Annotated in this window: 42 protein-coding genes, 5 tRNA genes and 2 rRNA genes (1 of these 49 cut by a window edge); 26 read left to right on the top strand and 23 right to left on the bottom strand. The window is 42.9% G+C overall.

Annotated features, from left to right (window positions below; translation table 11 throughout):
* The 7 genes from MP3633_RS14790 to MP3633_RS14760 form a co-directional block, all read left to right on the top strand.
* A 23S ribosomal RNA gene (locus MP3633_RS14790) occupies window positions 1-1,965 on the top strand (it extends 931 nt beyond the left edge of the window).
* Window positions 1,966-2,195: 230 nt separating this feature from the next.
* Window positions 2,196-2,310: ribosomal RNA gene (rrf, locus tag MP3633_RS14785) — 5S ribosomal RNA — on the top strand.
* A 773-nt stretch (window positions 2,311-3,083) separates the two neighbouring features.
* Window positions 3,084-3,293 (top strand): cold-shock protein, encoded by a 210-nt coding sequence (locus MP3633_RS14780; RefSeq protein WP_024024079.1) that lies wholly within the window; start codon window positions 3,084-3,086, stop codon window positions 3,291-3,293.
* A gap of 170 nt (window positions 3,294-3,463) precedes the next feature.
* Window positions 3,464-4,009, top strand: coding sequence for a DUF2058 domain-containing protein (locus tag MP3633_RS14775; RefSeq protein ID WP_176336102.1), 546 nt, complete (start codon window positions 3,464-3,466; stop codon window positions 4,007-4,009).
* Window positions 4,010-4,457: 448 nt separating this feature from the next.
* On the top strand, window positions 4,458-5,396 hold the full coding sequence (locus MP3633_RS14770; RefSeq protein ID WP_176336101.1) for a porin: 939 nt from the start codon (window positions 4,458-4,460) through the stop codon (window positions 5,394-5,396).
* Between the two features lie 257 nt (window positions 5,397-5,653).
* The gene (locus MP3633_RS14765; protein ID WP_176336100.1) at window positions 5,654-6,292 is read left to right on the top strand and encodes a cupin domain-containing protein; all 639 of its coding nucleotides are present in this window, start codon (window positions 5,654-5,656) and stop codon (window positions 6,290-6,292) included.
* 30 nt (window positions 6,293-6,322) lie between these two features.
* On the top strand, window positions 6,323-7,030 hold the full coding sequence (locus MP3633_RS14760; protein ID WP_176336099.1) for a fumarylacetoacetate hydrolase family protein: 708 nt from the start codon (window positions 6,323-6,325) through the stop codon (window positions 7,028-7,030).
* On the opposite strand, the gene MP3633_RS14755 is transcribed toward MP3633_RS14760, so the two are convergent.
* Window positions 7,020-7,478 (bottom strand): tRNA-uridine aminocarboxypropyltransferase, encoded by a 459-nt coding sequence (locus MP3633_RS14755; protein WP_176336098.1) that lies wholly within the window; start codon window positions 7,476-7,478, stop codon window positions 7,020-7,022. The two genes, MP3633_RS14760 and MP3633_RS14755, sit on opposite strands and share 11 nt — an antisense overlap.
* Window positions 7,479-7,611: 133 nt before the next feature.
* Window positions 7,612-8,823, bottom strand: coding sequence for an ammonium transporter (locus MP3633_RS14750; protein ID WP_176336097.1), 1,212 nt, complete (start codon window positions 8,821-8,823; stop codon window positions 7,612-7,614).
* A 455-nt stretch (window positions 8,824-9,278) separates the two neighbouring features.
* Between MP3633_RS14750 and MP3633_RS14745 the strand changes: the two genes are divergently transcribed.
* Entirely contained in the window at window positions 9,279-9,491 is a 213-nt protein-coding gene (locus MP3633_RS14745; RefSeq protein WP_112140838.1) for a cold-shock protein, read from the top strand.
* 90 nt (window positions 9,492-9,581) lie between these two features.
* Window positions 9,582-10,244 carry a glutathione S-transferase gene (locus MP3633_RS14740; protein ID WP_176336096.1) on the top strand — a complete coding sequence of 221 codons (663 nt, stop codon included), beginning with the start codon at window positions 9,582-9,584 and terminating at the stop codon, window positions 10,242-10,244.
* A 21-nt stretch (window positions 10,245-10,265) separates the two neighbouring features.
* Here the strand turns inward: MP3633_RS14740 and MP3633_RS14735 are convergent, their stop codons facing one another.
* Window positions 10,266-11,108: an outer membrane protein assembly factor BamD gene (locus MP3633_RS14735; protein WP_176336095.1), complete on the bottom strand. Its 843-nt coding sequence runs from the start codon at window positions 11,106-11,108 to the stop codon at window positions 10,266-10,268.
* A gap of 160 nt (window positions 11,109-11,268) precedes the next feature.
* Here MP3633_RS14735 and rluD point away from each other — a divergent pair, with 160 nt between their 5' ends.
* The 3 genes from rluD (at window position 11,269) to clpB (ending at window position 15,763) form a co-directional block, all read left to right on the top strand.
* Window positions 11,269-12,252, top strand: a complete 984-nt coding sequence (rluD, locus tag MP3633_RS14730; protein WP_112140833.1) for a 23S rRNA pseudouridine(1911/1915/1917) synthase RluD — start codon at window positions 11,269-11,271, stop codon at window positions 12,250-12,252.
* A gap of 57 nt (window positions 12,253-12,309) precedes the next feature.
* On the top strand, window positions 12,310-13,056 hold the full coding sequence (pgeF, locus tag MP3633_RS14725) for a peptidoglycan editing factor PgeF (protein WP_176336094.1): 747 nt from the start codon (window positions 12,310-12,312) through the stop codon (window positions 13,054-13,056).
* 124 nt (window positions 13,057-13,180) lie between these two features.
* The gene (gene clpB, locus MP3633_RS14720) at window positions 13,181-15,763 is read left to right on the top strand and encodes an ATP-dependent chaperone ClpB (protein ID WP_176336093.1); all 2,583 of its coding nucleotides are present in this window, start codon (window positions 13,181-13,183) and stop codon (window positions 15,761-15,763) included.
* Window positions 15,764-15,835: 72 nt separating this feature from the next.
* On the opposite strand, the gene MP3633_RS14715 is transcribed toward clpB, so the two are convergent.
* From MP3633_RS14715 to MP3633_RS14655, 13 genes are all read right to left on the bottom strand, one after another.
* Window positions 15,836-16,414: a porin family protein gene (locus tag MP3633_RS14715; RefSeq protein WP_176336092.1), complete on the bottom strand. Its 579-nt coding sequence runs from the start codon at window positions 16,412-16,414 to the stop codon at window positions 15,836-15,838.
* Window positions 16,415-16,529: 115 nt separating this feature from the next.
* Window positions 16,530-16,604: transfer RNA gene (locus MP3633_RS14710), tRNA-Gln, on the bottom strand.
* 20 nt (window positions 16,605-16,624) lie between these two features.
* A tRNA-Met gene (locus tag MP3633_RS14705) sits at window positions 16,625-16,701 on the bottom strand.
* 35 nt (window positions 16,702-16,736) lie between these two features.
* A tRNA-Gln gene (locus MP3633_RS14700) sits at window positions 16,737-16,811 on the bottom strand.
* Window positions 16,812-16,822: 11 nt separating this feature from the next.
* A tRNA-Met gene (locus tag MP3633_RS14695) sits at window positions 16,823-16,899 on the bottom strand.
* 8 nt (window positions 16,900-16,907) lie between these two features.
* Window positions 16,908-16,982: transfer RNA gene (locus tag MP3633_RS14690), tRNA-Gln, on the bottom strand.
* Window positions 16,983-17,096: 114 nt separating this feature from the next.
* A complete protein-coding gene (gene ychF, locus MP3633_RS14685; RefSeq protein WP_112140826.1) occupies window positions 17,097-18,188 on the bottom strand; it encodes a redox-regulated ATPase YchF in 1,092 nt (363 codons plus the stop codon).
* Window positions 18,189-18,214: 26 nt separating this feature from the next.
* The gene (gene pth / locus MP3633_RS14680) at window positions 18,215-18,799 is read right to left on the bottom strand and encodes an aminoacyl-tRNA hydrolase (protein WP_176336091.1); all 585 of its coding nucleotides are present in this window, start codon (window positions 18,797-18,799) and stop codon (window positions 18,215-18,217) included.
* Window positions 18,800-18,818: 19 nt separating this feature from the next.
* On the bottom strand, window positions 18,819-19,397 hold the full coding sequence (locus MP3633_RS14675) for a 50S ribosomal protein L25/general stress protein Ctc (RefSeq protein ID WP_176336090.1): 579 nt from the start codon (window positions 19,395-19,397) through the stop codon (window positions 18,819-18,821).
* Window positions 19,398-19,467: 70 nt separating this feature from the next.
* Window positions 19,468-20,415: a ribose-phosphate diphosphokinase gene (locus MP3633_RS14670; protein ID WP_176336089.1), complete on the bottom strand. Its 948-nt coding sequence runs from the start codon at window positions 20,413-20,415 to the stop codon at window positions 19,468-19,470.
* Between the two features lie 58 nt (window positions 20,416-20,473).
* Window positions 20,474-21,361, bottom strand: coding sequence for a 4-(cytidine 5'-diphospho)-2-C-methyl-D-erythritol kinase (gene ispE / locus MP3633_RS14665; RefSeq protein ID WP_176336088.1), 888 nt, complete (start codon window positions 21,359-21,361; stop codon window positions 20,474-20,476).
* Window positions 21,346-21,924, bottom strand: coding sequence for a lipoprotein insertase outer membrane protein LolB (gene lolB, locus MP3633_RS14660; protein WP_176336087.1), 579 nt, complete (start codon window positions 21,922-21,924; stop codon window positions 21,346-21,348). The genes ispE and lolB overlap by 16 nt, the downstream gene beginning before the upstream one ends.
* Complete coding sequence (locus tag MP3633_RS14655; protein ID WP_244959668.1) at window positions 21,924-23,642, bottom strand: tetratricopeptide repeat protein; 1,719 nt, start codon at window positions 23,640-23,642, stop codon at window positions 21,924-21,926. The genes lolB and MP3633_RS14655 overlap by 1 nt, the downstream gene beginning before the upstream one ends.
* Before the next feature lie 287 nt (window positions 23,643-23,929).
* On the opposite strand from MP3633_RS14655, the gene hemA reads away from it, so the two are divergent.
* The 3 genes from hemA to prmC are packed head-to-tail and all read left to right on the top strand — an operon-like array spanning window position 23,930 to window position 27,170.
* Window positions 23,930-25,198, top strand: a complete 1,269-nt coding sequence (hemA, locus tag MP3633_RS14650) for a glutamyl-tRNA reductase (protein ID WP_176336085.1) — start codon at window positions 23,930-23,932, stop codon at window positions 25,196-25,198.
* 3 nt (window positions 25,199-25,201) lie between these two features.
* Complete coding sequence (gene prfA / locus MP3633_RS14645; protein WP_112140815.1) at window positions 25,202-26,290, top strand: peptide chain release factor 1; 1,089 nt, start codon at window positions 25,202-25,204, stop codon at window positions 26,288-26,290.
* Between the two features lie 37 nt (window positions 26,291-26,327).
* On the top strand, window positions 26,328-27,170 hold the full coding sequence (gene prmC / locus MP3633_RS14640) for a peptide chain release factor N(5)-glutamine methyltransferase (protein WP_176336084.1): 843 nt from the start codon (window positions 26,328-26,330) through the stop codon (window positions 27,168-27,170).
* A 73-nt stretch (window positions 27,171-27,243) separates the two neighbouring features.
* On the opposite strand, the gene yaaA is transcribed toward prmC, so the two are convergent.
* Window positions 27,244-28,026, bottom strand: coding sequence for a peroxide stress protein YaaA (gene yaaA / locus MP3633_RS14635; protein ID WP_176336083.1), 783 nt, complete (start codon window positions 28,024-28,026; stop codon window positions 27,244-27,246).
* A 91-nt stretch (window positions 28,027-28,117) separates the two neighbouring features.
* Here yaaA and MP3633_RS14630 point away from each other — a divergent pair, with 91 nt between their 5' ends.
* From MP3633_RS14630 to MP3633_RS14620, 3 genes are all read left to right on the top strand, one after another.
* Entirely contained in the window at window positions 28,118-28,303 is a 186-nt protein-coding gene (locus MP3633_RS14630; RefSeq protein ID WP_176336082.1) for a hypothetical protein, read from the top strand.
* A gap of 53 nt (window positions 28,304-28,356) precedes the next feature.
* Window positions 28,357-29,268, top strand: a complete 912-nt coding sequence (locus tag MP3633_RS14625) for a hypothetical protein (RefSeq protein WP_176336081.1) — start codon at window positions 28,357-28,359, stop codon at window positions 29,266-29,268.
* A gap of 102 nt (window positions 29,269-29,370) precedes the next feature.
* Window positions 29,371-30,918 (top strand): methyl-accepting chemotaxis protein, encoded by a 1,548-nt coding sequence (locus MP3633_RS14620; protein ID WP_176336080.1) that lies wholly within the window; start codon window positions 29,371-29,373, stop codon window positions 30,916-30,918.
* Between the two features lie 78 nt (window positions 30,919-30,996).
* Here the strand turns inward: MP3633_RS14620 and MP3633_RS14615 are convergent, their stop codons facing one another.
* The 4 genes from MP3633_RS14615 to hemC are packed head-to-tail and all read right to left on the bottom strand — an operon-like array spanning window position 30,997 to window position 35,161.
* Window positions 30,997-32,226, bottom strand: coding sequence for a heme biosynthesis HemY N-terminal domain-containing protein (locus tag MP3633_RS14615; protein ID WP_176336079.1), 1,230 nt, complete (start codon window positions 32,224-32,226; stop codon window positions 30,997-30,999).
* Window positions 32,223-33,467, bottom strand: a complete 1,245-nt coding sequence (locus tag MP3633_RS14610) for a uroporphyrinogen-III C-methyltransferase (protein ID WP_176336078.1) — start codon at window positions 33,465-33,467, stop codon at window positions 32,223-32,225. Before MP3633_RS14610 ends, MP3633_RS14615 begins: the two co-directional genes overlap by 4 nt.
* A 1-nt stretch (window position 33,468) precedes the next feature.
* Window positions 33,469-34,257, bottom strand: a complete 789-nt coding sequence (locus MP3633_RS14605) for a uroporphyrinogen-III synthase (protein WP_239495596.1) — start codon at window positions 34,255-34,257, stop codon at window positions 33,469-33,471.
* Window positions 34,238-35,161, bottom strand: a complete 924-nt coding sequence (gene hemC / locus MP3633_RS14600) for a hydroxymethylbilane synthase (protein ID WP_112140803.1) — start codon at window positions 35,159-35,161, stop codon at window positions 34,238-34,240. The genes MP3633_RS14605 and hemC overlap by 20 nt, the downstream gene beginning before the upstream one ends.
* Window positions 35,162-35,317: 156 nt before the next feature.
* Here hemC and argH point away from each other — a divergent pair, with 156 nt between their 5' ends.
* A complete protein-coding gene (gene argH, locus MP3633_RS14595) occupies window positions 35,318-36,724 on the top strand; it encodes an argininosuccinate lyase (RefSeq protein ID WP_176336077.1) in 1,407 nt (468 codons plus the stop codon).
* Window positions 36,725-36,835: 111 nt separating this feature from the next.
* Here argH and MP3633_RS14590 read toward each other — a convergent pair whose 3' ends face one another.
* Window positions 36,836-37,687 carry a hypothetical protein gene (locus MP3633_RS14590; RefSeq protein WP_176336076.1) on the bottom strand — a complete coding sequence of 284 codons (852 nt, stop codon included), beginning with the start codon at window positions 37,685-37,687 and terminating at the stop codon, window positions 36,836-36,838.
* A gap of 227 nt (window positions 37,688-37,914) precedes the next feature.
* Between MP3633_RS14590 and lptM the strand changes: the two genes are divergently transcribed.
* The 6 genes from lptM to trxA all read left to right on the top strand — a co-directional run bounded on the left by lptM (window position 37,915) and on the right by trxA (window position 41,960).
* The gene (lptM, locus tag MP3633_RS19145; RefSeq protein ID WP_425324748.1) at window positions 37,915-38,034 is read left to right on the top strand and encodes an LPS translocon maturation chaperone LptM; all 120 of its coding nucleotides are present in this window, start codon (window positions 37,915-37,917) and stop codon (window positions 38,032-38,034) included.
* Between the two features lie 14 nt (window positions 38,035-38,048).
* A complete protein-coding gene (gene lysA / locus MP3633_RS14585; RefSeq protein WP_176336075.1) occupies window positions 38,049-39,302 on the top strand; it encodes a diaminopimelate decarboxylase in 1,254 nt (417 codons plus the stop codon).
* Between the two features lie 10 nt (window positions 39,303-39,312).
* Complete coding sequence (gene dapF / locus MP3633_RS14580; RefSeq protein ID WP_176336074.1) at window positions 39,313-40,143, top strand: diaminopimelate epimerase; 831 nt, start codon at window positions 39,313-39,315, stop codon at window positions 40,141-40,143.
* A gap of 8 nt (window positions 40,144-40,151) precedes the next feature.
* Window positions 40,152-40,817, top strand: coding sequence for a DUF484 family protein (locus tag MP3633_RS14575; protein ID WP_176336073.1), 666 nt, complete (start codon window positions 40,152-40,154; stop codon window positions 40,815-40,817).
* Window positions 40,814-41,527, top strand: coding sequence for an HAD family hydrolase (locus MP3633_RS14570; RefSeq protein ID WP_112140793.1), 714 nt, complete (start codon window positions 40,814-40,816; stop codon window positions 41,525-41,527). The genes MP3633_RS14575 and MP3633_RS14570 overlap by 4 nt, the downstream gene beginning before the upstream one ends.
* A gap of 106 nt (window positions 41,528-41,633) precedes the next feature.
* On the top strand, window positions 41,634-41,960 hold the full coding sequence (gene trxA / locus MP3633_RS14565) for a thioredoxin TrxA (protein WP_112140792.1): 327 nt from the start codon (window positions 41,634-41,636) through the stop codon (window positions 41,958-41,960).
* Between the two features lie 66 nt (window positions 41,961-42,026).
* Here the strand turns inward: trxA and MP3633_RS14560 are convergent, their stop codons facing one another.
* Entirely contained in the window at window positions 42,027-43,433 is a 1,407-nt protein-coding gene (locus tag MP3633_RS14560; RefSeq protein ID WP_176336072.1) for a peptidoglycan DD-metalloendopeptidase family protein, read from the bottom strand.
* A gap of 105 nt (window positions 43,434-43,538) precedes the next feature.
* Here MP3633_RS14560 and tyrS point away from each other — a divergent pair, with 105 nt between their 5' ends.
* Complete coding sequence (gene tyrS, locus MP3633_RS14555) at window positions 43,539-44,843, top strand: tyrosine--tRNA ligase (protein WP_176336071.1); 1,305 nt, start codon at window positions 43,539-43,541, stop codon at window positions 44,841-44,843.
* Window positions 44,844-45,000: the final 157 nt, after the last annotated feature.

Genomic DNA, 45,000 nt, shown 5'->3' with positions numbered 1-45,000 from the left:
ACGGCGGGTGCTAACGTCCGTCGTGGAAAGGGAAACAACCCAGACCGTCAGCTAAGGTCCCAAAGTTACAGTTAAGTGGGAAACGATGTGGGAAGGCTTAGACAGCTAGGAGGTTGGCTTAGAAGCAGCCATCCTTTAAAGAAAGCGTAATAGCTCACTAGTCGAGTCGGCCTGCGCGGAAGATATAACGGGGCTCAAACTGTACACCGAAGCTACGGATGCTTAATTTATTAGGCATGGTAGAGGAGCGTTCTGTAAGCCGTTGAAGGTCAAGCTGTAAGGCAGGCTGGAGGTATCAGAAGTGCGAATGTTGACATGAGTAACGATAAGGGGAGTGAAAAACTCCCCCGCCGGAAGACCAAGGTTTCCTGTCCCATGTTAATCAGGGCAGGGTGAGTCGGCCCCTAAGGCGAGGCAGAAATGCGTAGTCGATGGAAAACAGGTTAATATTCCTGTACCGATGTATATTGCGATGGAGAGACGGAGAAGGCTAGGCCAGCACAGCGATGGTTGTCTGTGTTTAAGGCGGTAGGCAAGTGACTTAGGCAAATCCGGGTCACTCTTTTAGAGAGAATGCCGAGAACTGATGACGAGCCCTCTTTTGGGCGAAGTGGTTGATGCCATGCTTCCAGGAAAAACTTCTAAGCTTCAGATATACATTGACCGTACCCCAAACCGACACAGGTGGTCAGGTAGAGAATACCAAGGCGCTTGAGAGAACTCGGGTGAAGGAACTAGGCAAAATGGTACCGTAACTTCGGGAGAAGGTACGCCGGCCGGTGTGAAGGACTTGCTCCGTAAGCACTAGTCGGTCGAAGATACCAGGTGGCTGCGACTGTTTATTAAAAACACAGCACTCTGCAAACACGAAAGTGGACGTATAGGGTGTGACGCCTGCCCGGTGCTTGAAGGTTAATTGATGGGGTTAGCGTAAGCGAAGCTCTTGATCGAAGCCCAAGTAAACGGCGGCCGTAACTATAACGGTCCTAAGGTAGCGAAATTCCTTGTCGGGTAAGTTCCGACCTGCACGAATGGCGTAACGATGGCCACACTGTCTCCACCCGAGACTCAGTGAAATTGAAATCGCAGTGAAGATGCTGTGTATCCGCGGCTAGACGGAAAGACCCCGTGAACCTTTACTATAGCTTCACAGTGAACTTTGAACCTATTTGTGTAGGATAGGTGGGAGGCTTTGAAGATAGGACGCTAGTTCTATTGGAGCCAATCTTGAAATACCACCCTGGTATGTTTGAGGTTCTAACTCAGGTCCATTATCTGGATCGAGGACACTGTGTGGTGGGTAGTTTGACTGGGGCGGTCTCCTCCCAAAGAGTAACGGAGGAGCACGAAGGTGTGCTCAGCATGGTCGGAAATCATGCGTAGAGTGTAAAGGCAAAAGCACGCTTAACTGCGAGACAGACACGTCGAGCAGGTACGAAAGTAGGTCTTAGTGATCCGGTGGTTCTGTATGGAAGGGCCATCGCTCAACGGATAAAAGGTACTCCGGGGATAACAGGCTGATACCGCCCAAGAGTTCACATCGACGGCGGTGTTTGGCACCTCGATGTCGGCTCATCACATCCTGGGGCTGAAGCCGGTCCCAAGGGTATGGCTGTTCGCCATTTAAAGTGGTACGCGAGCTGGGTTTAGAACGTCGTGAGACAGTTCGGTCCCTATCTGCCGTGGACGTTTGAGATTTGAGAGGAGCTGCTCCTAGTACGAGAGGACCGGAGTGGACGAACCTCTGGTGTTCCGGTTGTCACGCCAGTGGCATTGCCGGGTAGCTACGTTCGGACGGGATAACCGCTGAAAGCATCTAAGCGGGAAGCCTCCCTCAAGATAAGATCTCACTGGGACATAAGTCCCCTAAAGAGCCGTTCGAGACTAGGACGTTGATAGGTTGGGTGTGTAAGTGCTGTGAGGCATTGAGCTAACCAATACTAATTGCTCGTGAGGCTTGACCATATAACACCAAAGTGGTTTTAGATGATAAGTGAAGAGAGAATGAAAAAGACTCTAAGCAAATGCATCAAAGATTACAGAGACACATAATACGACCGGTTTAACCTTGATTACCGTTATTTCAAAAAAGAATTGTTAAAGATCCAAGCATGTCTACGCGTGTTTTGGTTGGAAGAAAGAGATGATAGAGATTATGATCTTAAGAAACCGCCAGAACGAACGCAGCAGAATTGCTTGACGATCATAGAGGCGTTGAACCACCTGATCCCATCCCGAACTCAGAAGTGAAAAGCGCAATCGCCGATGGTAGTGTGGGAGATCCCATGTGAGAGTAGGTCGTCGTCAAGCTTAAATTAAGAGAGCCCTGATAGCTAACGCTGTCAGGGCTTTTTTTTGGCTCAAGGAAAGGGAAGCCGGTGGGAAATCTACCTTGATGCTGGAATATAGGGAAGCCTTATTTTGGTCAGTGGTGTTTGATCTTGAGATGGTTTAATAGAGGCCACTTATGTATTCTTGAGTAAATAAGTGTGATGGTTTAATAGCATCATGTATTCTTGCTAATCTGGGGATAAGCCTTGTTTTTATGCACAAAAAAGCCCACTTCATTTTGAAGTGGGCTTTTGTATAGGCGTGATAAAGATTAACGAGTGTTGTCTGCTAACCCACAGAGTAGGATTCGTTGAGCGTTAAAAGAGTCACTGGATATATTACTAATAAAGCCGTAATGTCATTAGACAAAGCAATTTAAGATACCGTCAGGGTATCTTGTTTACTCTTAGTGTTCTGCTCTTGATCAAATGAAATAGATGAGGAGGGAGGTGTTAGGTTTCATATCTTAAAAATAAATCTATCTAATTCATACAGATAGATTTATTTTTAATTCGTATCTGATTACAGCAATATTTATTGATTTTTTTACATAACTTAGTTGACCTCATGATTCAAAGCGGGCTAGAATAAGCTTCGTTTAAAAGAGTTGGCAATATTTATGTCCAGAGTTGCGAATAATACGTCAGTATGTTCGTCCTGTTAAATCATAAGTAATACCGAGTTTTTTTAGCACTATAACGTAGGTGATAGCACCTACGTATAAATTAACTTAACCTACAGGATAAACAGACATGTCTGACGTAGTAACTGGTACAGTAAAATTTTTCAACGAAACTAAAGGTTTCGGTTTCATTACTCAGGATTCAGGTCCTGATGTTTTTGTTCACTTCTCTGCAATCAACACTTCTGGTTTCAAAACTTTGGCTGAAGGCCAAAAAGTTGAATTCCAAGTAGCTCAAGGCAAAAAAGGCCCAGAAGCTCAAAACGTTACACCTTTATAAGGTAACGTTGCTGAGGATTCTCTCAGCAGTGCGAATGCTAAAAAGCGACTTTTAAGTCGCTTTTTTTGTTTTTATAGGTCGAGATAAAGTCCTTCAATGCTAAGGCTTTTCTATATCCAGTTTGATGTTGTTAATTATATTCTGGTTAGGTATTACGGAGGTTAATTATTATGGCTGCTAAGTCATTACAAGAGCAGTTGTTGGGTGTGGGTCTCGTTGATAAGAAGAAGGTTAAAAAACTCAAAGCAGAGACCTTACAGCATAAGCAGAAAGTTAAAAAAGGTAAAATAGTTACCACAGATCATGATGAGCGTTTGGAAGCGCTGAAACGCCAGAGAGACGATAAAGTGGAGAAAGATCGGGGGCTGAATCTAGAGCGTCAAAAACTTGCTGAGCATAAAGCGGTGCAAGGACAAATTCGCCAGATGATAGATCAAAATCGCGTCCGAAAAGAAAATGGCGATATTGCTTATCACTTTACGGATAATAAAAAAGTAAAAAAATTGTATATTAGTCAGTCAATGCATGATGATTTGAGTCGCGGACGCTTGGCTATCATTAAGCTTGATCAGCAATATGAACTCATTCCTGAACCGGTTGCAGTAAAGATTAATGAGCGAGATTCATCTTATGTGCTTGTTTGTAATAACCGTGTTGATAGTGTTGATGATGATCCCTATGCAGGTTTTGAAATCCCTGATGATCTAATGTGGTAAAGCCCTTTTTGATGCCTAAGAGGGTTTTTTCTGACCCTCTAGTTCACTTCTATGTCTCTTGTTTTGGTTTCTTTCTTATTTTTCCTCCTGAAATTTACTCCTTTCATTAGTGTTTTTGTGCGTCATTGACGCAATATTTTCAAAAAAATCGTATTTTAGTGTCAAAAAATAGAAAATAGATGCACATTCCAAATTTTGTATTTTTCAAATATTTGCACATAAGTGACTGATAAATATCGGCTTTAATCTTATTTCTAGGATATTTAATGCGCATTGAAAATCCTTTTTAAATGATACATTTCATGAAAATAGCACCTATGGTGGATACTTGATGCAAGTAGCTTGCATCTACTTGTCTATTTCTGTGAAATGTTTAGATTGTTTGACTGTTGCTTGCACATATCAAGCGCCTACAAGAAAAAGCTAAATATTTTAAAGGGAAACGAGAATGAAAAAATCGATTATTGCTATTGCTGTGTCCAGTGCTGCACTTGCTTCTGTATCAGTTCAAGCTGCTGAAGGTTCTACAGTAGATGTTTACGGTAACATCCAATATGCATACACAGACACTGATAAAGGGACTGACTTTGTAGACAATGGTTCGACCATTGGCTTAAAGGGTGAAACAAAAATCAATGATGATCTAACTGCTTTCTTCAAATATGAACTTGAATTTAACGCAGACCAAAAAGAAGATCATGATAGCAAAGCTGATTTAGACCAGGCTTTTGTTGGCTTGAAGGGGAACTTTGGTAAAGTTCAAGTTGGTTCGTTTGACACTATCTATAACAATGCTATTCAAGACTCTGTTGATCAGTTTGAAAATCTAGGTATGACAAACGCAGAAGACACGACTGAAGGCGACACTATTGCTTACTTTTCACCATCTATGAATGGTTTTGAAGTACAAGTTGCGGCTCAATTCAAAGGGGATACTACATCTTCTAAAAACGTAGATACTGATAATGACGGCACTTCAGTTATGGGTGTTGTTAAATACTCTACTGATCTAGTGTCTGTTGCATTGGGTTATGATTCTCGTGAAAATACTTCAGCGACTGATCCTAAAGCAACTACTGGTTTAGCAGTTACTGTTATGCCGATGGCTAACTTGTCCGTTACGGGTAAGTATGAAACGACTGACGATACCCAAGACGTACTTGGTCTAGCTGCTCGTTATGGTTACGGTGTTGGTGATGTTTACGTTTCTTACCAGAATGTTGATGAAGATGGCGCTGGTAAAGATAAATTTAATGAATATGCTGCTGGTGTAACTTATAGCCTAGCATCGAATATTTATGTGTACGGTGAAGTTGGTAAATATGAAAATGCCACTAACAACGATACAGATACTCAAACAGCTGTTGGTGTTTACTACGGTTTCTAAGATCCTCTTATAGATGATTTTATTTACTCTAAGGCTCCTACCAGTCTAGTAAGGTAGGAGCCTTATGTTAAGCAAGATCATTCAAGGTTCCATATTTCTTCTCTTGTAGGCGGATTTGTTGGAACATTTTGGCGCCAGATGGCAACATCTGGTGCCTTTTTTTATTGTGCCGTTCTATTTCAAAAAATAAGGAATAACTTGATTGTTATTTAATCAAACCGTTAAACTTATTTTTTAAAGATAGCTGGCCGTTAATTATGCTCAACATGAACTTTTCTCAAACGGTATTCATGGATACAGACAAAATTGATTGGATTGCCAGTCCAATGTCTGGAGTTTATAGAAAACCTTTGGCAAGAGAAGAGGCTGAGCGAGGTCATGCGACGAGTTTGGTATCCTACGAAGCTGGTTCTGTTTTTCGTCCTCATCCGCATCCGTTGGGTGAAGAAATACTTGTATTAAATGGTATTTTCTCCGATGAAAAAGGTGATTTTAAGGCTGGTAGTTATTTCAGGAACCCTCCCGGTACTAGTCATGCCCCCCATAGCCTTGATGGCTGTTGTTTATTAGTAAAACTGCATCAATTTCAAGTGACAGACTTGAATCAGGTCTATGTTGAAACACCTAGTATTTGGTCATCTAGACAGTCAGAAATTGTGCCACTTTATCAATTTGGTACAGAGAGAGTTTGGCTTATTCGTATTCAAAATGGTGAAAATTTATTAAGTCAATTGGACTTAAGTGCTTCCGTCGAGTTATTCATTATATCTGGGCAGGCACAATACGGTGGTAATCTAATGACTACTGGCGGTTGGCTACGAGATCCTGAGTTTTCATTAGACCGTTGGAATGTTGCGTCAGATTGTTTTATTTGGTTAAAAGCAGGGCATTTTTAAATTTAGTCTGCCTATTATATTGAGGTTTATGTGACACATATTATACCGGAACAAAAGCGTGTATTTTTGCCCGTTGTGGAAAGTGATCAGCTCTTCCCAGTTGGACGAGTATATTGCGTTGGTCGAAATTACGCTGAGCACTCAAAAGAAATGGGAGATGATCCTGAAAGAGACCCTCCATTCTTCTTTGCGAAAGATGCGTCATGTGTTGTTCCTGCTAGTTTTTCTGATGTGACCGGTATTTCCTATCCTATGGCTTCGTCACAGTTCGAATATGAGGTTGAGCTTGTTATTGCTATAGGTAAAGGGGGTCGTAATTTAACGCCGGAACAAGCAGTTGATGCAATTCTTGGTTACGCTGTCGGTTTGGATATGACACGACGTGATCTTCAGGCGCAAGCTAAAAAGAAGGGTCGCCCTTGGGAGGTAGGGAAATCATTTGATGAGTCTGCCCCAATAAGTCCAATACTTTTAAAAAATGATCGTCTTAGTGTTGATGTTGCAAAAGCCGAAATTGGTTTAAAGGTTAATGGTGATGTTAAGCAGGTTAGTCGCGTTTCTAATTTAACATGGTCTATTGAAGAGGTTATTTGTAAATTATCAGAGGTTTTTGAATTAAGGCCGGGTGATTTGATCATGACAGGCACGCCTGAAAATGTAGGTGCTGTTGTTGTTGGTGATGAAATGGTGGCATGGGTTGAGCATTTGGGTGAAATTAGAGTGAACGTTACCGATTAAACTCAGTAAACCTATCGAGTAAAGTTGACATTGCCGGGTGCTGATATTTTGCTAATAAGTGAATTGCGACTTCTGCCGTGCATAACCCCGTAATTTTTTGGTTGCGGCGTTTGCTGTAAACGGACTTTATGTCTGCTATCTCATAATGTTTGAATCGTTCCAGGTAGGGGGACTGGTTGTAAATTTTTCGAGCTTGTTGCCATGTACCATCAATGATTATGATGTTTTTTACCGTTATTCCGCTGTCGTGATGGTATTTGAGTTCTTCATTTTCACACAGATAGATAAGTATTGTATTTTCTGGTGATAAATCCAAAATAGTTTTGCTCGGCATGACTCTAGACCATTCAATGATGTCACATTCATTGTTCAGTACTTCTTTGATTAGCTTTCCGGTTCCAGTTTTTTTTTTCAATTCTTCACTGTGTGTTAGCAGCCAAATTTGCATTTAATAAATTCTCTTTGAAAAGTGCATTTTATTTAATTGTAACAGATGGTGAAAATAGAAAAGCCAAAGTTTGATCTAATGAAAAAAAGTCAGATCAAACTTTGGCTTTGAGTTCGTAGTGAACTAGAGCGTTTTACTCTTTGCCAATAGAGCCAATTTTATGAATGGACAAGTCTGCACCATTGAATTCATCTTCTTCGCTTAGGCGTAATCCGCTGACGGCTTTAACCATACCGTAAACAATAAATCCAGATAATGTGGCAACTATAATGCCACCTAGGCTCCCTACAAGCTGAGACATAAAGCTAACGCCGCCTAATCCTCCAAGTGCCTCTGTTCCGAAAATTCCTGCTGCAATGCCTCCCCATGCACCACAAACGCCATGTAGTGGCCATACACCAAGAACATCGTCGGTGTGTTTGAATTTTTGCTGAATATGGGTGAATAAGAATGTGAAAATTGCGCCAGCAAATGCGCCAGTTGCTAATGCGCCAATGGGGTGCATGATGTCTGATCCCGCGCATATTGCAACGAGCCCAGCCAATGGGCCGTTGTGAATAAATCCCGGATCATTTTTACCAAATATCATGGCAGCAATAATACCTCCAACCATGGCCATTAGAGAGTTTACGGCGACCAAGCCGCTAATACCGTCTAGCGTTTGTGCAGACATGACGTTAAAGCCAAACCAACCTATACAAAGGATCCAAGCCCCTAAAGCAAGAAAAGGAATGTTCGATGGCGCAAAGGCGACTAATTTACCATGCCTAAAACGGCCATTACGAGTGCCAAGCAAAATGATAGCAGCAAGAGCAACCCAGCCTCCAAAAGCGTGAACGACAACGGACCCTGCAAAGTCATGGAAAGGAGCGCCATATTGTTCTTCTAGCCAGCCTTGAACTCCATAATTACCATTCCATACGATGCCTTCAAAAAATGGATAAGCGACGCCAACGATAACGGCGGCGGATATTAACATAGGATAAAACTTTGCTCGTTCAGCAACACCGCCTGAAATAATCGCTGGTATCGCGGCAGCAAACGTCATCAAAAAGAAGAATTTCACTAGTGCGTAGCCATTTTCCTGAGATAAGGTGGCTGCACTTTCGAAGAAGTTGACACCATAGGCAATTTGATAGCCTACAAAGAAATAGACAAGTGCCGATACTGCAAAATCTGTCATGATTTTGACGAGCGCATTGACCTGGTTTTTATGACGTACTGTACCGACTTCTAAAAAAGCAAAGCCAGCATGCATGGCAAATACCATAATTGCGCCAAGTAGTATGAAAAGAGTGTTTGAACTGGAAACGAGCATTTCTACTGCACTGTTTGTGGGGGTCACGGATGGCTCCTAATGTTTTTATTGCACCGTAATGGATTTTCTTACTTTCCGGTGCTCTTTTATGGGGCTTTATGGGCTTTTTATTCTGTTAATCTAAATTTGTTCTGAAGTTAAGCAATAATTATTCCAGTTATGCATTTTATTGGTGCTTTTTTTTTATCTTTTAGGAAATGCACTGTTTTGGGTTTTTAGTGGTTTGATTGCTGCAGGTGCGCTTTGAATTTTGATTTTGCACTATGGTCATTACGTATTTACTATTACTTTTTTTAACAATACTTGGTTTCTATTCGCTTTCTATTTTATTTTGTACGACATATTATCGAAGTGTTAGCGTATTTATTAAGTTCGAATTTTTTATAATATGTTTAACGGTTAGATCGTTGCTGAAAGTCTGATTATTTTTAGCGTAGTTAAAAGATTGCTTATTTAAGGGCAACATAAAAAATGAGGTTGTTATGTCAGGTCAGTTAGTATCAGGTATTGTTAAGTGGTTTAATGATGAAAAAGGGTTTGGATTTATTGAGCGTGAAGGTGGAGCTGATGTTTTTGTTCATTTCCGTTCTATAAACGGTGATGGTCGTCGTACTCTTCAAGAAGGTCAAAAAGTGACTTTTGAAGTTACTGATGGGCAAAAAGGCCCTCAGGCTGAGAATGTAACGATTGTATAGTTGAACCTTTACTTATTTTTAAAAAGCCATGCTTTATACAGCATGGCTTTTTTATGCTTATAATTTGTACGCTAAATATCGGAGGTTATTGTGTTACCAGTACTGTATTCGTTTAGGCGTTGCCCTTATGCCATAAGGGCTAGATACGTTATCGATCTTTTAGGCGTGCCTGTGTATTTAAGGGAGGTTGTCTTAAAGTCAAAGCCTGCCGCCTTATTGTCCTTGGGTGGTCGGTCAAGTGTACCTCAGCTTATAGATGTAGATGGCGCTAGATACCCAGAAAGTTTGGATATTATTTTTTGGGCGCTTTCAAAGGCTGATGGTTGCATTTCTTTGGATGCTCTATGGCCCTTTCAAATTATTAAAAAAAATAAAGTGAAAGCATGGATAAAATATAATGATCGCTTCTTTAAGTATTGGTTGGATCGTTATAAATACGCAGATCGACACCCAGAATTTAGTGGCGTTTATTACCGTCGTAGAGGTGAGGCTTTTTTACAGCGTTTAGATAAGCGTTTAAAGAAAAGTGCATTTATATTCGGTGAGAGTGTTAGTGTGGCAGATATTGCGGTGTTCCCATTTGTTCGCCAATTTGCTGCTGTTGACCAAGCGTGGTTTGAATTATCTGAATATCACAACGTAAAAGTGTGGTTGGCTAATTTTTTGAATTCTGAAAGGTTTAAATCTGTTGTGATGGTTAAAAATACAGCTTGGGAAGCAGGTCAAGAGGAAATCCTCTTCCCTGCTTGCTAAGCGGTTCGTGGTTACTTGATATTAATCGATTAGCCCAAAGGTAACCCAATATAAAAAGCTTGGGTCAGCGTCGCTTGGAAGTTCAAGGGCAATGAAGTTACCTTCAGTGTCAATATGCGAAGAATTGGGGAAGCTTTGTTTCAACACGGCAAGATTTATTTGCGCTAAATCTGTCTGTTCTAGATCGTTATAAGATTGGACTGAAATCGCCAGTGCTTCTTCGACAGACCGAGTGCTTGGGTAATGCTGAATGACTTCTTGGCTGCGACGCAAAGCAGAAAGAGGTGCTTTTCTTTTTAAATAATAGTGAGCCACTTGCAATTCATGGCGTGACACCATTTCACGTAAATAATACATCCGTGCTTTTGCATCAGGAGCAAAGGAGCTGTTCGGGTAGCGAGAGGTAAAGTCTGCAAGTTCATTAAATGCCTTTGCCAGTTCTTTTGAGTCCCTTTCGCTTGGGTCTAAGTTTAAGTAGCGAGACATCAGGCTCTCGGCGCCTTTGTAAGTCGAAAGTGCGCGCATGTAATAGGCGTAATCGACTGAATCATGTTCCGGGTGATTTTTGATAAATCTATCGGCGGTTGCGTGGGCGGCGATGAAGTCACTGGCTTCAATTTGGGCATAAATTAAATCCAGTTCCGCGCGAGCACTGAACTCACCAAATGGGTAACGAGAGTCTAAATCTTTTAGATGTTTTATGGCGGTGGAAGGAAGGTTTTCGTCCAGTGCTTGCTGAGCTTTATCGTAATAAGTACGTTCAGGCAGGTCTGGTTCTTGTACTTGTTTGCTTGAGCAAGCAACAATGAATAAAGAAAAACTAACTATTCCAGAGAATCGGAGCAACGAGTGATGAAATCCCATGTATAATCAAAACCTTGATATGGTAGTAGATTAGCCTAAATCGGCATTTTGTAGCGTTATATTGCGAAAGATGATGAAGTGCAAGGCGCTACACGTTTTTTCACTTTCAGACTCAATGATAAAATCAATGAACTGAAAACAACAGACTTAAGTACATTGTATGGCAGAGCGCATAGTAAAAGAAGCCCAAGTTCCTTTCGATTTGGGTGGTAATCGGTTTGATCAGATCGCGACAGAATTGTTTAATGACTATTCACGTTCACGTATTCAAAGCTGGATTAAAGAAGGTGCCTTGAAAGTAGATGGCCAAATCATTAAACCAAAAGAAAAGTTGTTTGGTGGTGAAGTGGTTACACTTGATATTGTTATCGAGGCTCAAGAGGACCATGAAGCGCAGGAAATGGCGCTTGATATCGTTTACGAAGACAGCTCAATTATGATTGTAAACAAGCCTGCGGGTTTGGTTGTGCATCCGGCTGTTGGTAATCGTGACGGTACTTTAATGAACGCGATTCTTCACCATGCTCCTGAAACTGCGCATATACCGCGTGCAGGCATCGTACATCGACTTGATAAAGAGACGACTGGCTTAATGGTTGTTGCTAAAACGTTAATAGCGCAGACAGATTTAGTTTCCCAGCTACAAGAGCGCAGCATGGGGCGTGAATATGAGGCTATTTCCATTGGCGTAATGACGGGTGGAGGTGTGGTGAATGAGCCAATTGGCCGCCATCCTCACAATCGTCAGAAACAAGCGGTGGAGCCTTTACATGGTAAAGATGCTGTCACGCATTATCGATTAGTTGAGCGTTTTAAAAATCATACGCATATTCGTTTGAAGCTCGAGACAGGACGTACCCATCAGATTCGTGTTCATATGGCGTTTATTCAGTATCCATTGATTGGGGACCCTCAGTATGGTGGTCGTCTGAAAATGCCAAAAGCTTGTACGCCGGAATTGCAGGGACAATTGCGTAATTTTCGTCGACAGGCATTGCATGCTAAAAGGTTGGAGCTCTCTCATCCCGTTACTGGTGAATGGATGGAGTGGGAGGTCGATTTGCCTGATGATATGAAGCGATTACTGGAGGCGCTTAAAGCCGATACACTAGAATCTGATAGTAGCGACTCAGAATACTTCTAAAAATAAGGCAGCTTCGGCTGCCTTTTTACTTTCTACTGGTTTTGTTTGGAGAGATTGATGTCTTCTCATAAATCTTCTTTTATTAGGCCTAATTGGCCCGCTCCCTCTTCTGTTTGTGCTTATGTTTCTACTCGTATTGGCGGGGTCAGCTGTACACCGTTTGATGAACTAAACCTAGGTGTTCACGTGCAGGACAATTCTGAAGCAGTAATTCAAAATCGTCATTTGTTTGCGTCTTTTATCGATATGCCTGATTCGGTTGTTTGGCTAAATCAAGTGCATGGCACAGACGTTGTGAAATTGCCTTGCGACTCCTTACCTAAAAGTGCCGACGCGGCTTTTTCTGATGCTTTAAATCAAGTTTGTGCAGTATTAACAGCGGATTGCCTCCCCGTGTTTTTTTGTAATCAATCGGGCACACAAGTAGCAGTTGCTCATGCTGGTTGGCGTGGCCTATGCGCTGGTGTTTTAGAGTCGACACTGGCGCAATTTGATAATAAAAGTAGTGTCATGGCGTGGTTGGGGCCTGCGATTGGAGCGGCAGCCTTTGAGGTTGGTTGCGAAGTGAGGCAGGCGTTTATGACATTGTATCCTGAGGCGGAAGAGGCTTTTAAAGCGACGCAAGCGTCGGATAAGTGGTTGGGCGATCTTTATTTGTTAGCGAGACAGCGCTTGCATGCCGCTGGCGTTACCCAAGTTTATGGTGGTGATCATTGTACTTTTTCAGACGAGGCGAATTTTTATTCATACAGACGTGATGGTAAAACGGGGCGAATGGCCTCTGTTATTTGGATAGATAGCTAAATAATCCTCTGTTTTATTGATGGGTGTCAAAAAAATGACACTGAAGATCTTGAAAAGTCATTTTTGAGAACTATTAAGTTCTTAATCGAAATATTTCATCTTATTTTTCAAAGGATGTCAGATCATGCGTATAGATCGTTTAACCAGTAAATTGCAGTTGGCGCTTTCCGATGCTCAGTCCGTTGCCTTGGGGCAGGATCATTCTTATATCGAGTCGCTTCATTTAATGATTGCCTTGCTGGATCAGCAAGGGGGAAGTACTCGCCCCATTTTACAGCAAGCGGGCATTCCCGTTGCTAAATTTCGTGAAAGTCTAAATGAGTTGCTGTCTCGTCTTCCTAAGGTTCAGAATCATGATGGGAATGTTCAGATGTCACCTGAGCTAGGTCGGCTAATGAATTTAGCGGACAAAGAAGCACAAAAGAGAAAAGATCAGTTTATCTCTTCTGAATTGGTTTTGATGGCGATGTTCGATGGCAAAGACGATCTTGCCAAAAGCCTAAAAGCAAGTGGTGTCACGAAGGCGGATATTGCTGCTGTCATTGACAACATTCGCGGTGGCGATTCTATTAATGATCCTGATGCAGAAGAAAACCGCCAAGCTTTAGATAAGTATACGGTAGATCTTACCGCAAGAGCAGCAGAGGGTAAGCTTGACCCAGTGATCGGGCGAGATGATGAAATTCGCCGTACGATACAAGTTTTGCAGCGCCGTCGTAAAAATAACCCAGTGTTAATTGGCGAGCCTGGTGTGGGTAAGACTGCGATCGTTGAGGGTTTAGCTCAACGGATTATTAACGGAGAAGTACCGGAAGGTTTGAAAAATAAGCGTGTTCTATCGCTTGATATGGCGGCTTTGATTGCAGGAGCAAAATATCGCGGAGAATTTGAGGAGCGATTGAAGGCCTTGTTGAATGAGCTTTCTAAGCAAGAAGGCCAGATCATTTTATTTATAGATGAAATTCATACCATGGTAGGAGCTGGTAAGTCAGAAGGCTCGATGGACGCCGGCAATATGCTCAAACCTGCTTTGGCACGGGGAGAACTTCATTGTGTCGGTGCAACGACGTTGAATGAATATCGTCAATATATTGAGAAAGACGCCGCGTTGGAGCGACGTTTCCAAAAAGTGCTAGTGGAAGAGCCGAGTGTATTGGATACCATCGCTATTTTGCGAGGCTTGAAGGAGCGTTACGAAGTACACCACGGCGTTGATATTACAGACTCTGCCATCATTGCGGCGGCGAAGCTTTCCCAGCGCTACATTACCGATCGTCAATTACCAGATAAAGCCATCGATTTGATTGATGAGGCTGGTAGTCGCATCCGCATGGAGATGGACTCTAAGCCCGAGGATATGGATCGTTTGGAGCGCCGCTTAATCCAGTTGAAGATTGAAAGAGAGGCGCTTAAGAAGGAAAAAGACAAAGCTTCTAAGCTGAGACTGGCAGAATTGGATAGTGAAATTGAGGATTTGCAGAAACAGTTTTCTGATTTGGAAGAAATCTGGAACGCTGAGAAAGCCGCGGTTCAGGGGGCGCAAAAGCTGAAAGAAGAATTAGAAGCGGTTCGTCATGAGATGGAAGAGGCTCGCCGTAGTGGTAATTTAGCGAAAATGTCCGAGCTTCAGTATGGTGTGATTCCAATGCTTGAGACTGAAATCGAAAAGGCCAGTCAAGTAGAGGAGAATACGGAGACGCGGTTACTGAAAAGACGCGTGACGGAAGAAGAGATTGCGACCGTTGTTTCTCGATGGACAGGCATTCCGGTCGATAAAATGCTGGAGGGGGAGCGAGATAAGTTGCTTCGTATGGAAGATGCATTGCATGAATCTGTGATGGGGCAAAATGAAGCGGTCTCAGCGGTGTCTAATGCGGTTAGACGTTCTCGATCAGGTTTGGCAGATCCTAACCGTCCTAACGGATCTTTCCTCTTCTTAGGGCCGACAGGGGTGGGTAAAACGGAGCTGTGTAAGTCTTTAGCGAAATTCTTGTTTGATACTGAGCAGGCAATGGTTCGAGTTGATATGTCTGAGTTTATGGAGAAACACTCGGTGGCTCGCTTGATTGGTGCGCCTCCAGGTTACGTTGGTTACGAAGAAGGAGGTTATTTGACTGAAGCTGTCAGACGCCGACCTTACTCTGTGTTATTGCTTGATGAGGTTGAAAAAGCACACCCAGATGTTTTTAACATTCTTTTGCAGGTTTTGGACGATGGTCGATTGACGGATGGTCAAGGCCGTACTGTGGATTTTAGAAACACGGTTATTGTTATGACATCGAATTTAGGTTCTGATTTGATTCAAGAGTATAAATCTGCTGACCAGTATGAAGAAATCAAATCCAAAGTGATGGAAGTGGTAGGAATGCATTTTCGTCCAGAGTTTATTAATCGGATTGATGAAACCGTTGTGTTTCATCCTTTGATGAAATCGCAGATCAAGGGGATAGCAACGGTGCAGCTGGCTCATTTGAACGAACGATTGGCGGAGATGGGTATGTCGTTAGTGTTAACCGATGCGGCCTCTGATCAGCTGGTTGAAGTTGGGTATGATCCGGTTTATGGGGCTCGACCGTTGAAGCGAGCGATACAGAAATGGATAGAGAATCCATTGGCAAATGAACTATTATCTGGTCACTTTGTTATCGGTGACCGTATTGTGGCAGACGTTGTCGAGGGTGGACTGGTTTTTGCTAAAAGCCAGTGAATAATTAGGCATAAAAAAAGCTCTAGTCTTTCAAAAAAGAGTAGAGCTTTTTTATGTGTAAGGCTTAGACAATTAAATATCGAGGGTTACACCGATGAAATAACCATCGTAATCTTTATTAAGGAAATTAGTTTCTTGATCGATTGAACGATAACCGACTTCCAAGCCAAGAACGGGTATGGGCTGGTACTGTATTTTGAACGATTGGTCAGTAATGGTGACATCATCAAATGAAGAAATACTTTTAGACTCCGCTGCCAATGTGACACCCGTGCCTGGAATCGCCAGAGAAGCGGCTAAGAAAAGCATTGGTACTGATTCGCTATCGCTAGATGCACCACTATCCATGTCTAGACTGCGAAATGTAACGCCGCCTTCAATGCTAGCCCATAATATCCCCACGCCATAATAACCAGTGAAATCTAAGTGGCTAATGTCTGTGCCAGAAGGGTCTGATTCAAAGTCCCATACATCTATACGCAGATTTGGAATTAGTGGGATAGGGTGTTGTACATCAAGACTTGCATAGGTTGCAGATCCATCGTCACCGTCAAAAATACCAGCTTCTGCGTTAGCGCCAAGAATATCGGCATTGGCAGCGCCTGCTAGTAATAGTGTTGATAGAGTAAAAGCGAACTTTGTTGATTTCATAATTAGCGTCCATATATCGAGTTGGATAAATTTTGTCTAATTATAGATTGAAGAGAAGTAAAATCCAATGAAATAAGGAAAAGGGATGACGTACTGTGAAGATTATTTACATAGATGGCTGGGGTAGAAGGATTCGAACCTACGCATGACAGGATCAAAACCTGTTGCCTTACCGCTTGGCTATACCCCAATAATTGATTTTCTTTTCGCTGGTGGCTATGACTAGATTCGAACTAGTGACCCCATCATTATGAGTGATGTGCTCTAACCAACTGAGCTACATAGCCTAAACTGTATATTAACTACTAATAAAAACTATCGATGGCTGGGGTAGAAGGATTCGAACCTACGCATGACAGGATCAAAACCTGTTGCCTTACCGCTTGGCTATACCCCAATATCGAATTGTGGTGGCTATGACTAGATTCGAACTAGTGACCCCATCATTATGAGTGATGTGCTCTAACCAACTGAGCTACATAGCCTTGTCTGTTGGCTGGGGTAGAAGGATTCGAACCTACGCATGACAGGATCAAAACCTGTTGCCTTACCGCTTGGCTATACCCCAACAGACTGACACAAAAGCCGCTTACATAAAATGATCTACTGCCTCTGTGGCGCGATATTATTCATATATCCGGTTAATGGGTCAAGTGTTTTCCTAAAAATGTTTTACAATAGGTTAAACATTAAAACGAAAATGCATTACGTCACCATCTTTTACGATGTACTCTTTTCCTTCTAGGCGCCATTTACCGGCTTCTTTTGCACCACTTTCACCCTTGTATTGGATGAAATCGTTATAGCTGACGACTTCGGCGCGAATAAAGCCTTTTTCAAAGTCTGTGTGGATCACTCCAGCAGCCTGTGGGCCTGTTGCGCCCTGTTTGACTGTCCATGCACGTACTTCTTTTACGCCCGCTGTAAAGTAGGTCTGAAGGCCTAGCAATTCATAGCCTGCACGAATCACTCGATCCAGTCCTGGTTCTTCCATGCCCATTTCATCAAGGAATTCTTGCATTTCTTCTATGTCTAGCTCGGATATTTCTGCTTCAAGCTGGTTGCATATAGGAACCACCATTGCGCCTTCTGCTTCAGCAATTTCTCGTACTTGGTCTAGGTGAGGATTATTTTCAAAACCATCTTCAGAGACGTTTGCAATGTACATGGTTGGTTTGGTTGTTAATAGATGTAGGGAGCGGACTTCTTTTCTTTGGTCATCAGAAAGCGTCATAGCTCGTACAGGAAGGCCATTTTCTAAGTGTTCTTTAATGCTTTCTAACAGTGCTTTGTGGGCAATAGCGTCTTTGTTGCCGCTTTTTGCATTTTTTGCTGTGCGAAAAATTTGTTTATCAATGGACTCGATATCTGCAAAGATCAATTCTAGATTGATCACTTCAATGTCTAGTTTTGGGTTTACATGATTCGAAACATGGATGACGTTATCATCTTCGAAGCAACGAACAACGTGGGCAATCGCGTCCGTTTCACGAATATTGGCTAGGAATTTGTTACCAAGCCCTTCACCTTTTGATGCACCTTCTACGAGGCCTGCAATATCAACAAATTCCATTGTCGTGGCTAAAACACGCTCTGGTTTTACGATGGCTGCTAGTGCGTCTAGGCGCGGGTCGGGCATGGCAACAACGCCAGCATTTGGCTCAATTGTGCAGAATGGGAAGTTCTCTGCGCCAATGCCAGCCTTGGTTAATGCATTAAATAAAGTTGATTTACCGACGTTAGGTAACCCAACGATGCCGCAATTAAAACCCATAGTGAGATTCCTAAATAATTAAGTGGTTATGCTTTGAAGCTATGAAGTTGATTCATTACGGCATTCAGGTTGCCCTTCACTATGTCATCAACATAGCGCAATGATTCGTCAATGGTTTGTTCTGTTTTTGCGAAATCGTCAGGTGCGGCTTTTTTTAAGACGTAATTGGCGACTTGGCTTGCGTGTCCTGGATGGCCAATACCTATCCTAAGACGGCCAAATTCACGGTTGTTCGCAAGTTTAGCAATAATGTCTTTTAATCCGTTGTGACCACCATGCCCACCACCTTTTTTTAATTTAGCTGTACCGGGTGGAATATCGAGCTCATCGTGAATAACAAGGACTTCTTCAGGGGGGATTTTATAGAACTGACAAACAGCCTGAACGGCTTTGCCGCTTAAATTCATATAGGTGGTGGGAATAAGGAGGTAGCATTCTTCACCAGCTATAGAAACTTTGCCAAATTGGCCGGAAAACTTTTTCTCGGAGCGAAGAAGGCATTGGCTCTGACGAGCCAATGCTTCAATCCACTGAGCGCCTGCATTGTGACGAGTGTTCTCGTATTCGTTGCCTGGGTTACCCAAGCCGACTAATAATCTGAAACCTGCCACAATACTGCCTTCAATAGTCTTAACGTTTAGCTTTGCCGATACGACCGATAGGTTGGTTATGATCTTCGCCTTTCAACAAAGAAATCAATTCAACGCCTTCTGGAAGAATAACATCAGATAGATGGTAAATTTGATCAAGTTGACCTTTGATCACGTCTACTACCAATACTTCAGGCAGGTTAGCTGGTAGGCAACGAACTTCAGCCAGTTTAGATTCAACCGTCAAGCGACCACCTTGGCCTTTAACGCCTTCACTTTGTGCAGCGTTGATGAAGCTTAAAGGAACACGAGTAGTGATTGCCTTGTCTTCTTGAACGCGCTGAAGGTCCATGTGCATAACAAGGCCTGTTGCTGGGTGACGTTGTAGCGCTTTTACAAGCACTTTTTCTGCTTTACCGTCTACAGATACTTCAACTAGACCAGTCAAGAAACCTGGAGTAGAAACAGATTTAAGAATCTCGTTGTCTTTAAAAGAAACAGATTGTGGTGCAGCTTCACCACCATAGATAACCGCTGGTACTAGACCAGCGTTACGAAGGCGGCGGCTCGCACCCTTGCCTTCTTCTTTACGTGCTACGGCATTAATAGATAATGACATGGTATTTTCCTAATAATTAATCAAAGTTTGTGCCCAGAACTGCGACCCGTTCCGAGCGTTAGTGTTTGGCTTAGGCCCCAAACATGGCACTGATAGACTCTTCGTTGCATACACGACGAACAGCCTCCGCCATAATGTCAGACATCGACAATTGGCGTATTTGAGGGCAATTAAGCGCCTCTTGTGTCAATGGGATGGTATCAGTCACGACCAACTCATCAAGCACGGAATTTGTAATGTTTTCAATGGCTTTGCCTGACAACACTGGATGAGTGCAGTAGGCGATTACTTTTTCAGCGCCGTGATCTTTTAGTGCTTTTGCAGCGGCACACAAGGTCCCCCCAGTATCACACATGTCATCTACTAGGACGCATGTTTTTCCAGCGACATCACCAATCAAATGCATGATTTGAGCTTCGTTAGCGCGAGGGCGACGTTTGTCTATAATGGCTAAGTCTGCGTCATCAAGCAGTTTTGCGAAGGCGCGCGCTCGAACCACACCGCCTACATCTGGGGAAACAACGGTAATGTTTTCATAACCTTGGCGTTGTAAATCTTCAAGTAGTAGAGGCGTTGCGTAGACGTTATCAACAGGGATATCGAAAAATCCTTGGATTTGGTCTGCATGAAGGTCAACGGTTAATACACGGTTGATGCCAACAGCTGAAATCATATCGGCCACGACTTTCGCTGTAATAGGTACGCGGGCTGAGCGTACGCGACGATCTTGTCGAGCATAACCAAAATAGGGAATAACAGCCGTCACTCGTGTGGCGGAAGCTCGACGTAGAGCGTCTGCCATGACGATCAGCTCCATTAGATTGTCATTACTAGGGGCGCAGGTGGATTGGATAATAAAAACGTCTTTTCCGCGGACATTCTCATTGATCTCGACCGTAATCTCTCCGTCACTAAACTTACCTACGGTTGCGTTTCCGATAGGTAGCCCTAGGCGACGTACCACCCTGCGAGCGAGTTCAGGGTTTGCATTACCGGTAAAAACCATCAACTTGGACACTGTGTATACCCTTTGTATTTTGTAGCGATGAAATAGACTGGCCAGGGAAGTAATTTGTTTATTTGGGGCACTTATCCCTATTTTGCTTAATCCACTGGTTTAGTGCGTCGTGAGTTGGTGATGTGTTACACCCATGACAAACCCAACTCTGCCATTTTTTTGGTGTAGACAATCTTACTCGCTCAGCGTCGCGCACATTATCGAATGCTAAAAATAGACAAGCCCCGGTCCCAGTTAACTTTGCATCGCCATGGCTTTTAAGCCATAAATACGCTTCATTCACTTCAGGATTGTGCTTTCTAACCACATCTAAACAGTCGTTATGGCCACCCAGCTTCAAGGCGTGCGATATTCTGATCGGAGGGGTGTCTCTTGTCAAATATTTATCGGTAAAGATTTGACCTGTTGAGACGTGACAATTGGGCTTAAGGAGTAAAAAATAGGGTGTATCTAATGTGACTTTTTGAAGCTTCTCTCCAACACCTTCCGCAAAGGCTGCAAAACCCATGACAAAAACGGGAACGTCCGCGCCTAATTGGACTCCCAATTCAGCCAGCTTTTCTAAAGAAAGATGACATTCCCATAGGGTGTTTAGAGCCAACAAAGTCGTGGCGGCATTGGAACTTCCACCGCCGATTCCTCCACCCATAGGTAATTGTTTTTTTAGGATAATATCTACGCCGGCGTGAGGGTTTTGCTTGAAGGGAGTAAGCAGTTTCGCCGCTTTATAAATGAGATTTTCTTCTGTTGGAAGTTGCTCAATAGCTGGTGAGATGATGATGTTGTTATCTCTAGTAAGCGAAAAATCAAGCGTGTCGCATAAATCGATAAATTGAAACAGTGTTTGCAGTTCGTGGTAGCCGTCTTCTCGTCGGCCGATGATGTGTAAAAATAAATTTAATTTTGCAGGAGAAGGTAATTGCATGCTGGTTACTGAATGGTCCATTGGTTGATAATCAAGTTTACTCTAAAAGGTGGGTTAGATACTTGCATTTTTTGTGGCAAGGATAGGCCATCTATTGTTGTAAAACTGTTGTAAGTTACCAGCCAGCCATCTTGTTCTATTTTACTTGGCAGTTTGCTGTCTGTGTCCTTGGTGATTCGTGCGGCTGAGTGCGGATCCGCCAAGCCTCTTATCCAATAAGAAACCTGCTCTACTGGGAATTCCCAACCAAGCTCTTGTTGCAATAGTATGGCTGGGTCGTTGCCGGTTATCACGGTGTCATCATAAGCCAATGTGACAACGCCATCTTGAGATTTATCTAGCTTGGTTGCGCCTTGACCAAAAGGGCCAACAATATTAAGAGCGAAGGTTGTTGGATCTTTTTGCCAGTTAAAATTGCCAGAAACTGCGTCTTTCGGTGTGCGAATGCCAACTCGACCAGATGTTTCCCATTTTGAAATGGCGCCAACACTGGTGGGTGGTGGTGTGATTGGCCCTGTTGGTTGCGTACTACAGGCACTGATAAGTGCGGTCAAAGTAAGTAGGCAGAGAGTACGGTAGTTCATCACGGTTTATCCTGTTCTAGTTCATCCATCAGCGACGGTGAAAGTCGTTTTATAGTATCAAGTAATAATGGCGTACCTGGCGATGTTTTTAAGGCCGCTTTCCATATATCTATTGCTTCTTTGTAGTGGCGTTGTTGCCAGAGAGACTCGCCGTAATGGGCCGCAATCTCGGCGTCGGGTAGAATTGACCAGGCTTTTTTTAAATAATAAGAAGACTGCTCTAACTCTCCCTTCATAAAGAACCCCCATCCTAAACTGTCAATAATAGCTGGGTCATTGTCTGCTTTCTCGTAGGCGGATTCTATGTAGTTCATTGCTTCATCAATACGAGCGGTTCGGGTGAGCAGTGTGTAGCCAAGAGCATTGAGGTACTGTGGGTTATCTGGGTCTTTTTCGAGCAATATTTTGAGTTCGATTTCCGTTACTGTCCAGTTTCCTAACGTTTCAGCGAGTAACGCTTTTCGATAGCGCAAAACGTCGGACTCCGGTAAAGCGATTAAAGCGTGATTTAGTAATTCGTATGATAAATCGATATTCCCTTTTTCCTCATGAAGTCGGCTGATAGCAGCGACCTGCTCCGGCATATTTTCTCGTAGAGTACGGTTGAGAACCATGTTGTTAACGTCGTTCTCTTTGCCTGCGTCATAAAGCCATAACGCCATCTGGCTGGTGGCATTAGCGCGTAAAGCACCGTCCACCGTATCCATTGTTTCGATGGCTTCTGTTTTTTTGTCTAGTTGAGCAAGTGCAATGGCGGTTAAATATTGAATTTGATCTGATAAGCCCAGTTGTTTTTTTGGCAGAAGGTTGGCGGTCTCAAGTGCCAGTGTTGGTTGTTCGTGTTCTAGTAAGGTACGCATGAAATTAATGCCGATTTGAAGTTTTTCGGGTGTTTCTAAGTTCGCACTTTGAAATACCGTTGCTGCGCGTTCGGGTTGCTTATTTTCGACAAGAAAGTCAATTAAAGGCGTTAGTAATCGCGCGTTTTTGGGGGCGTATTGCGACGCTGTCTGTAATGTTTTTATGGCGTCTTCGAATCGACCAAGGTTTTTTTGACTAAAAGCCAAAATGAGGTAGAGAGCTTCGCTTTTTTCGGTGTTAGGCTGGGCTAGAAGTTGCTTGGATGCATTAATCGCGGACTGATACTTTCCTGAAAGCAATAAAAGGTGCGCGTGGCTCAGCTGTACGTATTGATCGTGTTTTGATTCAGGAGATAGCGTTGCTATCGCTTCTTCTATGGTATTAACTTGATCGCTGTCACGGACAACTTCTTCAAGGTAAAGCGGTAAAAAACGTAGCGACGTCTTGTGTCGAATTGCGTTGGTTAGCAGCGTTGTCACTTCGTCCGAACGATCTCCTTTGACGAGAACTTGCAACTTAAGTGAGTAAGCTTGCTCCGACGTTGGGTCAACGGACAGCCATAAATCCGTACTTCTTTCTATGTATAGGCGGTTTTGTGAAACGACCCCGATGTGTGTGAGTCGTTCTATCAGTGCAAGATTTTCGGATTGGCTAGCTAGCTTATAAAAAGAGTCAAATGCTTTATTCGGACCTTCTCTTTGTAGCGTGAACTCGGCGTTGAGAAACTCTGCAATGTTGCTATGAGATACTTTCTGTTCGAGAGGTATTTCTTTGCTCAATGGTACGATATCGGGTTGAGTCGTGTTATAGGTGCAGGCGCTTAATAATAATGCCCCACAAAGAATTGTAAGCAGCACCAAAAACCTTTTTGTATGAGGCTTTCTTATGTGGTTTTTGTGTATGAGGTCTAAAACAGACGACATGTGCTTTCTCGACGTTAAATTCATAAAACCCTTATGGTATCGCTAGCCACTCTTTATGTCAGGCATAACTATAAACTAATCCTATTACTTTTATTGATCATATGGGGTGCGAAAAAAAGCTAATTTCTCGTATAATGTGTCTTCTTTATGTAAAGAGTCGTGTTGGAGCAATGCCTGCTCCTGTCATTACCTTAAATCTCGATCTTTGAGAAGAGCCCTGAATGCCGCTAATTACTGTAGGTGTAAATCACAAAACTGCGCCGGTTTCGATCCGTGAGCGTGTGGCGTTTGCTCCTGAAAAAATGATAGATGCCTTGTCTTCTCTTATATCTGAGAAAAAAGCCAATGAAGCCGTCATAGTGTCCACCTGTAATCGAACTGAATTGTATTGTTCAGTCGAAGATTTCAGTATGGTGGACGACGTTATTGCGTGGCTTGGACAGTATCACGGTATTGCTCTGTCGGAATTAAAGCAATATTGCTACACGCACTCTAACGATGATAGTGTGCGTCACATTATGCGGGTGGCTTCTGGATTAGATTCTTTAATTTTAGGCGAGCCTCAAATCCTCGGACAGGTAAAGTCAGCCTACGCGGTTTCGCAAGAAGGGTCTTGCATTGGTCCTGAACTAGATTCCTTATTTCAGCGTGCTTTTTCTGTCGCTAAACGTGTCCGTACCGATACGGCCATCGGTGAGAACCCGGTGTCGATAGCGTTTGCTGCCGTGAGTTTGGCGCAACGTATTTTTGCCGACATCAGAAACAGCACCGCGTTGCTTATTGGTGCAGGGCAGACGATTGAACTGGTGGCTAGACACCTTAAAGAAAATGGTATCAAACGAATTATAGTCGCCAATCGAACCTTAGCTCGAGCCGAGGCATTGGCAAATGAGCTGAATGCGGAAGCCATTATGTTGGGCGAAATAGGCGACTACTTATCGCAAGCGGATATTGTCATTTCGTCTACGGCCAGCCAATTACCGATTATAGGGAAGGGCATGGTTGAGCGTGCTACGTCGCAGCGTCGCCATTCTCCTATGTTATTGATTGATATTGCTGTGCCTCGCGATATAGAGCCGGAAGTCGAAGAAGTAAATGATGCATACCTTTATACCGTAGATGATCTTCATTCAGTGATTGAAGAAAATGTCCGCGCAAGGCAAGATGCTGCGAAAGCGGCAGAAGAAATGATCGAAGAAGGGGTTAGTTCTTATCGACGGGTAGTCGAATCAAGAAAAGTCTCAGATCTTATCGTTACGTTCAGGAAATCTGCTGAGCTTATTAAAAATGCAGAACTGGAAAAAGCACTTAAAGGCCTTGAGAGAGGGCAGTCTCCGGAGCAGGTGCTTAATAAGCTGGCTCATGGCTTAATGAATAAACTCATTCACTCGCCGACGCGTTATTTGCGTGATGCTGGTGCAGATGCAGATCAAAATGCATTAACCATTGCCTCAAATGTATTAGGCATTTATGAAGAAAAAGATAACTAAAAAATGAAAGAATCCATAAAGTTAAAATTAGAAAGTTTGTCTGATCGCTATGATGAATTGGCTGTACTGTTGAGTGTTGCTGAAGTCATTATGAATCAGGACCTGTTTCGTTCTTATTCAAAAGAGTACGCCGAACTAGAGCCAGTGGTTAAGTGTTTTAATGAGTTTCAGCAAATTGACGAAAATATTGCTGAATCTGAACTCATGATGACGGACTCAGACCCCGATATTAAAGAAATGGGTGTTGAAGAATACAAAGCAGGACAAGCGCAAAAAGAAGCGCTTCAGCTTGTGTTGCAAAAGTTACTTTTACCCAAAGACCCTAACGATTCGAGAAACGTATTTTTAGAAGTTAGAGCGGGTACTGGTGGCGATGAAGCGTCGATTTTCTCTGGCGACTTATTCCGCATGTATTCACGTTATGCAGAGACTCAGCGCTGGAAAGTTGAAATTGTCAGCGCAAGTGATGGTGAACACGGTGGTTACAAAGAAGTCATTGCGCGAATAGTAGGTGAAGGTGCTTATTCTAAACTGAAGTTTGAATCTGGTGTGCATCGAGTGCAACGAGTACCCGCGACGGAATCTCAAGGGCGTATTCATACCTCGGCTTGTACTGTTGCCGTAATGCCAGAAATGGACGAAGTAGACGACATTATTATCAATAAAGGGGATTTACGTATTGATACTTTCCGAGCGTCAGGCGCAGGTGGTCAGCACGTAAACAAAACAGATTCGGCAATTCGTCTTACTCACATTCCAACGGGTGTGGTGGTTGAGTGTCAGGAAGAGCGTTCTCAACATAAGAACCGTGCTAAAGCTATGTCTTTATTGGCGTCGCGCTTGTTAGCTGCCGAGCAAGATAAAGCCGCAAGCGAACAGTCTGAAGCGCGTAAATCTTTGGTTGGTAGTGGTGACCGCTCAGAACGTATTCGTACCTATAATTATCCTCAAGGTCGTGTTACGGATCATCGTATTAATTTAACGCTGTATAAATTAGACGAAATTGTGACAGGTGAATTGGATGTATTGATTAATCCGCTAGTGAATGAGTTCCAAGCTGAGCAGCTTGCAGCGCTTAGCGGCGACAATTAATCCATAATTGAATACTAGGATAAGGTAATCATCGCGTATGCGAATTGATGAACTATTAAAAGGCGCTTCCGAGCGCCTTACTTTTGTCTCTGATACGGCTCAGTTAGATGCTCGGCTTTTGCTTGCGCATGTTTTGGCGGTATCGACGTCTTATTTTTATACTTGGCCTGAAAAAAGAGTCAGTGACGCCGATCTTGAGCGATTCAACTTACTGTTAGCTCGTCGAGTGCTTGGTGAACCAATTGCTTATTTACTGGGGCATCAGGCATTTTGGAGTTTAGACATAGAGGTGTCACCCTGTACTTTAATTCCGCGGGCCGATACGGAGCGTTTGGTAGAGGTGGCTCTATCTGTACTTGATGTCAATAAAGCGCATCGCATTCTAGATCTTGGTACTGGAACAGGCGCCATTGCGCTGGCACTCGCGACAGAACAGCCTCGTGCGAATGTAATTGGAGTGGATCTTGTTGAAGGAGCGGTAGCGTTGGCTAAGCGCAATGCTTTACGAAATCAACTTGGTAATGTGACGTTTATGCACAGTAGTTGGTTTGATGCGTTAAATGGCGCTGAAAAGTTTGATTTAATTGTCTCTAATCCACCCTATATTGACCCTAGCGATGAGCACTTGTCGAAAGGGGATGTGCGCTTTGAGCCTAAAAGTGCATTGGTGGCAGGCAATTATGGCTTGGCAGACATTGAGCATATCATCAATGTGGCACATGGCTTTATGGTATCAAGCGCGTATTTGATGTTCGAACATGGTTATGATCAAGCAGAAGCGATTCGAGAGCGATTTAATTTGGCGGGTTATTCTTCTGTTGAAAGTTTCCAAGACCTTGGTGGCAACGATCGCGTAACGATAGGGCAATGGATTGACTAATTAATCCGAGTATCAACTAGGTGTGTGAAGGAAGCACTAAAGCGAGTACTTCCTTCATTGTGGCCTGTGTTACTTATTTTTTTGGCTGGGCGCTTTCAGGGCGAATAAACACAGGGTTGTTTTTTGTCGATTGCTGAGGATCGTAGCGATAGCCTGCTAGATTGAACTCGTTGATTTCGTCTAACGTTTCGCAACGGTTTTCTATAAGGTATCGGGCCATCAAGCCGCGGGCTTTTTTTGCATAGAAGCTAATCACTTTGAATTGACCGTTTTTTTCGTCGAGAAAATTCGGGGTAATAAGCGGAGAGGTAAGTTTTTTCTTGTTGACTGCTTTGAAATACTCATTAGAAGCCAGATTGACCAGTAATTCGCCTTCTTGAAGGTTGTCATTGATTTTATCAACAATGATGTCCCCCCAAAACTGATAGAGATTACTTCCTCTGTCGTTATTCAGTCTTGTCCCCATTTCAAGTCGGTAGGCTTGCATCAGATCAAGCGGCTTTAGTAATCCATACAAACCACTCAGAATGCGTAAAGACTCTTGGGCATAATTCATATCGCTTTCATTTAACGAATAAGCGTCTAATCCGGTATAGACATCACCCATAAAGGTGTAAATTGCTGGCCGGCTATTGAGCTGTGTGTGTGTCTTTTGCCATTCTTGATAACGAGATACATTAAGTGTGGCAAGTTTATCGCTTAACTTCATTAATGAGGCGATATCGGCCGGTGTACAAGGTTTAATTGTATTAATGAGTTGCTGAGAGTCATCCAGCAGCTCGGGTAAGCTGAATGACTCATTGTTAGGCTTTGATGTTAGGTCCAGTGTCTTAGCTGGTGAGATTAAAAACTTCATAGTTATTCCATCTGCTTGATCATTGCGTTCCCTAAAGATTATCCATAGAGTGTCGATAAATATCCAGACAATGCTTTAATAGAGATAATTTATGAAGAATAATCTGATACCATTCCCTCAGTCTCGTCAGCCCGATCAGCAAACAAAAACCCCCTTTGCGTCTAGCAATGAACTTACTGCGCTTCGTGCGGCGTTTGATCAAGCTCGTGCTGATTGGGTAATAGAGCTTGCTGAGCTACCTGAAAATAATAAAGTGCGTTGCGGCTCAAAAAAATAATCGAATCATCCTTCATTATTTTCTTCTGGGTCGCCTATTAAGGTATAAAACCCATGTTGCTTTTTCTTGTGCGTCATTCACTTCTTTTTATGTTCGCGTTTGCCGTACTCGGCTTTTTGATTCCCTCTGTCTCATTAGCGTTTTTCCCATTTCTTCCCTTTGTTTTGTTTACACTGATGACATTGACGTTATTGGGTATGAAGCAAAATGAATTAATTAAGCGTTTAAGCAGTAAAGAAATATGGTTATACGCTGTTTTGCACTCTACTGTCTTTATGGTTGTGGTCGGTGTTATCGGCTGGTGGTTGTCTTTTGAGCAGAATCTTTTATTGGCTGTGGTTGCTGTGGCTGCGACAGGGTCATTGTTTGCGACGCCCGCTATTGTTCGTGCATTAGGTTTTGATAGTCTGCAGGCGATGGCAATGACCATTGCCACCACGTTGGTTTTACCGATTTCTATTTTTCTTGTTTTAGTGCTGTATCAAACGGAGCGAGTTGAGCTTGACTGGATCAGTTATTTTATTCGTTTACTTGTTTTTATATTCGGTCCTATGCTTTTTTCCTTTCTAGTTCATCGTTTCCTTCCAGAAGAATCGTTAAGTCGCTTCTTAATAAAGATATCACCTTATACAATTTTGTTAGTGTTTGCTTTTCCGTTTGGATTGGTTGGAAGCTTTCGAGTTTTGTTTGATCAAGATCCAATGATGGCATTGAAATATTTTATGATTGCTACTGGATTGTGTTGTTTGTTTTTTGCTCTGTCTTACTTTTTGTATCGAAAACAAGGTAAGGCCATTGCGCTGACGGCGGCTATTACGTCCGGAAACCGAAATGTATTGCTGACATACAGTATTGCCGGAGTACTATTAGGCCCAGCCTTTTTGCCGTTAGCGGGCGCTTTACAAATCCCTACGTATTTACTGCCTGTTTTTACTCGCTGGCTTAGCCGAATCTTACTAAAGTGATTTTAAATATTTTATTTAGACTTATTTTGGTATTCAAATAATTCAGTTTTACAAAGAAAGAGTGATGGGGGATACCCATACTATTTTAAGGATGATTGCACCATGCGTCACAACACACCAATTACCACTCAAGAAAAAACCTTCGAAAAAAATGAAAAATTAATTTCAACCACCGATCTAAAAGGCAATATTATTCATTGTAATGATGCCTTTGTGAAAATTAGTGGCTTTGATAAAAGTGAATTAATCGGCAGCCCTCATAATATTGTTCGACATCCAGACATGCCTCAAGATGCCTTCCAAATTATGTGGGAGACGATAAAGCAAGGTAAAGCCTGGATGGGATTGGTTAAGAATCGCTGTAAGAACGGTGATTATTATTGGGTAGATGCCTATGTGACCCCCGTTCTAGAAGTAGGGAAAGTGGTCGGCTATGAATCGGTTCGAACCGTTCCAAATCGAGAAAATGTGCTGCGGGCTGAAAAAGTATATCGGAAAATTGTGAGCGGGAAGAGGGTGTTACCCCATGCTTTTCTATCGTGGAAAATTCTATTACCTGTGGTAAGTATTGTAATGGCCATTGGAGCGGGTAGCGTCAATATATTTTACGCTGCAGGGGTGCTGGCAGCGGCAAGTTTATTAGCAAATGGTTTGTTTTGGCTAAATCACGCAACGCTGCAAGCGACATTAAAGAAGCGCCTCTCGGCGGCTTTTTTGCACCCATTAGCAGGAGTAACCTATTCAGATGCCACTTTAGATATTGCCACTTTGGATGTTGGTGTGAAAAGTCTTTTATCCAGAATGGATGCGGTATTAACTCGATTTGAAGATGAATCTTTAAAGGTATCTCAGCAATCTAAGATAGGTTTGGAGCTTACTATTGAGACAACAAAAGGCATGGTGAGTCAGCAGCACGAGACTCAAGATGTTGCCGCTGCGATGCAGCAAATGACGACAACAATTAATGACGTTGCTCAGCATGTACAGATGACGGCAGACAGTGCTAAATCCTCTTTTGAGTCTGCTGAGAGCGGTCAAAAAATAGTCAAAGAAACACGCAATTCAATACGCCAGTTAAGCGACACTGTGAGCGACATTAGCGCTACCGTTCAGGAGTTAGCGGATCACTCTGAAAAAATAGCGCAAGTTGCGCAAATGATCGATCAAATTGCAGAGCAGACTAATCTTTTGGCATTAAATGCCGCAATAGAAGCCGCGCGCGCGGGTGAGTACGGACGCGGTTTTGCGGTTGTGGCGGATGAAGTTCGTCAACTGGCTCAAAGGACGCAGGGGTCTACGCAGGATATCCATAATATTATAGGGACGTTGCGAAGCGGTTCTCAAAACTCTGTGACGATTGCCAATCAAGGGAAACAAGATGCGGAAAAAGGCTTAGATAAAATCGTTGAATTGGAAAATGCGTTTGTTAACATCGTCGGTGCGGTGTCGAATATCTCTGATATGGCGATGCAAATGTCAGCCGCAGTAGAAGAACAGGCTCATGTTTCTGAAGATATTAATCGACAAGTGGTGCGTATTTCAGATTTGTCAGTTGAGAGTTCAGAAAAATCTAACTTATCGAGCGATAGCATCCGAGCGCTGCAGGATGTCGCGGATAATATGCACGAGCTAGTGGTGCGATTTAAATAAAAGCTCACTAAGCAAGCTTTAAAAAAACGCTGTTATGAAAATAACAGCGTTTTTTTTGATTAATTTTTATCTGGATTGCTAAGGAAGTGGTAAGTTTTTTAATTGGTTACTCGCATGGTTTAGGTGAATCATCATCAGTTCTTGGCTTGCTTTGGTGTCACCCATTGCTTTGAGTAGACGACTTAGTTCAGCAAGGGCTTCGTTTTGTGTATCAAGTGCTAGCGCTTGTTCGTAATAGTCTCTGGCTTTCCCCCATAGCATCATCGATTGACTTAGGCGGCCACAGATGAGGTATAGATTTGCACTGGCAGGTTCTTTCTTAAGCCAGTTCTCGCTGTTGGATAATAACTTTTTGATATTGTCTTGTTTGATGTTGCCATATTCATAAACCAGAATATCAGACCATTTCTGATTCAAACTATGGCGAATAAAACTTTCTGCTTTGGCGTCGTCACCAAAATGAATGAGTGTTTGAGCGTACAGCTGTCTCATTCTGTCATCTTGAGAAAGTGTATCCAATTTATTCCATAGGCTCTCTACTTCAGCAACCAACTCTTTTTTGTTTTGTCCAAGTTTATTGCGAAACTTGATTTTATCGAGCAAGGCTAAAAAAGCATTACGTTCTAGCTCGAGCATGTTGTCGTCGTCAAATATGCCGTCTTTTTTAAGGGTTGGTGTGAGCGTAAGTAAGGCATCCCAATCTTTTAATTGTGTGTAAACCGTGACCAGCATTTTTAATACTTGCTTATGCTTTGGCTTTAGTTTCTGAAGGCGTAAAAGAGAGGCTAAAGCGCCTTCATAATGCTGTTGTTTTATTTGTATTTGGCTTTGAGCAAAGCCAATGGCGAATTCTGCTTCTGGTGTTGATTTATGAGCGGAACGTAGTAGCGCTTTTGAGCGCTCATGTTCGTCTTGTTCGCTGGCAGCATACGCAGCGCTAATGTAATTGATCAACGGATAAGGGACTTTTTCGGCGCTGTTGGTCAGCAGTTTTTCTGCTTTATTCCAGTTGCCTCCGACGAGCTCCAACATTCCTCTGATGGTGTTTCGAGAGGCTCTTTTTTGCGCTAGATTCCCCGTTACTTTTGCCAAAGAATTACTGGGGCTGAGCGCAATAAACAAAATGCGTTTTATCCAACTCATTACAAATAAAGCGACGACCATGGCGGTAGCCAAAACCCATAAGCTGGTTTCAATAGTGACGCCGTTATAAGCCAATAAAACATAACCACTGTCTTGGCGCATCAGTAATCCTAAAACGCCACCAACGGCCATCATAATAACAAGTAAAAAGAGGAGTTTTCTCATAGGTCATCTCCTGAACTTGTTTGAGGTGCGTCGAGGTTTTCTTCTTCCGCTGGTGATTGCTCTGTGGTGCTAGTGATCGTTGCGATTGGAGTGTTATCACCACGATTTGTCCACTCTTTCATTAAGGATTTCATCGCTATCAATGACTCTCTAGGCAGCGGCAAGTCTGGCGATGGATTCAACTGTTGCAAGGTAGTTAGGCTCGCCAAAAATGAAATAACGCGATTTGATTGCGTTTCAAAATGCGCCGTCGTGGCATTTGCAACACGAGATAGAGCCGTTTGATAGATAACAGGCTCGCCTTTAATTAGTGCGACTTGCGCTATTTCTAGTTGAAGCTGAAGACCGGTAATGAGTTCTTGGTATTCTGCTGGAGGTAACAAGGCTTTGATCGGTTTGTGGTTGTAGTTGATCACAATCAAAGATCTAAGTGATTGCCAGAAACTCTCTAGTGCCGATGTCAGCTGATTTGTTGTGCTAGTTGTTGGTTTTGCTGTTGTGTTGGCTTGCCATTCTTTTGATGGTTCCCTTTGTGGGAGGGTTTGCACACTATCGTATAAAGCGTTTAACTTTAGGTAAGCGCCTTCTAAGTCAAATGGACTAATGGACTTTAACGCTTGAATGTCTTTGGCAAGCGCCTTGCGTGTCGTAAACACGATGGGGTCTTCTAATTCGTTCAGGATGTCATCAGCGTTACTAAGCAGCGTGGCGGCACCGATGTTGTCAGATTCAAGCAATAAGCGCTGATTAGCAAGGCGAATGAGGTATTCAGCTTCAGCAAGCTTCCAATCTTCTTTAGTGGTACTGCTGAGTCGATTAATTTTTGATTCAAGTGATAACAGTTTTTCACTTTGTTGGGATTGATGTGCGAGAAGCTGATCTTTTTGCGTTTGAATGGTTTGTTCTGACTGTTTAACTTGCTCAATCAGCTGGTTGAGCTGAGATTGGTTTAGCATGCTAGCATTGATTTTTCTGTCAATATTCGCTTGTTGAATAGCGACTTGTTTAATATCTTGGTTCACTGTGCTTTGTGTACTTTGAAAATAAAGCCAGCCACTTGTTACGATGGCAATGGCAGAAAGTCCAAATGAAACAGAGACAAACAGTTTTGTTGTTGATGGTGTAGTCTGGGTAGGCTGTTTTTTAGATTGATCGGGGCGGCTTTCTGCATGATTAGTTGCAGTAGAAGCTGCTTCGATAGCATCGTCTGAATGTCGCTCTTGTTTATTATTCTCTGTCATTCTATTTTCCTGTGTGAAATTCAGTCGCTTTGATCAAGCTGTTATCGTCAGCGCCATTTGCGCACGAGGCATTAATCCAACCCATTTCTTTTGCTTGCTGGTTCACTCTAATACTTGGGGTGAGTATAGGGAGTGTTTTCCATTCTGGTTTATGTTGTGTCACGTAATCTGAAAGGTTGTCTAGGCTTTCGCCACTGGTTACCCATATTAAATTGATATCGGGTAACATAAAGAAAGTTTGAGCGGAATAGTCGGGTTTTTTCCTTTCATAGAGTGAAAGGTAGCTGATTTTTGCGCCTCTTTCTTCCAATTTCTTACCTAATTCTGGCCGTCCGCCCAGTCCTCGAACAATCAGTATTTTTTGATTGGTCATTTTCGCGGGCTTTAACCAATCGAGTAATGCTTCTGTCGTGTGTCCAGGGTTGGATAAAGCGGGGACACCTTCATCCTGTAACGCTTGTGTGGTGCCTTGGCCTATCCCAATCCAATGAATACCGACGGGTAACATTGGCCAGCAAGCGTCTAACCAGTCACAGGCCAGCCGAGCGGCATTTTTGCTCACAAATATAACGTAGTCGAAGGTGTCGATATTAAACACTTGTGAGCGAATGGCATCTCTTTGTTTTGAGTCTTTTATTGGTGAAATTTCAAGCATTGGTAACGCAACGGCACTCCAACCGTGATCGCAAATGCGCTCACAGCTAAGGGCATTTTCCGGTTCGGGTCGAGTGATTAAAATACGACAGTCTTGCACCAATATTTCGCCTGTTTTATTTGTATAAAGCGTCAAGAATGACATCGGCGCCGCGAGCAAGTAACTCGTCAGCCAATTGAACGCCAAGGGATTTAGCATCGTCTTTATGGCCACGAATGTCACCTTCAATGATGTTTTTTCCATCAGGGCTGCCTACTAAGCCTCTTAACCAAAGGGTGTCGTCTGTTAATATCGCAAAACAAGCGATAGGTGCTTGGCAGCCACCATTAAGGCGTTCATTGACAGCGCGTTCAGCGGTGACTCGGATCGCTGTCTCTTCATGCTGTAATGGTGCGAGTAACTCAATCATTTGTACGTCATCTGAGCGACATTCTATACCCATTGCACCTTGTCCACCTGCGGGTAAGCTAGTTTCGGCAGGGATTCTTTGTCGAATTCGATCTTGCATCTTTAAGCGAACTAACCCCGCGGTCGCAAGAATAATGGCGTCGTATTCGCCATCGTCCATTTTTCTTAAGCGCGTGTTTACGTTGCCGCGTAGATCTTTGATGATTAAATCGGGGCGCTGCATTTTTAATTGGCACGAACGGCGCAAACTTGAAGTGCCGACAATCGCGCCATTTGGAAGTGTGTCGAGTGAGTCAAAACGATTAGAAACAAAGGCATCACTTGGGTCTTCACGTTCACAAATGACGGCCAATCCCAAGCCTGCTGGAAAGGCCATTGGGACGTCTTTCATTGAGTGCACCGCAATGTCAGCTCTGCCTTCGATAAGAGCCGCTTCTAATTCTTTAACAAACAGCCCTTTACCGCCTATTTTAGAAAGCGGTGAGTCTAAAATCTGATCGCCTTTTGTTGTCATGCCAAGCAGTTCAACGGTCATATCTGGGTAGAGCGTTTCAAGTTGCGCTTTGACATTATTGGCTTGCCAAAGGGCTAATTTACTTTCTCTGGTTGCGATCACAATTTTATCTTTCACTTCATCTCCTAATGAGTTGTGGGCGGACAAATACCTTTACATCTTGTGCCGTAATGATACTCGCTAAGCAAGAGTCCGTCATCTTTCAATGCTTTATAAGTCGAGGCGCTTAATGTACTCTTGGCAGCTGTTTGAATTTGTGTGGGAACCAACCGAATGACTGATACTACTAAAACCACTAACCAGCAATGGGGTGGTCGTTTTTCTGAGCCTGTGGATGCTTTTGTCGCGCGTTTTACCGCGTCAGTTGAGTTTGATCAGCGTATGGCAAAACAGGATATTCAAGGGTCAATTGCCCATGGCAAAATGCTTGCTAGCATTGGCGTATTGACCGAAGAAGAACGTGATCAGATTATTCAGGGTTTGACTGAAATCGAGGGTGAAATCGCCCGTGGTGAGTTTAAATGGTCGATTGAGTTAGAAGATGTTCATATGAACATCGAAGCGCGATTGACTCAAAAAATTGGTATTTCTGGTAAGAAACTTCATACCGGCCGTTCTCGTAACGATCAAGTAGCAACGGACATTCGCCTTTACTTGCGCGACGAGGTGGATTTTCTTCTTGAGGAAGTGACGCGCCTACAACAAGGTATTTTGAGTTTGGCTGAAAAAGAAGCCAATACCATTATGCCAGGCTTTACGCATCTGCAAACGGCTCAACCAGTGACATTTGGCCATCATTTAATGGCATGGTACGAAATGATGCAGCGTGACTATGAACGCTTAGTGGATTGTCGTAAGCGCATTAATATTTTACCACTTGGTGCTGCTGCACTTGCAGGAACAACCTACCCAATTGATCGCCATATGACGGCAGAGTTATTGGGTTTTGAGCGTCCAACTTATAACTCTTTGGATTCGGTAAGTGACCGAGATTTTGCTATTGAGTTTACAGCGACTGCTTCTATCATCATGATGCACATGTCTCGTTGGGCTGAAGAGATGGTGATGTGGGTGTCGGCTCAATTTAACTTTATCTACCTACCAGATCGCTTTTGTACTGGTTCATCTATTATGCCGCAGAAGAAAAATCCCGATGTTCCTGAATTGGTACGTGGTAAAACGGGACGAGTGTACGGCCATTTGATGGGGTTGTTAACGTTGATGAAATCGCAATGTTTGGCTTACAACAAAGACAACCAAGAAGACAAAGAGCCTTTGTTTGATACGGTAGATACGTTAAAAGGGTCATTGCGTGCTTTCGCCGACATGATTCCTGCTATCGAATCTCGTAAAGAGCATATGTACGAAGCGGCGCGTCGAGGGTTTTCTACCGCGACGGATTTAGCTGACTATTTGGTCCGCCATGGTGTTGCTTTTCGTGACGCGCACGAAGTCGTTGGCAAAGCGGTTGGTTATGGTGTGAAGGAAGGTAAGGATTTATCTGAAATGACACTAGGAGAGCTTCAATCTTTTGGTAGTATGATCGAAGCGGATGTGTTCGATGTTTTGACATTGGAAGGGTCGGTTGCGGCGCGGAATCATATTGGCGGTACTGCACCGGTTCAAGTGCTGAAAGCGGTAGAACGAGCTAAAGCGGAATTAAATGCTCGTTTAGCGTGATAACTTTAGTGTGATGCTTTCTTGCGTAAAAAACGGCGATTAATTTGCCGTTTTTTTTCACCTAAAATGTAATGGGCTAACGGCTAACGGCTAACGGCTAACGGCTAACGGCTAACGGCCAATGGAGAATGGCGATTCTGGGCCCAGCAACGTACTGGGTGTGATATTTAGCTCAAAGTGGAATGACTTAGTTTGTCCACTGCAGCCTGCAAATACGATGACCCATGCCTCTTTGCTTCCTGGCTCTGGAAGGCGCCAGCAAACCCCTTTAATATTGACATAGCGTGTTCCATCTGAATCTTTTGTGATCGGATAACTTATCTCTTTGATTTGTCCTTTTAGGTACTCTTGTTGAGCATTTTTTGACACTGCAATTTTATCCCTTAGCTCTTCCGAAAAAACACCTTCGAGTGCGTCATCACTTGAATCTGGTGATAAGGATATTTTTGACAGATCGAGTAAGTCTGGCTTGTCCGTATTCAGAAGTTTCTCATTGAGGTTTGATGCTTCAACTTCGTGCCCAAATAGGTTTTCTGATGTGTTTTTATTGTCTAGAGTGCTGCTGCTTTCATTGGGGAGTGTATTGGTGGGGAGCGCATTTTGGTTGAATGAACTTGAGTCTAATGTATTTTGGAGTAGTTGATTGAGCTCGATCATATCAGCGTCGACTGTGTTGGTGTTTTCGCTTAATTGTTTTCCGTTTAGCGCTTCAGGTGGCGTGCTTGGTTGTTCAATTTGTTGAGTTAGACTTTCTATAGAGGGCGCTTCTTTTTCGTTAAATACAGCCACTTGCTCTGGCTCTTCCGCAGCCTTCTGCATCGTTGGCAATAAAAACAACTCGAAATTGGACGCAGGTGGGGTTATATCGAACCAATGTTGGTTTTCTGATACTTCAATAATCAGTATATGTATGAATATGGCGCAAAAAAGTGCAGCCGCCCATGGGGCAATTTTGCTTTTCATAGTGTCACTTAAGTGTTTCGTTTTGCTGAAAATGTTGATGCTCTAATCCAAGTCGTGTGGAAGCCTATATAGCTTGTGGCAACTATAGCAAATTCAAGCCAGTGGACATTGCTATTCTAGGTAAAGAATTCTAACGAAAGAATATCCATGTAATTGACTCGCTAGGGTTGGGAAACGAACAGGCTGCAAGGTATACTGTCTCAATCAAAAATAGAAGAGATAAGACGATGTTTAAGTTGTTTTCAGTATGTGTTTTGGCTGTTTTTCTGACGGCTTGCGGGAATAAAGGTGTACTTTATTTACCGGATAATAATGCTGCTGTTATACAACAAGAATCGCCTTTATAGCTGAGGATTCCCTTTTGGATTTTTTTAATTATTCTAATCAGACTCTGCACGCAGAGGATGTGGCTTTATCAGATATTGCTAATCAATACGGTACACCTTGTTACGTTTATTCTCGTGCGACTCTAGAGCGTCATTACAACGCTTATGCTGATGCTTTTGCATCGCATCCAACGCGAATTTGTTATGCGGTAAAAGCGTGCTCTAACATTGCAATTTTAAATGTTTTAGCTCGTTTAGGCGCAGGATTTGATATTGTTTCTTTGGGTGAGTTAGAGCGAGTCCTAAAAGCGGGAGGTGATCCTGAAAAGGTTATGTTTTCCGGTTTAGGTAAACAAGCTGTCGAGATGCGTCGTGCTTTGGAAGTAGGGATTCACTGTTTCAATGTTGAGTCTGAAGCAGAATTGTATCGCTTAGATCAAGTGGCCGAAGAAATGGGCAAAGTAGCGCCAGTATCCTTACGGGTTAATCCGGATGTAGATGCTAAAACACACCCCTACATTTCAACTGGCTTGAAAGAAAATAAGTTTGGTATTGATATTAAGGATGCTGTTCGTATCTATCAAATTGCCCATAGTCTGCCTAATTTGAATGTAATGGGAGTAGATTGCCACATAGGTTCGCAATTGACTGAACTTAAGCCTTTCCTAGATACGTTTGATCGTTTGATTGGCTTGGTAGATCAGCTGTCCGAAAAAGGTATTAAAATCAAACATCTTGATCTAGGTGGCGGTTTAGGGGTTCGTTATCGTGATGAAGTGCCACCGGAACCAGCAGAATATGCAAAGCTTTTACTGGATAAAGTAAAAGGTATGGATTTGGAGTTAGCATTTGAACCAGGTCGTTCGATTGCAGCAAATGCAGGTGTTTTACTGACTCAGGTTGAGTTTTTAAAATGCAATCCGCATAAAAACTTCGCCATCATTGATGGGGCGATGAACGATCTTATTCGTCCTGCTTTGTATGGTGCTTGGATGAATATAGTGCCAGTATCCTTGCTACCGACACCGGAAGGTAAACGTGCTTATGATTTAGTCGGACCGATTTGTGAAACAGGTGATTTTTTAGGCAAAGATCGTGAACTTGATATTCAGGCGGGTGATCTTTTGGCGGTTCGTTCGGCTGGTGCTTATGGTTTTACTATGTCCTCAAATTACAACAGTCGTAACCGAGCTGCGGAAGTCATGGTTGACGGTGATAAAACGTATTTGATTCGTGCCCGTGAAACGATTGAGCATCAGTTAGCTGGTGAGCAAATTCTACCAGACTAAGGAGTTCGTCGTGTTGTTAAAATTTACCAAAATGCATGGTTTGGGCAATGATTTTGTTGTTGTTGACGCGGTGTCTCGTAAAGTGTTTTTTAATAAGCAGCAAATTGAACGATTGAGCGACCGAAACTGGGGAATTGGCTTTGATCAACTTTTAGTGGTTGAACCGCCTTCACACCCAGATATGGATTTTCGTTATCGAATTTATAACTCTGACGGCTGTGAAGTCGAGCATTGTGGGAACGGTGCACGCTGTTTTGCTAAATTTGTACTTGATAGAGAGTTAACGAATAAGCGTATTATTAATGTTGAAACAAAGTGCGGAGCTATCCAATTACGTGTGCTAGATGATGGGTTGGTCACGGTGGACATGGGATCGCCAAGCTTTGAGCCAAAAGATTTACCATTTATAGCTGACCCTAGCGAAGGTCTCTATAGCATTACCGCTGGAGAAAATGATTATTTTATGACGCCAGTGTCGGTGGGTAACCCCCATGCGGTTATTAAAGTGGATCAGCTGACTGATGAGCTAGTTGCAACGGTTGGTGAACTTATTGAATGTCATGAACGTTTCCCTAAAAACGTGAATGTTGGCTTTATGCAAGTGATTAATTCATCAGAGGTTAACTTGCGTGTCTACGAACGTGGTGTCGGTGAAACTCAGGCTTGTGGAACGGGTGCGTGTGCGGCAGTTGTGGCTGGCATTAAACAGGGCTGGTTGTCACCTAGCGTGACGGCACATTTGCGCGGTGGTGATTTGCATATCGAATGGCAGGGTGAAGATCAGCCAATTTTTATGACTGGACCTGCTGAGAAAGTGTTTGAAGGTCAAATTTACCTATAAGAGGAATTATGAGAGAAGAGGAAGTAATTCAATATTTGTCAAAAACGCCGGATTTCTTTAGTCGGCATTCTGATTTGTTGGAGAGTCTGACACTTCCTCATCCTATTAATGGGAAGGTGGTCTCATTACTTGAATACCAAGTGAATTTATTAAGACAGTCTACAGCGGATTATAAAGGGCAGTTTGAGCGTCTTGTCGAAGTGGCTCGTGAAAACGAATCTACAATGCAAAAGAGTCGTCGTTTAGTATTGGCGGGGCTTACGTGCAGTTCTTTGGATGACCTTGCGGTTGTTGTGGATGACATGGTACGAGATGACTTTGAAATATCTCATCATGCTTTTGTTTTGTATGGTGAATTTCCAGACAGTGCGGTTAGAAGTCATTTGCTGGTGGATGACGACGTGTTTTTGTCTCATGCGGCAGGCTTTGTTGATTGTTTTTGTGGTGTCCTGCCTGCAAATGAAATGCGTTTTCTCTTTTCTGATGATATTGATTCGATTCGTTCCGTTGCGGTTCTTCCTCTCCTTTCACGTGAAGGTGGAGAAATTAAAAAATGCGGTGTTTTGGTTTTGGGAGCTGAAAGTGAGTCGGCGTTCAATAAAGACAAAGGTGCTATGTTTCTTCAATATATTGCCGATCTATTGAGTGCGATTTTATTGAGGTTACTGCCGTGAGTGTCCTTATTACCTTTGACTTAGACAATACATTATGGGATGTCGCGCCTGTTATTATGCGTGCGGAATATGCTATGGAGTCTTGGTTTGAAGAGCGTTTTCCTGGTTTTTCACAACAGTACTCTTTGTCTGCCCGAGAAGCGTTAAAGCAAAAAGTATTAGCTGAAAATCCAGCAATGTCCCCAAATTTAACGGCTTTGCGTCTGTCAATTTATAAATTGGCGCTAAAGCAGTTTGGTTTACCTTCTGAAGAAGCAAATTTGGTTGCGGAAGCAGCATTGGCCCATTTTTGTGAATGGCGTCAGAAAGTAGATCTTTATCCCCATGTAGTCGATGTGTTGGAGGAGTTACATCAGGATTACTCTTTAGCAGTCATAACGAATGGTAATGCCGATGTGTATCACCCTTATGTCGGGCTAGGTCAGTATTTTGATTTTGCGGTTCGAGCAGATCAGGTTGGTATTGCAAAGCCTTCGGTTGATCTATTTTCTTTTGCTGCCAAAACTGCGGGCGTGGATTTAACTCAACTTATTCATATAGGTGATCATCCGATAGATGATGTGTTTGGAGCATCCAATGCAGGGGCAAGAAGTGTTTGGTTTAATCGCCATGGTGCGCAGCGCTGGGGGGATGAATGGGGAGGGCGTTCAAATGCAGAAGTGCATTCTTTACTTGAGCTTCCAACGGTTATTCGTTCCTTGATGTTATAGCATTCTGCTATTGGCTTAATTGGAGATAACACATTTTTACCCTAATCATTTAGTGGTATACTGGGTAATATTCATTGGTTAAAACATAGATTTTGAGGAACTTATTATGAGTGAAAATACAATCCAAATCACAGATGCTCAATTTGCAGAAGAAGTGCTGAATTCAGACATCCCAGTTATTGTTGATTTTTGGGCTCCATGGTGCGGACCATGTAAGATGATTGCGCCAGTTTTGGAAGATATCGCTGCTGAATACGCGGGTAAAGTAAAAGTTGTAAAGCTTAATGTTGATGAAAATCAAGAGACAGCTCCGAAATACAATGTTCGTGGTATTCCTACTTTGCTTATCGTTAAAGGTGGTGAAGTGGTTGCCACTAAAGTAGGTGCAGTATCTAAATCTCAACTAGTAGAGTTTGTTAACGGCGCTATCTAATTTGAAATTGTGTCGTTATTTGAAAAAAAGCAGCCGATTGGCTGCTTTTTTTTGTCTTCTTGTTGCTTAGTTTTTAAGAGAGGCAAGTTTTTGTGCAAATGAAGGTGAGTGAGAGTTGGATAATGTGGTGACAACTTGTTTTGCATAAGGTAGATATTTCTTCAAATCGTCTTTAGGCATGGGGTCGTCATTTGGTAGTCTGACGGTTACTGGGTTTTTATGCGTGCCATTTATTCTGAATTCATAATGCAGGTGAGGGCCTGTTGCCCAGCCAGTTTGTCCCACATAGGCAATTATTCTGCCTTGCTGAACCTTTACGCCACGCTTGGTGCCTCTCGCAAAACCTCTTAAGTGAGCATACAGTGTTTGGTAGCCCCGTCCGTGATCGATAATAACAACATTGCCATAACCATTTTGTTTTCCTGCGAAGGAAATTCTCCCATCGCCAGCAGCCTTGACTGGTGTTCCGCTGGCCGCCGCGTAATCCACTCCTCGGTGAGGTCTACTGGTTTTGAAGATTGGATGTAATCTGTTGGGGTTGAATTTAGATGAAATTCTAGTGAAATCCACAGGTGTCCGGATGAAGGCCTTGCGCATAGCCATACCGTCAGGGGTGTAGTAATTGGCACCTTTTCCTGTTTTATATCTAATGGCTTGATAAGTTCGGCCATTATTAATGAATTGGGCTGCGATAATATTGCCGTGTCCAATTTTTTCGCCATCAAGGAATTTTTCCTCGTATAGCATGCTTAGACTGTCGCCTTTACGTATGTCCAAAGCGAAGTCAATATCCCAGCCGAAAATATTGGCAAGTTCGATTAAGAGCGCTTGCTCAATACCAGATCTTAACCCGTCAACAAACAGAGAGTTATTTATTTCAGCTTCTTTATAGGTTTGAACGATTTCTGGTGTTCTAGATGTATCCGTTCTGCTGAATTCATTGTCATTACGTTCAAAGGTGACGCTATCTAAGCGGTTTAAAATAAGTGTCAGTCGGGTGAGCTCACCAGAAGCTTCATTGGTGGTGAAGTTTAGCTTTTGTCCCGGTCTCATTTGTAATAATGTTTTTTGTTTTTTATCGGCTAGAGACACTTTGTATATATCTTGTGCTGATATGCCTTTATTAGATAGCACCTTGGAGAGTGAGTCGCCTGACTTAACCTCGGCTGTTTGTTCCTTAAATGTCGGTGGGCTGTTCTTTTTTACTAAGGCGTCCGGTGTTGAGATATTGTAAGTAGGATTTATGTTGTTGGTAAAAAATGAAGTCGATGCCGCCGTGTTAGTTGAAGGTGTGAGCTTCTGCAAGTCATTAAGCATCAGCTTAGACTGGTCTATTACCTCAAAGTTTGCTTCGAGGGATATGAGGCTATTGTCGACTGTTTCCTCGTCTGGCAGGGCTAAAAGCACTACGGCGAGGAGCACACTTACAGCTGAAATTAGCAGTAAATGCTTTGTTGGTAATAGTTTGATCAAAATGCGTACCCAAAAATCTTTAATAAAGCCTTATAATCCTACCAACATTACTTTTATAATTGAATGCTTAAGTACGATAAACTAACTAGGATATGGATCAAAATAATGACTGTCAGCAGTAAAGACCTTTTAAATGACTTGCAAGCTCGCGGACTTATCGCCCAAATGACGGCCGAAGATGAGCTGAGAAGACATCTAGATGGCGGAAGTCGTACTCTTTATTGTGGCTTTGATCCTACAGCAGATAGTCTGCATATTGGTAGCTTAGTGCCACTGTTGATGCTTAAGCGCTTTCAATTAGCGGGCCATAAACCATTGGCGTTAGTTGGAGGTGCGACTGGTTTGATTGGTGACCCAAGTTTTAAGGCGGTTGAGCGTAAATTAAATGGCCCTGAAGTAGTTGCTGAATGGGTAGAAAAGTTACGCGCGCAAGTTAGTCAATTTATCGATTTTAATGATGAGGCAAATAGTGCTGAGATTGTTAATAACTATGACTGGACGAAAGACCTTAGTATTCTAGATTTTTTACGTGATGTCGGTAAGCACTTTTCTATAAATGCCATGATCCAAAAAGAATCGGTGAAGCAGCGTATCAACCGCGAAGGTGAAGGGATATCGTTTACCGAGTTTACTTACATGATTCTGCAGTCTTATGATTTTGCAGAGCTGAATAGAAGACATAATTGCACACTACAGATTGGTGGCAGTGATCAGTGGGGGAATATCACTGGTGGAACCGATTTGACTCGTCGACAAAACGGCAATCAAGCCTTTGGTTTGACGATGCCTTTGGTGACTAAGTCAGATGGTACAAAGTTTGGTAAAACGGAAACAGGTACGATTTGGTTGGATTCGAGTAAGACCAGTCAATACGCCTTTTACCAGTTCTGGCTAAACTCTGCTGATGCGGATGCTTATAAATTCTTAAAATACTTTACATTTCTGTCAGTAGAAGAAATTGACGCTATTGAAAAACAAGACAAGGAAGGTGGTGGTAAACCACAGGGTCAATCTATCTTGGCGCGTGAGGTTACTAAGCTTGTTCATGGTGATGACGGTCTTCAAGCAGCGGAGCGTATAACTCAAGCTTTGTTTAGTGGTGATGTCGATTCATTGAGTGAGCAGGATTTAGCTCAAATACAACAAGATGGATTGCCAAGTAGTTCGTTGTTTGGAATTGATCTGTCTTCAGTGCCGTTAACCTCTTTGATGGCGGATTCAGGTCTGGCTGCGAGCGGGAAGCAAGTTAAGGATGCGCTGCAGCGAAATTCAGTATTCGTAAATGGAGTGGCGAAAGGGCTTGATGACAACATGAGTGCTGCGGATATTTTTAAATCTGAGAATGGCTATTACGGCAAATACTTCCTTGTTAAGTTAGGTAAGAAAAAACACCATTTGTTTGTCCTATAATTACATTATAGTCATCATGAAGTTTAGTGAATAATAGAAAAGGCGCTTAGGCGCCTTTTCTATTATTTGTAATGAGTATGAAACAAAAGTAAAAAACTTTAAAAAAGGGCTTGCGCTAAAAGATTCAGGCTGTATTATACGCCTCCACTGACACGGA

It is taken from the genome of Marinomonas primoryensis, assembly GCF_013372285.1.
Taxonomy (GTDB): domain Bacteria; phylum Pseudomonadota; class Gammaproteobacteria; order Pseudomonadales; family Marinomonadaceae; genus Marinomonas; species Marinomonas primoryensis.
Note: the sequence above shows the minus strand (reverse complement) of the source record. Positions and strands in the feature narration are given on the sequence as shown.

Excerpts from the sequence above, each read along its gene's own strand:
- MP3633_RS14780 (WP_024024079.1), top strand. The coding sequence starts at position 3,084 with ATGTCTGACGTAGTAACTGGTACAGTAAAATTTTTCAACGAAACTAAA.
- MP3633_RS14775 (WP_176336102.1), top strand. The coding sequence starts at position 3,464 with ATGGCTGCTAAGTCATTACAAGAGCAGTTGTTGGGTGTGGGTCTCGTT.
- MP3633_RS14770 (WP_176336101.1), top strand. The coding sequence starts at position 4,458 with ATGAAAAAATCGATTATTGCTATTGCTGTGTCCAGTGCTGCACTTGCT.
- MP3633_RS14765 (WP_176336100.1), top strand. The coding sequence starts at position 5,654 with ATGCTCAACATGAACTTTTCTCAAACGGTATTCATGGATACAGACAAA.
- MP3633_RS14755 (WP_176336098.1), bottom strand. The coding sequence starts at position 7,478 with ATGCAAATTTGGCTGCTAACACACAGTGAAGAATTGAAAAAAAAAACT.
- MP3633_RS14745 (WP_112140838.1), top strand. The coding sequence starts at position 9,279 with ATGTCAGGTCAGTTAGTATCAGGTATTGTTAAGTGGTTTAATGATGAA.
- MP3633_RS14735 (WP_176336095.1), bottom strand. The coding sequence starts at position 11,108 with ATGGGATTTCATCACTCGTTGCTCCGATTCTCTGGAATAGTTAGTTTT.
- rluD (WP_112140833.1), top strand. The coding sequence starts at position 11,269 with ATGGCAGAGCGCATAGTAAAAGAAGCCCAAGTTCCTTTCGATTTGGGT.
- pgeF (WP_176336094.1), top strand. The coding sequence starts at position 12,310 with ATGTCTTCTCATAAATCTTCTTTTATTAGGCCTAATTGGCCCGCTCCC.
- clpB (WP_176336093.1), top strand. The coding sequence starts at position 13,181 with ATGCGTATAGATCGTTTAACCAGTAAATTGCAGTTGGCGCTTTCCGAT.
- MP3633_RS14715 (WP_176336092.1), bottom strand. The coding sequence starts at position 16,414 with ATGAAATCAACAAAGTTCGCTTTTACTCTATCAACACTATTACTAGCA.
- ychF (WP_112140826.1), bottom strand. The coding sequence starts at position 18,188 with ATGGGTTTTAATTGCGGCATCGTTGGGTTACCTAACGTCGGTAAATCA.
- MP3633_RS14675 (WP_176336090.1), bottom strand. The coding sequence starts at position 19,397 with ATGTCATTATCTATTAATGCCGTAGCACGTAAAGAAGAAGGCAAGGGT.
- ispE (WP_176336088.1), bottom strand. The coding sequence starts at position 21,361 with ATGGACCATTCAGTAACCAGCATGCAATTACCTTCTCCTGCAAAATTA.
- lolB (WP_176336087.1), bottom strand. The coding sequence starts at position 21,924 with ATGAACTACCGTACTCTCTGCCTACTTACTTTGACCGCACTTATCAGT.
- hemA (WP_176336085.1), top strand. The coding sequence starts at position 23,930 with ATGCCGCTAATTACTGTAGGTGTAAATCACAAAACTGCGCCGGTTTCG.
- prfA (WP_112140815.1), top strand. The coding sequence starts at position 25,202 with ATGAAAGAATCCATAAAGTTAAAATTAGAAAGTTTGTCTGATCGCTAT.
- prmC (WP_176336084.1), top strand. The coding sequence starts at position 26,328 with ATGCGAATTGATGAACTATTAAAAGGCGCTTCCGAGCGCCTTACTTTT.
- yaaA (WP_176336083.1), bottom strand. The coding sequence starts at position 28,026 with ATGAAGTTTTTAATCTCACCAGCTAAGACACTGGACCTAACATCAAAG.
- MP3633_RS14630 (WP_176336082.1), top strand. The coding sequence starts at position 28,118 with ATGAAGAATAATCTGATACCATTCCCTCAGTCTCGTCAGCCCGATCAG.
- MP3633_RS14625 (WP_176336081.1), top strand. The coding sequence starts at position 28,357 with ATGTTGCTTTTTCTTGTGCGTCATTCACTTCTTTTTATGTTCGCGTTT.
- MP3633_RS14620 (WP_176336080.1), top strand. The coding sequence starts at position 29,371 with ATGCGTCACAACACACCAATTACCACTCAAGAAAAAACCTTCGAAAAA.
- MP3633_RS14615 (WP_176336079.1), bottom strand. The coding sequence starts at position 32,226 with ATGAGAAAACTCCTCTTTTTACTTGTTATTATGATGGCCGTTGGTGGC.
- MP3633_RS14610 (WP_176336078.1), bottom strand. The coding sequence starts at position 33,467 with ATGACAGAGAATAATAAACAAGAGCGACATTCAGACGATGCTATCGAA.
- argH (WP_176336077.1), top strand. The coding sequence starts at position 35,318 with ATGACTGATACTACTAAAACCACTAACCAGCAATGGGGTGGTCGTTTT.
- MP3633_RS14590 (WP_176336076.1), bottom strand. The coding sequence starts at position 37,687 with ATGAAAAGCAAAATTGCCCCATGGGCGGCTGCACTTTTTTGCGCCATA.
- lptM (WP_425324748.1), top strand. The coding sequence starts at position 37,915 with ATGTTTAAGTTGTTTTCAGTATGTGTTTTGGCTGTTTTTCTGACGGCT.
- MP3633_RS14575 (WP_176336073.1), top strand. The coding sequence starts at position 40,152 with ATGAGAGAAGAGGAAGTAATTCAATATTTGTCAAAAACGCCGGATTTC.
- trxA (WP_112140792.1), top strand. The coding sequence starts at position 41,634 with ATGAGTGAAAATACAATCCAAATCACAGATGCTCAATTTGCAGAAGAA.
- tyrS (WP_176336071.1), top strand. The coding sequence starts at position 43,539 with ATGACTGTCAGCAGTAAAGACCTTTTAAATGACTTGCAAGCTCGCGGA.